Source organism: Paraburkholderia sp. MM5477-R1, from assembly GCF_050436385.1.
Lineage (GTDB): Bacteria > Pseudomonadota > Gammaproteobacteria > Burkholderiales > Burkholderiaceae > Paraburkholderia > Paraburkholderia tuberum.
In genome coordinates this window covers 55,994-112,084 of the sequence record NZ_JBNDMC010000003.1, presented here as the reverse complement: position 1 = coordinate 112,084, position 56,091 = coordinate 55,994, and the positions used below count along the sequence as shown (strand labels likewise).

56 protein-coding genes (2 of these 56 only partly in view) are annotated in these 56,091 nt (G+C 65.5%); 27 read left to right on the top strand and 29 right to left on the bottom strand.

Annotated elements, in window-relative coordinates; all coding sequences use genetic code 11:
• Window positions 1-64: the 3' end of a lipid A export permease/ATP-binding protein MsbA gene (msbA, locus tag OKW35_RS03830; RefSeq protein WP_090803670.1), read on the top strand. It extends 1,730 nt beyond the left edge of the window; 64 of the gene's 1,794 nt are visible here — the last part of the coding sequence; the start codon falls outside the window, past its left edge; the stop codon is at window positions 62-64.
• Window positions 65-188: 124 nt separating this feature from the next.
• Window positions 189-1,241: a glycosyltransferase family 2 protein gene (locus OKW35_RS03825; protein WP_429551273.1), complete on the top strand. Its 1,053-nt coding sequence runs from the start codon at window positions 189-191 to the stop codon at window positions 1,239-1,241.
• Window positions 1,242-1,284: 43 nt separating this feature from the next.
• Here the strand turns inward: OKW35_RS03825 and OKW35_RS03820 are convergent, their stop codons facing one another.
• A complete protein-coding gene (locus tag OKW35_RS03820) occupies window positions 1,285-2,301 on the bottom strand; it encodes a glycosyltransferase family 2 protein (protein ID WP_429551272.1) in 1,017 nt (338 codons plus the stop codon).
• 181 nt (window positions 2,302-2,482) lie between these two features.
• Between OKW35_RS03820 and OKW35_RS03815 the strand changes: the two genes are divergently transcribed.
• Window positions 2,483-3,589, top strand: coding sequence for a glycosyltransferase family 4 protein (locus OKW35_RS03815; RefSeq protein WP_184059412.1), 1,107 nt, complete (start codon window positions 2,483-2,485; stop codon window positions 3,587-3,589).
• A gap of 45 nt (window positions 3,590-3,634) precedes the next feature.
• Here the strand turns inward: OKW35_RS03815 and OKW35_RS03810 are convergent, their stop codons facing one another.
• The gene (locus tag OKW35_RS03810) at window positions 3,635-4,939 is read right to left on the bottom strand and encodes an O-antigen ligase family protein (RefSeq protein WP_429551271.1); all 1,305 of its coding nucleotides are present in this window, start codon (window positions 4,937-4,939) and stop codon (window positions 3,635-3,637) included.
• 284 nt (window positions 4,940-5,223) lie between these two features.
• Between OKW35_RS03810 and OKW35_RS03805 the strand changes: the two genes are divergently transcribed.
• Complete coding sequence (locus OKW35_RS03805; protein ID WP_429551270.1) at window positions 5,224-6,069, top strand: glycosyltransferase family 2 protein; 846 nt, start codon at window positions 5,224-5,226, stop codon at window positions 6,067-6,069.
• A gap of 42 nt (window positions 6,070-6,111) precedes the next feature.
• Here OKW35_RS03805 and OKW35_RS03800 read toward each other — a convergent pair whose 3' ends face one another.
• Window positions 6,112-6,438 (bottom strand): hypothetical protein, encoded by a 327-nt coding sequence (locus OKW35_RS03800; protein ID WP_429356853.1) that lies wholly within the window; start codon window positions 6,436-6,438, stop codon window positions 6,112-6,114.
• Window positions 6,439-6,733: 295 nt separating this feature from the next.
• Between OKW35_RS03800 and OKW35_RS03795 the strand changes: the two genes are divergently transcribed.
• Entirely contained in the window at window positions 6,734-7,666 is a 933-nt protein-coding gene (locus OKW35_RS03795; protein WP_090803682.1) for a recombination-associated protein RdgC, read from the top strand.
• Between the two features lie 3 nt (window positions 7,667-7,669).
• Here OKW35_RS03795 and OKW35_RS03790 read toward each other — a convergent pair whose 3' ends face one another.
• The 5 genes from OKW35_RS03790 to OKW35_RS03770 all read right to left on the bottom strand — a co-directional run bounded on the left by OKW35_RS03790 (window position 7,670) and on the right by OKW35_RS03770 (window position 13,130).
• Window positions 7,670-8,485 (bottom strand): FecR family protein, encoded by an 816-nt coding sequence (locus tag OKW35_RS03790; RefSeq protein ID WP_429551269.1) that lies wholly within the window; start codon window positions 8,483-8,485, stop codon window positions 7,670-7,672.
• Between the two features lie 607 nt (window positions 8,486-9,092).
• Window positions 9,093-10,313 (bottom strand): MFS transporter, encoded by a 1,221-nt coding sequence (locus tag OKW35_RS03785; protein ID WP_429551268.1) that lies wholly within the window; start codon window positions 10,311-10,313, stop codon window positions 9,093-9,095.
• Between the two features lie 84 nt (window positions 10,314-10,397).
• Window positions 10,398-10,874, bottom strand: a complete 477-nt coding sequence (locus OKW35_RS03780; RefSeq protein WP_184059400.1) for a VOC family protein — start codon at window positions 10,872-10,874, stop codon at window positions 10,398-10,400.
• A gap of 67 nt (window positions 10,875-10,941) precedes the next feature.
• Window positions 10,942-11,427 carry a VOC family protein gene (locus OKW35_RS03775; protein ID WP_429294861.1) on the bottom strand — a complete coding sequence of 162 codons (486 nt, stop codon included), beginning with the start codon at window positions 11,425-11,427 and terminating at the stop codon, window positions 10,942-10,944.
• A 143-nt stretch (window positions 11,428-11,570) separates the two neighbouring features.
• Window positions 11,571-13,130, bottom strand: coding sequence for an SH3 domain-containing protein (locus OKW35_RS03770; RefSeq protein ID WP_429551267.1), 1,560 nt, complete (start codon window positions 13,128-13,130; stop codon window positions 11,571-11,573).
• A 158-nt stretch (window positions 13,131-13,288) separates the two neighbouring features.
• Here OKW35_RS03770 and OKW35_RS03765 point away from each other — a divergent pair, with 158 nt between their 5' ends.
• Window positions 13,289-13,714: a TOBE domain-containing protein gene (locus OKW35_RS03765; protein ID WP_184045857.1), complete on the top strand. Its 426-nt coding sequence runs from the start codon at window positions 13,289-13,291 to the stop codon at window positions 13,712-13,714.
• A gap of 37 nt (window positions 13,715-13,751) precedes the next feature.
• Here the strand turns inward: OKW35_RS03765 and OKW35_RS03760 are convergent, their stop codons facing one another.
• Entirely contained in the window at window positions 13,752-14,192 is a 441-nt protein-coding gene (locus OKW35_RS03760) for a hypothetical protein (protein ID WP_429551266.1), read from the bottom strand.
• Window positions 14,193-14,650: 458 nt separating this feature from the next.
• Between OKW35_RS03760 and OKW35_RS03755 the strand changes: the two genes are divergently transcribed.
• From OKW35_RS03755 to OKW35_RS03740, 4 genes are all read left to right on the top strand, one after another.
• Window positions 14,651-15,151, top strand: a complete 501-nt coding sequence (locus OKW35_RS03755; RefSeq protein WP_184059394.1) for a GAF domain-containing protein — start codon at window positions 14,651-14,653, stop codon at window positions 15,149-15,151.
• Window positions 15,152-15,632: 481 nt separating this feature from the next.
• The gene (locus tag OKW35_RS03750; protein WP_429551265.1) at window positions 15,633-16,670 is read left to right on the top strand and encodes a hypothetical protein; all 1,038 of its coding nucleotides are present in this window, start codon (window positions 15,633-15,635) and stop codon (window positions 16,668-16,670) included.
• A 56-nt stretch (window positions 16,671-16,726) separates the two neighbouring features.
• The gene (locus OKW35_RS03745; protein WP_184059778.1) at window positions 16,727-17,122 is read left to right on the top strand and encodes a hypothetical protein; all 396 of its coding nucleotides are present in this window, start codon (window positions 16,727-16,729) and stop codon (window positions 17,120-17,122) included.
• A 134-nt stretch (window positions 17,123-17,256) separates the two neighbouring features.
• The gene (locus tag OKW35_RS03740; RefSeq protein WP_187610994.1) at window positions 17,257-17,514 is read left to right on the top strand and encodes a hypothetical protein; all 258 of its coding nucleotides are present in this window, start codon (window positions 17,257-17,259) and stop codon (window positions 17,512-17,514) included.
• 559 nt (window positions 17,515-18,073) lie between these two features.
• Here the strand turns inward: OKW35_RS03740 and rng are convergent.
• The 9 genes from rng to upp all read right to left on the bottom strand — a co-directional run bounded on the left by rng (window position 18,074) and on the right by upp (window position 26,743).
• On the bottom strand, window positions 18,074-19,543 hold the full coding sequence (gene rng / locus OKW35_RS03735; protein WP_429551264.1) for a ribonuclease G: 1,470 nt from the start codon (window positions 19,541-19,543) through the stop codon (window positions 18,074-18,076).
• 9 nt (window positions 19,544-19,552) lie between these two features.
• Window positions 19,553-20,182 (bottom strand): Maf family protein, encoded by a 630-nt coding sequence (locus OKW35_RS03730; RefSeq protein ID WP_429406853.1) that lies wholly within the window; start codon window positions 20,180-20,182, stop codon window positions 19,553-19,555.
• 255 nt (window positions 20,183-20,437) lie between these two features.
• Window positions 20,438-20,908 carry a 23S rRNA (pseudouridine(1915)-N(3))-methyltransferase RlmH gene (gene rlmH / locus OKW35_RS03725; protein ID WP_008919684.1) on the bottom strand — a complete coding sequence of 157 codons (471 nt, stop codon included), beginning with the start codon at window positions 20,906-20,908 and terminating at the stop codon, window positions 20,438-20,440.
• Window positions 20,909-20,944: 36 nt separating this feature from the next.
• On the bottom strand, window positions 20,945-21,394 hold the full coding sequence (gene rsfS / locus OKW35_RS03720; RefSeq protein WP_429406851.1) for a ribosome silencing factor: 450 nt from the start codon (window positions 21,392-21,394) through the stop codon (window positions 20,945-20,947).
• 4 nt (window positions 21,395-21,398) lie between these two features.
• Entirely contained in the window at window positions 21,399-22,121 is a 723-nt protein-coding gene (locus OKW35_RS03715; RefSeq protein ID WP_221307877.1) for a nicotinate-nucleotide adenylyltransferase, read from the bottom strand.
• 43 nt (window positions 22,122-22,164) lie between these two features.
• The gene (gene hemF, locus OKW35_RS03710) at window positions 22,165-23,088 is read right to left on the bottom strand and encodes an oxygen-dependent coproporphyrinogen oxidase (protein WP_184059379.1); all 924 of its coding nucleotides are present in this window, start codon (window positions 23,086-23,088) and stop codon (window positions 22,165-22,167) included.
• Between the two features lie 292 nt (window positions 23,089-23,380).
• The gene (gene purD, locus OKW35_RS03705; RefSeq protein WP_184059377.1) at window positions 23,381-24,664 is read right to left on the bottom strand and encodes a phosphoribosylamine--glycine ligase; all 1,284 of its coding nucleotides are present in this window, start codon (window positions 24,662-24,664) and stop codon (window positions 23,381-23,383) included.
• A gap of 104 nt (window positions 24,665-24,768) precedes the next feature.
• Window positions 24,769-25,497: a YebC/PmpR family DNA-binding transcriptional regulator gene (locus OKW35_RS03700; RefSeq protein WP_018419973.1), complete on the bottom strand. Its 729-nt coding sequence runs from the start codon at window positions 25,495-25,497 to the stop codon at window positions 24,769-24,771.
• 595 nt (window positions 25,498-26,092) lie between these two features.
• The gene (gene upp / locus OKW35_RS03695) at window positions 26,093-26,743 is read right to left on the bottom strand and encodes a uracil phosphoribosyltransferase (protein ID WP_026225693.1); all 651 of its coding nucleotides are present in this window, start codon (window positions 26,741-26,743) and stop codon (window positions 26,093-26,095) included.
• A 216-nt stretch (window positions 26,744-26,959) separates the two neighbouring features.
• Here upp and OKW35_RS03690 point away from each other — a divergent pair, with 216 nt between their 5' ends.
• The 15 genes from OKW35_RS03690 to OKW35_RS03620 all read left to right on the top strand — a co-directional run bounded on the left by OKW35_RS03690 (window position 26,960) and on the right by OKW35_RS03620 (window position 42,926).
• A complete protein-coding gene (locus tag OKW35_RS03690) occupies window positions 26,960-27,739 on the top strand; it encodes an SDR family oxidoreductase (RefSeq protein ID WP_090803723.1) in 780 nt (259 codons plus the stop codon).
• An 86-nt stretch (window positions 27,740-27,825) separates the two neighbouring features.
• Window positions 27,826-28,215 carry a methylglyoxal synthase gene (locus tag OKW35_RS03685; protein ID WP_013088898.1) on the top strand — a complete coding sequence of 130 codons (390 nt, stop codon included), beginning with the start codon at window positions 27,826-27,828 and terminating at the stop codon, window positions 28,213-28,215.
• Between the two features lie 46 nt (window positions 28,216-28,261).
• Window positions 28,262-29,236, top strand: a complete 975-nt coding sequence (locus OKW35_RS03680; protein ID WP_429551263.1) for a quinone oxidoreductase family protein — start codon at window positions 28,262-28,264, stop codon at window positions 29,234-29,236.
• A 180-nt stretch (window positions 29,237-29,416) separates the two neighbouring features.
• Complete coding sequence (locus tag OKW35_RS03675; RefSeq protein WP_018419977.1) at window positions 29,417-29,527, top strand: hypothetical protein; 111 nt, start codon at window positions 29,417-29,419, stop codon at window positions 29,525-29,527.
• Window positions 29,527-29,619 carry a K(+)-transporting ATPase subunit F gene (kdpF, locus tag OKW35_RS03670; protein WP_013088901.1) on the top strand — a complete coding sequence of 31 codons (93 nt, stop codon included), beginning with the start codon at window positions 29,527-29,529 and terminating at the stop codon, window positions 29,617-29,619. Before OKW35_RS03675 ends, kdpF begins: the two co-directional genes overlap by 1 nt.
• Window positions 29,616-31,421, top strand: a complete 1,806-nt coding sequence (gene kdpA / locus OKW35_RS03665; protein WP_184059372.1) for a potassium-transporting ATPase subunit KdpA — start codon at window positions 29,616-29,618, stop codon at window positions 31,419-31,421. Before kdpF ends, kdpA begins: the two co-directional genes overlap by 4 nt.
• Before the next feature lie 92 nt (window positions 31,422-31,513).
• Window positions 31,514-33,625 carry a potassium-transporting ATPase subunit KdpB gene (gene kdpB, locus OKW35_RS03660; RefSeq protein WP_429551262.1) on the top strand — a complete coding sequence of 704 codons (2,112 nt, stop codon included), beginning with the start codon at window positions 31,514-31,516 and terminating at the stop codon, window positions 33,623-33,625.
• A 39-nt stretch (window positions 33,626-33,664) separates the two neighbouring features.
• Complete coding sequence (gene kdpC, locus OKW35_RS03655) at window positions 33,665-34,243, top strand: potassium-transporting ATPase subunit KdpC (RefSeq protein WP_429551261.1); 579 nt, start codon at window positions 33,665-33,667, stop codon at window positions 34,241-34,243.
• Window positions 34,244-34,395: 152 nt separating this feature from the next.
• The gene (locus OKW35_RS03650; RefSeq protein WP_429551260.1) at window positions 34,396-37,290 is read left to right on the top strand and encodes a DUF4118 domain-containing protein; all 2,895 of its coding nucleotides are present in this window, start codon (window positions 34,396-34,398) and stop codon (window positions 37,288-37,290) included.
• Window positions 37,283-37,981, top strand: coding sequence for a two-component system response regulator KdpE (gene kdpE / locus OKW35_RS03645; RefSeq protein WP_176109149.1), 699 nt, complete (start codon window positions 37,283-37,285; stop codon window positions 37,979-37,981). Before OKW35_RS03650 ends, kdpE begins: the two co-directional genes overlap by 8 nt.
• A 102-nt stretch (window positions 37,982-38,083) precedes the next feature.
• Window positions 38,084-38,404: a quaternary ammonium compound efflux SMR transporter SugE gene (sugE, locus tag OKW35_RS03640; protein ID WP_187610984.1), complete on the top strand. Its 321-nt coding sequence runs from the start codon at window positions 38,084-38,086 to the stop codon at window positions 38,402-38,404.
• Between the two features lie 231 nt (window positions 38,405-38,635).
• On the top strand, window positions 38,636-39,247 hold the full coding sequence (locus tag OKW35_RS03635) for a DUF4126 domain-containing protein (protein ID WP_184059364.1): 612 nt from the start codon (window positions 38,636-38,638) through the stop codon (window positions 39,245-39,247).
• Window positions 39,248-39,348: 101 nt separating this feature from the next.
• Window positions 39,349-41,838 (top strand): ABC transporter permease, encoded by a 2,490-nt coding sequence (locus tag OKW35_RS03630; RefSeq protein WP_429551820.1) that lies wholly within the window; start codon window positions 39,349-39,351, stop codon window positions 41,836-41,838.
• A 37-nt stretch (window positions 41,839-41,875) separates the two neighbouring features.
• On the top strand, window positions 41,876-42,289 hold the full coding sequence (locus tag OKW35_RS03625) for a group II truncated hemoglobin (RefSeq protein WP_184021737.1): 414 nt from the start codon (window positions 41,876-41,878) through the stop codon (window positions 42,287-42,289).
• Window positions 42,282-42,926, top strand: a complete 645-nt coding sequence (locus OKW35_RS03620) for a DUF924 family protein (RefSeq protein ID WP_429551259.1) — start codon at window positions 42,282-42,284, stop codon at window positions 42,924-42,926. The genes OKW35_RS03625 and OKW35_RS03620 overlap by 8 nt, the downstream gene beginning before the upstream one ends.
• A gap of 54 nt (window positions 42,927-42,980) precedes the next feature.
• Here OKW35_RS03620 and OKW35_RS03615 read toward each other — a convergent pair whose 3' ends face one another.
• The 11 genes from OKW35_RS03615 to OKW35_RS03565 all read right to left on the bottom strand — a co-directional run bounded on the left by OKW35_RS03615 (window position 42,981) and on the right by OKW35_RS03565 (window position 53,571).
• Window positions 42,981-45,032 (bottom strand): ArnT family glycosyltransferase, encoded by a 2,052-nt coding sequence (locus OKW35_RS03615; RefSeq protein WP_429551258.1) that lies wholly within the window; start codon window positions 45,030-45,032, stop codon window positions 42,981-42,983.
• Between the two features lie 282 nt (window positions 45,033-45,314).
• Complete coding sequence (locus OKW35_RS03610; protein WP_429356874.1) at window positions 45,315-46,061, bottom strand: SDR family oxidoreductase; 747 nt, start codon at window positions 46,059-46,061, stop codon at window positions 45,315-45,317.
• 65 nt (window positions 46,062-46,126) lie between these two features.
• Complete coding sequence (locus OKW35_RS03605) at window positions 46,127-46,714, bottom strand: TIGR00730 family Rossman fold protein (RefSeq protein WP_026225698.1); 588 nt, start codon at window positions 46,712-46,714, stop codon at window positions 46,127-46,129.
• A 2-nt stretch (window positions 46,715-46,716) separates the two neighbouring features.
• Window positions 46,717-47,442: a TetR/AcrR family transcriptional regulator gene (locus OKW35_RS03600; protein WP_090803741.1), complete on the bottom strand. Its 726-nt coding sequence runs from the start codon at window positions 47,440-47,442 to the stop codon at window positions 46,717-46,719.
• Window positions 47,443-47,722: 280 nt separating this feature from the next.
• A complete protein-coding gene (locus tag OKW35_RS03595) occupies window positions 47,723-48,406 on the bottom strand; it encodes a diacylglycerol kinase (RefSeq protein ID WP_184059352.1) in 684 nt (227 codons plus the stop codon).
• A 21-nt stretch (window positions 48,407-48,427) separates the two neighbouring features.
• A complete protein-coding gene (locus OKW35_RS03590) occupies window positions 48,428-49,459 on the bottom strand; it encodes a glycosyltransferase family 4 protein (RefSeq protein ID WP_184059774.1) in 1,032 nt (343 codons plus the stop codon).
• Window positions 49,460-49,507: 48 nt separating this feature from the next.
• On the bottom strand, window positions 49,508-50,449 hold the full coding sequence (locus OKW35_RS03585) for a UDP-2,3-diacylglucosamine diphosphatase (RefSeq protein WP_090803742.1): 942 nt from the start codon (window positions 50,447-50,449) through the stop codon (window positions 49,508-49,510).
• Between the two features lie 800 nt (window positions 50,450-51,249).
• The gene (locus OKW35_RS03580) at window positions 51,250-51,774 is read right to left on the bottom strand and encodes an RDD family protein (protein WP_184059350.1); all 525 of its coding nucleotides are present in this window, start codon (window positions 51,772-51,774) and stop codon (window positions 51,250-51,252) included.
• A gap of 21 nt (window positions 51,775-51,795) precedes the next feature.
• Window positions 51,796-52,563 carry a DUF3106 domain-containing protein gene (locus OKW35_RS03575; protein WP_429491480.1) on the bottom strand — a complete coding sequence of 256 codons (768 nt, stop codon included), beginning with the start codon at window positions 52,561-52,563 and terminating at the stop codon, window positions 51,796-51,798.
• Between the two features lie 16 nt (window positions 52,564-52,579).
• A complete protein-coding gene (locus OKW35_RS03570) occupies window positions 52,580-53,011 on the bottom strand; it encodes a DUF3619 family protein (RefSeq protein ID WP_429551257.1) in 432 nt (143 codons plus the stop codon).
• Window positions 53,008-53,571 carry an RNA polymerase sigma factor gene (locus OKW35_RS03565; protein WP_429551256.1) on the bottom strand — a complete coding sequence of 188 codons (564 nt, stop codon included), beginning with the start codon at window positions 53,569-53,571 and terminating at the stop codon, window positions 53,008-53,010. The genes OKW35_RS03570 and OKW35_RS03565 overlap by 4 nt, the downstream gene beginning before the upstream one ends.
• Before the next feature lie 356 nt (window positions 53,572-53,927).
• Between OKW35_RS03565 and OKW35_RS03560 the strand changes: the two genes are divergently transcribed.
• Window positions 53,928-55,691 (top strand): acetolactate synthase 3 catalytic subunit, encoded by a 1,764-nt coding sequence (locus tag OKW35_RS03560; RefSeq protein ID WP_184028488.1) that lies wholly within the window; start codon window positions 53,928-53,930, stop codon window positions 55,689-55,691.
• A 124-nt stretch (window positions 55,692-55,815) separates the two neighbouring features.
• Window positions 55,816-56,091 carry the 5' portion of an acetolactate synthase small subunit gene (ilvN, locus tag OKW35_RS03555; RefSeq protein WP_018420000.1) on the top strand. The gene runs 216 nt beyond the window's last position, so 276 of the gene's 492 nt are visible here — the first part of the coding sequence; its start codon is at window positions 55,816-55,818; its stop codon lies off the right edge, out of view.

The window sequence follows — 56,091 nt, the reverse complement described above, 5'->3', positions numbered from 1 at the left end:
GCTCGAGCACGACGGCTTGTACGCCCATCTGCATCGCATCCAGTTCCAGCAAAGCCCGGTTTGATCCGGCACATTGCGAACGGCGGGCGCGGGCCAGTGTTGTGTTTAAGTCTCAATTTATTGCGCTTTTTCGGCGCTAATCGCATGCTGGCGGGCAATCACGGTCCGCCTCGCGGAAATCGACTGCCATGTCTCACGACGATCCGAGCAAGCCGCTCGTCTCCATCGCGCTCGCGACGTACAACGGCCGCACTTATCTGCCCGAGCTGCTGGCTTCGCTCGAAGGGCAGAGCTGGCCCCATCTCGAAGTCGTGGTATCCGACGACGCCTCCTGCGACGGCACCCGCGAACTGCTCGCGTCCCATACGGGACGCGTGCCGGTGCGGCTCGTCGGCGATGGCACGCGGGCCGGCATCGTCGGCAATTTCGAGCGCGCGCTCGCCGGCTGCCGCGGCGACTACATCGCGCTCGCCGACCAGGACGACGTCTGGGCGCCCGAGAAGGTCACCGATCTGATGCGCGAGCTGCGGCGCGTGGAAAGCGCGGGCGACGCCGCCGCGACGCCGGCGCTCGCGTTCTGCGACATCGAGCTCGTCGACTCGACGCTGTGCTGTATGTCACGCTCGCTGTTCGATATCACCGCGAAGTCGGGCTGCGCGACGCGACTGCGCGATTTTCTGCTGAGCAACCATGTGCCCGGCTGCGCGATGCTCGTCAATCGCGCGACGCTCGAACGCGCGCTGCCGTTCCCGCCCGGCATCGTGATGCACGACTGGTGGCTCGCGATGGTGGTCGCGTCGTTCGGCGAGATTCGCCACGTCGCGGCGCCGCATCTGAAGTATCGGCAGCATGACGGCAATGCGGTCGGCGCGAGCGCGACCAACGAGCGCGGCGCGGCGCGCGACGAATGCGGCGCCGAGGCGGCACGACGGCGCGGCGCGAGCCGGCAGCGGCAGATCGAAGCCATCGCGGATCAGGTGCGGGTGTTCGCGCGACGCTTCGGCGCCAAGCTGCCCGTCGATGCGCGTCACGACATGTATGCGTTTTCGCGCGGTGTCGCGAGCTGGCGTGGCGCATTCGAGTTCGTGATGATCAGCCACACCGGCGAGACCTTCGTGCGCTCGGTGAAGATCCTGCGGCGCTTGCGCGCGAGCGTGCTGAGCTTCGGCGTCGAGGTGCGAAGGCCGAGTCTCGCGCGACGCTTGCGGCAGCGGCGGGGCGCGTCGCGCGGACTTTCGTGACCGATGTGGCGTCGCCAGGCACCGCGAGATCCTATCGTCGTCTTCAGGCCTTTCTGCCCCGCACGACCCGCTTGATCCAGATGCCCGGCGCGTAGACCATCGGGCAACTCGCATACAGGAACATCCGAATCCGCAGCCCGAGCTTCACGCCGGTGCTGCGCGTCACCAGCCCGAGGCGTTCGCCGAGGCTGCCCGCTTCGAACATCGCATGGATGAACTGCTCGCGCGCGAGCTTCGGCGCCATCGCCGCGCGCATGCGTTCGCCCACACCGGCGATCTGAGCGTCGCGCTGCAGTTGCGCGAGCTCCGCGAGTCCGTAGCGATTGCTTTGCCGCATCCGCGCGATCAGCTCGTCGACCGACCGGTAGCGACGCTTGCGCGAAAGTCCGCCGCGCCGATAGCGCACCAGCGGCTCGCGCAGACTGATCGCGCCGCCCGACAGGATCGCGCGCAGCACCATGATCTGATCCTCGGCCGCGGCGCCCGGCAGCATCGGCCCGAAGCGCTCGATCAGGCGTCGCGACCACGTATGTGCCGCGCCGATCAGCCATGGACGCTCGACGAGCCAGTCGTCGAAGCTGCGATAGCGATCGAGCTCGGTCGGGCTCACGCGCTCGTGCACGTGACCCGCTTCGTCCATGTCGGCGAGATCGGTGGCGATCAGGTCGGGGCGGCGCCCATGCGCGAGCCAGCAGTCGACGACGCGCTCGCAGCGCTCGGGCGTCGACATGTCGTCGCCGGCGGCGACGAACAGCAGTTCGCCGTGCGCGAGCTGCGCGAGTTGCGACAGGTGCGCGCTGATGCCCTGGTTCACGGTATTGCGCCGTGCGATCACGCGATGCGGGCCCGCGTAGCCGGCGAGCGCCGCTTCGATCGCGGCGTAGGTGGCGTCGCTGGACGCGTCGTCGGAGACGATGATTTCGAGCGGCTCGTAGGTTTGCGCGAGCGCGCTGCGCACGGCGTCGCCGATCTGCTCTGCCTGGTTGTAGGCGATCAGCAGCATCGAGACGAGCGGGCGGGTGGTGTCGGCGGTTGCGGCGGACGGCGGACTGTCGGTCATGGAGTCGGGACGAAGGCGATTGGCCTAGATTCTAGCCGCTGACGGCCGCGCCGCGCGACGCACGCGGCAAACCCGGGCACCCCGAGCTGAGCCCGGCGAAACCCATCCTTTACAATTGCCGCTGCCCCGAAACTGCGCACCCACGGCCTCGCCCGCGCGTGCGCCTCACCGAGAACGATCCTTGTCAGAGCCAACCCGCGACGCAGCCCTCGACCCGAACCGCCGCCCCCTCACCGACATCGCGCTGACCGCCCAGGCGCTGAAGAACAGCGGCGGCGCCGAGCGTTACACGCGCGACGTGATCGCCGGCCTGCATCGGATGGGTTTGCGCCCGACGCTGTTCGCGCGCGAGATCGACCGCGCGCTGCCCGAGGCCGCGTGGATCGATGCGCAGCCGCTCGACGTACGCTGGGCGCCGCGCAAGCTGCGCAACCTCGCGTTCGACTGGCGTCTGAAGCAGCGGTTGAAGCGGCATCGTCCGGCGTGCGTGTTCTCGATCAATCACTCGACGCATGCCGACGTCGCGTTGTGCGGCGGCACGCATCCGGGTTCGCTCGAAGCTGCGGGCCGCGCGCCGCGCCGCAGCGACGAATGGCAGATCGAGCTCGAGCGGCGCGTCTACACGCGGGCGCGCTCGATCGTCGCGCATTCGCAATTGATGAGCCGCGAGTTGCAGCGTTTTTATGACGTGCCGGCCGCGCGGATCGACGTGCTCTATCCGCCCGTCGATACCGCACGCTTCAGGCCGCTCGACGCCGCCGCGCGCGCGGCCGTGCGCCGCCAGCTCGGCGTGCCCGACGATCGCGTGATGTTCGTGTTCTCGTCGACGAGTCACGAGCGCAAGGGCTATCCGCTGCTCGAAGCGTTTTTCTCGCGCACGACGCTGCCGGTCTGCCTCGTCGTCGCGGGACGCCCGGTGCCGAAAACCGGCGACACAATTCGTTACGCGGGTTACAGCAAGGAGATCGAGAAATTGTTCGCGGCCGCCGATTTCACGGTCGTCGCGTCGGCGTACGAGCCGTTCGGGCTCGTCGGCGTGGAGTCGGTGATGTGCGGCACGCCGCTCGTGATCGCCGACAACGTCGGCTCGGCGGAGACGGTGACCGGTGCCGTGAAGATCGAGTTCTCACGGCAGACCGCGGGTAGTTTCGAGCGCGCGATCGAGCAGGCGGTCGAGCGCGTGAAGAGCGGCGCCGCGCGCATCGCGACGCCGCGCGACAGCCTCGTGTACGACCCGAGCGTCGACGCGCACGTCGCGGCGCTTTACGAGGTGTTCACGCGGGGATGAGGGCGGCGCTCCGCGCTCGGGTTGCCGCTTCTCGTCAAATCAAAATCAATCGCGCGGCTGCGTCTCGCGCACGACCGCGGCTGGCGCCGCCGGCGTGGTCCGCGCTTCGCTTCGCAACTCGCGCTTGCGTGCATCGATCACCGCCAGCAGCGTCGCCACCAGCGAGGCGAGCAGCACCGCCACCATCATCGGCACCAGCACGTCGATAGTGAGCCCGAAGATCACCGTGCTCGCCGCGACCGCGAGACCCGCGTACGACGCGGCGCGAATCGCCGGATCGGTCGCATGCCGGTGTCGCCAGAAATACACCGTGATCCCGTAGTAGAACAGCAACAGGCAGATCACGCCGACCGCGCCCATCTCGGCGAGCGTCGAGAAAAAGTCGCTATGCGCGCGCTCGTTGACGATCTCGGCCTTCACTTCGCCGCGCTTCGCCATCACGCCGAGCTCGTCGACCAGATGGCCTTTGCCGACGCCCCACACCGGATGCCGCTCGAACATCATCCGCGACGCGTTCCACAGTTGCAGGCGCAGGCCGGTGGCCGTGTCGTCCTCGCCCTTGCGCATCATCGACACGTCGTTCGGCACCTCGGCAAAGCGTTTCTGAACCCGTTCGGTCGACAACAGACCGCCCGCCCCGATCACGATGACGAGCGTCGCGATCAGCAGGCGCTTCTTGTGCGTGAACCAGTGGTACTGCATGCCGAGCAGCACGACGAACACCGGCACGGCAACCCAGCCGCCGCGCGAGCCCGACAGAAACGATGCATAGCCGCCCGACACCAGCGCGAGCACGCGCGGCACCAGCACGCGCCAGTCGCGCGGGTTGTCCCAGCCAAGCGTGAACACCGACAGGAACCCGAGCAGCAGCGCGGTATCGCCGAACGGAATCGCGTTCGTGTACGAGTTGTTCAGGCGGTTCGCGTCGGTCCAGCCGCCGGGCGGCTGATCGATGAACGCCCATGCGCCGACCGCGAGCGCGCCGGCCGCGCAGCCCCAGCCGATCAAGCGCAGATTGCGCGACGGCAATTGCCGCAGCAGCAGGAACACCAGAAGCGCGAGCACGAAACGCGACGCATTGTCGAATTCGCGTGGCAGCCAGTAGCCGAGCACCAACTGCTGCGCGCCGATCCCGACGACGAACGCGAGCATGCCGGTCGTGAACCAGCGGTAGGTCCGCAACGCGGAGAAATAGCCCGGCATGCGCCGGTTGACGATGGCCGCGCCGAGCGCGAGCGCGACGAGCGCGAAAAAGCAGTAGCCGGTGCCGCCGCGCCACATCAGATTGACGGCGGGCGCGAGAAACAGCAGAGCCGACGTGAGCCAGACCAGACTGGAAGCAAAAATCATAGGTCTACGTTATCGATGAAAACACTACCGTTCCGGTGGTGAAATTGCAGGGGGTGCCGGACCATTTGAGTTTCTCAAGACGGTAGAGCGATCCGGATTATAACCATGCGCTTCCTTGCGAAATGCTTGCTGCCGCACGCGGGAAGGTTCCGCTGGTCCGCGGCATGCGGGTGGGGCGGGCGGCGTCTGTCGTGCGAGCAGGCGGGGGCGGTACAATCGCGCGACATTCATGGCCGGGGCGCGGCGCATGCCGCGCCCCGCGCCCAGCTCAACGGACCGACTCGATGTTCTCAATCATCATCCCGACCTGGAACAACCTGCCTTATCTGCGCCTCGTGATCAAAAGCCTGCGCCGTCATTCGACGCATCCGCACCAGCTCATCGTGCACGTGAACGACGGTTCGGACGGCACGCTCGCGTGGGTGCGCGACGAGGGCATCGAGCACACGGCGTCGCCCGGCAATATCGGCATCTGCCACGCGGTCAATATCGCGGCGGCGCGCGCGACGCAGGACTACATCGTCTACATGAACGACGACATGTACTGCTGCCCCGGCTGGGACGACGCGCTCGTCAAGCGTCTCGCGCAGATGCCGGCCGACAACCTGTTCATGTTGTCGGGCACGATGATCGAGCCGGTCGATTCGGGCAATCCATGCGTGGTCGTGCGCGACTTCGGCCGCGACGCGCAGGCGTTTCGCGCCGACGAACTGGTCGCCGCCGCGGCCGGTCTCGTGCGCGCCGACTGGCGCGGCGCGACGTGGCCGCCGACGCTCGTGCATCGGGACTGGTGGTTCAAGGTGGGCGGCTACAGCAGCGAACTGAGCCCCGGCATGAGCAGCGACAACGATTTCTCGATGAAGCTGTGGGACGCGGGCTGCCGCGTGTTCGTCGGCGTCGGCGACAGTCTCGTCTATCACTTCCAGCAGAAGAGCACCGGCAAGATCGTGAAGAACGACGGGCGTCGCCAGTTCCTCAACAAGTGGGGGATGACGCAGGCGACCTTCGACCGCTATTACCTGCGCCGCGGCACCGCCATCGACGGCACGCTCGCGGTCAGCGAGCCCGAGCGCACCGGCCGGCTGCGCCGTGCACTGCTGAAGTCGCGCATCAAGCGCGCGTTGGGCTGACGGGCGGCGAGCCGAAAACGGCTGATTGACGCGCTGCGTGTGTCAAACGCCGCGCGTTACGAGCGGCAGCACCGTCAGATCCGGATGCGTGCCGTCGACGATGCTGCGTCCCACGTGCACCGCTTCGGAGAGCGCGTCGGCCAGGCTCGCGAAGCTCTCCTCGCCGTCCGCGTGAAACGGAACCGCATGGCCGGGAAGCTGGGGGTTGGCGCCCGGATGGCAGACGTAGCCTAGATACGTGTAGCGGCTGTTTTTCGCGGCCGCATCGGCGGCATGCGCCGCGTCGGGCGGATCCTTCGCGACAGGTGACACGTGTATCTCGAAGCCTTCGTATTGCACCGTCTGCCAGCTTGCGGTTTGGTCGGCCATGACCGCCTCCGTCTGGGCCTGTCCTATCCAAAAGTCTAGGTGATTTGCCGCCAAAACGCGCGGGCGGCCGGCTACCGTCAAACCATGACGGCTTCGACTATGGAGGCGCTCCTGGGAAGTGGGTTGATGAAGCGCATTCTGCTGAGATCGGCGACGTTTTGATAATTGGGCCGCAGTTGGAGAGATTTTCGTTTAATTTTGAAATTAGGCGGTCTGCAGGATCGCGTCCGCCAGAACGCCCCGGCTGGTTCTCCTCGGATAAAATGTTGCGCTTTGCCTAAATCCGACTTCGCTCATGTGGTTCAAAAACCTTCAGCTGCACCGTCTGCCCGCGCCGTGGTCCGTTAACCCTGAACAGATGCAGAAGTGGCTCGCGCCGTACGCGTTCGCGCCCGGCCAGAGCATCGAGATGCAGGCCCAAGGCTGGGCGCCCCCGCGCGACGGCGACTCGCTGGTCTACGCAATGAACGGTCAGATGCTGCTGACGTTCCGTGCCGAGAAGAAGCTGCTGCCCGCGTCGGTCGTCACCCAGGTCACGCGCGAGCGCGCGGCCGAGCTCGAGGAGCAGCAGGGCTTCAAGCCGGGCCGCAAGCAGATGCGCGACCTGAAGGAGCAGGTCACCGACGAACTGCGGCCGCGCGCGTTCAGCATCCGCCGCGATACGCGCGTGTGGATCGATTGCACGAATGGCTGGCTCGTGATCGACGCGGCGTCGCAGGCGGTCGCCGACGATGTGCGCGGTCTGCTCGTCAAGTCGATCGACCAATTGCCGCTGATGACGGTGCGCGTCGCGCAGTCGCCGGTCGCGGCGATGACCGGCTGGCTGCTCGACGGCGACGCGCCGGCGGGTTTCACGCTCGATCAGGACACCGAGCTGCGTTCGCCCGCCGAGGGCAACGCGACGGTGCGCTATGTCGGGCATGCGCTGGACGCCGAAGACATGCGCCGCCATATCGAGGCGGGCAAGCAATGCATGCGGCTTGCGATGACGTGGAACGATCGCGTGTCGTTCGTGCTGACGCCGTCGCTGACGATCAAGCGCGTCGCGCCGCTCGACGTGCTCAAGGAAGCGAGCGACCCGACCGCGCAGAACGACGACGAGCGCTTCGATTCCGACGTCGCGCTGATGACGGCCGAGCTCGACCGCATGCTGCGCGATCTGCTCGATGCGCTGGGCGGCGAGCAGGGCGAGCAAGGGTTCGCGTTGCCGCAGGCCGTCGCGGCCTGAGCGTCAGATTCTCGCGCTGTCGAGCGCTTCGACGAGGGTCCAGTAAGGCGTGATCGAGCGCAAGCGGATCGGGTAGGTCCGCTGCAGCAGCGCGAGCGTCGCGTCGGTATCGGTGAGCTGATAGATGCCCGACACGCGCAGATCGGCGACGTCGTCGGCATAGCGCAATACGCCGGCGTGATAGCGCGCGAGTTCGTCGACGAGATCCGCGATACGCATGTTGTTCGCGTAGAGCAGGCCACGCGTCCACATCGCCTCGCGCGGGTCGAGCGCTTGCGGCGCCGCGACGCCGAAGCGTGTCAGCGTGCACCGTTGGCCTTGTGTCAGCACCAGCGCCGCGCCCGATGCCGGCCTCACCAGCGCGTCGCCGCGAAACGCGGCCACGCGTGTGAAACTATCCCCTTGCCTCACGCTGAACTGCGCGCCGCGCGCTTCGACGACGCCTTCGGCCGTCTGCACGAGCAAAGGCGCATGAGTCGTTCGGGCGCCCGGTGCGCCGCCAACATCGATCACGGGCCGCACCATGATTTCCCCTCCGAGCAGATCGACGCGCCGAACCTTCGCCTCGAACGCGGCGTTGATCGCGCTCGCGCTGCCCAGCGTGATCTGAGTGCCGTCCGCCAGCAGCACGTTGTCCAGTTCGCCAGTCGCGGTGCGGAATTCGGCGGTCCACATCTGCCACGGCAAGCGGCTCGCGAGCCAGCCCGCGGGCGCGGCGATCGCAAGCCCCGAGAGCGTTTTCAGCGCGCGCCGCCGTCCCTGCGATACGCCGGCAGCATCCGCGTCTTCGCGTAGCCCGGGGCCGACGTCCGCGGGCACGGCGCCGGTTTCGCGCCGTAATTGCTGCGCTCGCCGAAGCATTTGGCTAAAGATGCGGTACTCCGGACGCATTTGACAAATGTGATTTAAATTGAATTTAGCAGATCGGGATTTAAAGATTTATATCTGTTAATAATGATTTGCGGCGGATACTCGGATCGAGTTCACAGCGAATTGACTCAATACCTTATCCTAAGCGGAAGCGTGGGCCCCGATTGCGTCAGGGCATGCAGACCCATTGTCATCGATACAAAAAATTTAGGCTATGTGTGGATCGTTAATTTTCGTGAATTCTTAAGCAGAAATGCGGCTAATTGCGCTGCAATAGAACGTGGCATTTTTGTCACGAATTACAGCGTGCCGGGTTTAGCTGACGAGCGTGTAAATCTGATGAAACTCTTCGCATGCGCACGGCGCTGACGACGGTCTGCGCACAGCCGGCCACTCATGAACCCCGGTAAAACTCCGTGCGCTGCCGCACCTTCGATGCAGACGAAAAAACGACAGGCGTATCAAAGGCTTGCGGATTTTTCCGGGAAGTTATGCACAGATTTGCCAACAAAAACTGTGGGTAACTTCGAGCGTGTCGTCGCGCGTCGAAGCGCCGTTAGTCTTCGAGCGCCCACGCGCGCCTGCGGCGCAGCAGCGCCGAGCCGATCGATACCGCCGCGCCGATGCCGCCCATCGTCAGCGACAGCGCGACGATCAGTGGGCCGGTTTGGGTGCTTGCCGAGAACACGCCGACGAGCAGGCCGGCGAGCGGCTGCGTCAGGTTGTTCAGCAGAATCGCGACGCCGATGGTCTTGCCGTAGTCCTCGGGCGGGATGATCTGCAAACGCGCGCTGCGGATGTAGACGTTGAACATCTTGTCGAAGCCGACGATCAGCAGGAAGCCGAGTGCATAGCCCCACGGCGACGCGCTCGCGCCTGCGATCACGCCGCCCGCGCAGATCGTCACGAATGCGACGACACCGAGCACGCGCGCCGGCCATCCGGCGCGCGCAACCGTCAGCAGCACCAGCACCGTGGCGAGCGCGCCGGCCGTTTGCAGACCGGCGTAGTAGCGGCTCGATTGCGCATGCAAACCCGTCACCATCGCCGCCGACGTCGCAAGCGTGACACCGATGACGAGGTTCTCCGCGGCCGCGAGCATGATGACCTTCTTCAGGCCCGGCAGCGTCCACACGTGATCGAGCGCGATGCGCAGCGGCGTGGTCCAGCGGGCGGCGGGCGTGAGCGATCGAGCGGACACAGGCGAAGGCGCGCGAAAGCCGCTCAGTCGCTGCCAGACGAACAGTGCGGCGTCGGCGCACAGAAACAGCACACCGGTCGCGGCGACCACCCATTCCCAATGCCACACACCGAGCAGCAACGCGGCGAGCATCGGCCCAAGCACGAAGCCGAGCTGATCGGCCAGTTGCGAATACGCGAGTACCTTCTGGATCTGCTGTGTGCTGAAGATCTGCGGCAGCATCACCTCGCGCGCGACGAGCCCTTGGCTCGTCAGCACGCCGCACGCGGCCGACAGCGCGATCAGCCAGCCGATGCCGCCGAACAGCGCATACGCGGCGATACCGCCGAAGCATGCGAGCGCACGTACCGCCTGGCTCAGCCGCATCAGGCGCAGCGGTGCAAAGCGGTCGCAGAGCGCGCCGAAGAACGGGAACACGAGGTAGCGCGGCAGCGTTTCGATGAAAAACGCGAGCCCCGACCACGAGACCTGGCGCGTCGTTTGAAACACCACGAGCGGCACCAGGAAGAGCAGGATCTGATCGGCGAGACGCGCGATGAATAGCGAGCAGAAGAAGGCCTGATGGTTGACGCGCACCGTGGTTGTCTCGCCGTGTTGGGGTCGAGACCGATCCTATCAAAAGATCGCGCGGGCGAGGCGGGGCGCCCGCTGGCCGCCGTCCTATTCGCCGCGATACGCCTGTTCGAGCGGCGCGATATCGAGCTTGACCATCTTCATCATCTGCGCCATCACGCGGCTTGCCTTTGCGCGATCCGGGTCGCGCAGCATCTGCAGCAGCACGTTGGGCGCGATCTGCCACGACACGCCGAAGCGGTCCCGCAGCCAGCCGCAGGCCCACGGCTCGCCGCCGCCGTCGAGCAGCTTCGACCAGTAGCGATCGATTTCCTCCTGCGAGTCGCAGTGCACGAACAGCGAGATGGCCGGCGTGAATTTGTATTGCGGGCCACCGTTCAGCGCCATGAACTCCTGGCCTTCGATTTCGAAGGTGACGGCGACGACCTTGCCCGCCGGTCCTGGGCCGGCGTCCGTGGCGTGCAGCGTGGTGGCGATGCGCGACGCCGAAAACACCGACGTGTAGAACTCCGCGGCTTCTTCCGCATTGCCGTCGAACCACAGGCACGGCGCGATTTTCTGCATGACGTTGCTCCTTCGGGACTGGTGTCGGTGGGCGTGGGCGTGCGATTGCCCGACGCCCATCGGCCGCTCACTTCTTCTCTTGGGACGAACACTCCATCGCGGCCATCGCCTGCTGGATTTCCTCGGCGCTCAGGTCGCGCTTGTGCGTCGCGAGCGACCAGTTGTGGCCGAACGGGTCCTTGACCTGGCCGTAGCGGTCGCCCCAGAACATGTCGGTGACGGGCATCGTGACGGTCGCGCCCGCGTCGACCGCCTGTTTGAAACTCGCGTCGACGTCCGGTACGTAGTGGTGAATCGTGACCGGCGTGCCCTTCAGCGTGTTCGGGCCGAAGGTCTGGTGCTCGGGCCATTCGTCGGTCAGCATCAGCATGGAGTCCCCGATTTTCAGGGTCGCGTGCATCACCTTGCCGTCGGGGCCCGGCAGACGGATCTGTTCGACGGCGTTGAAGGCTTTCGTGTAGAACGCGATCGCTTCGGCGGCGTTCTTGCAGATCAGGTACGGCGTGAGCGAGTGCATCCCGTCCGGGATCGGTTTGGCTGCGGCGCTGGACATGACGGTGACTCCTTGAAGTAACGGTTCCTCAGGGGAAAGACCGGCTGCATGAGCTGGGTCTTCAACGTTACGACGAGTTGGTCACCGTCGGGTCGACACTCCGAAAAAAATATTTTCAGGCGCGGGGGAGGGCGGCCCGCCATTTATCCCGCCGGATTGTCCTCGTCCGCCGGCGGCGCGGACGGCGCCGTGCTGCCCGCCGGCGCGCCGAGGATGCTGATCTGGAACGTGGGCGTCGCGGCGAGCGACTGCAGCGTCGCGTCCTCGGGGATGCGCTCGTCGAGCGGCAGGATCACCGAGCCGCCGATGACCGCGCGCCGGCTGTTGTCGGCCGGGCGCAGGCCCCACACGTCCTGATAGACGACGGGGACCGTGGCGCCGTTGCGCGTCGTGTTGCCGAGGTACAGCATCACGTGGCCGCCGATGTAGATCAGCGTGCGCAGCGGCACGCCATGCCGCGCCAGATAGTCGAGCCGTTCGGCGGGTGTCGACTCCGACAGATCGACCATGCGACCGGCGCTCATCTGCGTCGACGAATGGCGCGGCAGCCACACGCCGAACGCGGCGAAGATGCTTTGCAGTTCCGACGAACAGTCGTTGTAGAGCCCGCTATTGCCCCAGCCGTACGGCCGGCCGATCAGCGCCTTCAACAGCGTCGCGAGATGGCGCGGCGTCGCGGCGAGCGGCATCGGCGTGATCTGCGTGGCGTCGAGCGACGCGGTGCGGATCAGCGCGCGGCCGTCGACGTCGCGTGCGGGAACGAGGAGCTGGAGTGTGCCTGCATTGGTGCTGGTCGCGGCTGGCGATGCCGAGGCACCCGCCACCAGCGGCAGCATCGTCCCGGCCGGGGCAGCGAAGCGGAACACGCCGTGGCTGTCGTTGACCGCCGCCGACGCGACGATCACCGCCCCTAGCGACTTCCCGGCCGCCGCGCGCCATTGATCGATGAAACCATCGTCGGCGAACGCGACGCCGTCGCTGCGCACCCAGCCCTGCACGTCGGGCGTCTGCACGTAATGCCACGCGCCGTCGACGCTGCTACCGAGCACATAGAGCGGCGTGCCGGGTCGCACCGCCGAGATCTGCAGGTTGTCGAACGGATAACCCTCGCCGGCCAGGCGATGGTCGTAGAACGACGGATCAGTGGTAGGCAACTCGCGCACCATCAGGTTGCCGGTCGCGATCGCGCGCCGCTCGGGCTGATAGACCGGCGTTTGCGTGAACTGCGCGACGTTGATGTTGCGCGCGATCGCGTCGATCCACGCCTTGTCGTGCGGCCGGAAGTTTTCGCCGTAACCGATGATGCTGCCACGCTTGCCGGTGTTGTCGAACCTGTCGATGCGGCGCTGTTGCAGTGCGGCAATGTCCTCGCCCTGCTCGCGAAACACGCGTGTCGTCACCCAGGCGGGATTCCACGGCGACGGCGCGTTCTCGCCCGTGCCGAAGTAGCGCGCGAACAGCGCGTCGAAATGTGCGCGCTGCTCGGCGGCGCTGAGAAACGGCCGATCGTAGTCGGGGCTGTTCGGATCGAGCCAGTGATCGACGTTCTGGTCGTAATGGGCGAGCGAAAACAGCGTGACGTTGTCGACGAACGCGTGCGTGCCGCGCGGCGGCGTTGGCGTGCTGCATGCGGCGAGCATCGTGACGGCGACGCACAGCACGACGGCGCGGCAGGCACGGCGGGAGAGAACGGCGACGGGCATAAAGATTCGGCGTATGAGGTGCACGGCCAAGATGATACGGTGTCGGCGATGCGCACGGCGCATCGGATGTTGGGCGGGGACGCGCGCGGCTTCGATTACACTCGCTTTATCCGCCCACCCGCGCGTCGCCACGCGCGACAATCGCCAGGGAGTCCGCCATGAAAACCAGCGCACGCAATCAGTTCAGCGGCGAAGTCACCGACGTCAAGCACGGTGCCGTCAACGACGAAGTCACGCTGCGCACGCCGGACGGTCTCGAGGTCGTCGCGATCATCACGCACGGCAGCGCGAAGTCGCTCGGGCTGGCGACCGGCAAGCAGGCGTTTGCGCTCGTGAAGGCATCGTCGGTGATCGTAATGGTCGATGTCGCGAGGCAGCAGGTGTCGGCGCGCAACTGCATCGAAGGGACCGTCGCGGCGGTGACGACGGGCGCCGTCAATTCGGAAGTGACGATCAGTGCTGGCAGCGCGCAGATCGCGGCGATCATCACGAACGACAGCGTCGAGCGCCTCGGCCTCGCGAGCGGCAAGGCGGCGACGGCGGTTTTCAAGGCGTCGAGCGTGATCATTGGGGTCGATCAGTAAAAGGCCCGGGCCTCTGGGACGGGTACTCAACGAGCTCTCACTGATCGCGGATGGCGCGAACGATGATCCCGTCCCATCCAAAAACAATCCTGTGAGCGTCCATCCGGAAGATCGCAAAACAATTGTCGCTATCTACGACAACGGTTGTAGCGGGCAACCCGGTTTCATTCACGCGAAGGTCGAACTGTTTCTTCAACGCCGAAAGCGTGTCAATTCGTTTGACGCTAAAACCTGTGTTGGGCTTGCAGGTTTCACTGTCGAAGCTCATGGATTGCGGCGTAATTGTCATCGTCATGCCGAGAATCCGTTTTGCTTCGGGGATGCCACCAGAAATATCGGCATAGTCAACTACATCGGTCACGACCCAATTGCCGATGAAATCATTAATCGTAGCGTGTGGTGGTGTTTGTGCCGCGCACACGCTTGCCGAGGCGGTCAGCGTGAGAGCCACATACGAAAAAAGCTTGTGGCCTGTCATTGTGCTGACTGCCGGAAGGGCGCGGATTCTCGTTGACGGCGGCTCGTTAGTCCCCGGCTTATCTTCGCGGGACCTATCTTTCGGCCATTGCGATCACGCGGGGTAATCATCACATTAAGCATCATTTTTTCTGCTACCGCTAGCATGTCTCCGGTATTTGCGGGACCTAACGCGTCGCGTGTGTTCTGACGTGACGAGTTATAAGCAAAAGACACGGTCGGTAATATAGCAAAAATAGAGTCGACAAAAACCCGTTCGATTTGAACTAATGCGAAATGAATATTGATGTTATCAAGATAGAAACTATTAATAAGAAGGGATAGTCGAGAACCGACGGGGACGGCGAGCGTAGACGCGCGGCGCGTGTCACAGCGTTCGACACCCGCGCGCGGGGATTGCGCTTGCTTTACACTTCACCCCTTACCGCTTGCCATCCCGCTCTGATCACGGACGCCGTCATGTTCGAAGTTTCCCCCACCTCGCATCTGCCCAAAGCCGCGCAATATGAAGAACTGGTCGCGCAGGCGCGCGCGCTGCTAGCCGGCGAAACGGACTGGATCGCCAACGCCGCGAATTTCTCGTCGTTCGTCTTTCATTCGTTGAGCGATCTGAACTGGGCCGGCTTTTACTTTCACGACGGCCGCGAACTGGTGGTCGGCCCGTTCCAGGGCAAGCCCGCGTGCGTGCGCATTGCGCTCGGCAAGGGCGTCTGCGGTACGGCCGCGCAAACCCGTCAGACCCAGGTTGTGCGCGACGTGCACGAGTTTCCCGGCCATATCGCATGCGATTCGGCGTCGCAATCGGAAATCGTCGTGCCGCTCGTCGCGCCCGACGGCACGCTGATCGGCGTGTGGGATGTCGATAGCCCGGTCGTCGCGCGCTTCGACGAGGAGGACGCGAAGGGCATGGAAGCGTTGTGCGCGGTGTTCATCGAGGCAGCGCTGCCGCGCGGCGTGTAGCGTCGCCGGTCCGCTCCGCTTCGGCGAGCAAGTCGCGTACCGCGAGGTGTAACGGAGGGGCAGGAACGCATCACGCGTCGGCGCGATGTTCGCGAAGGCGCACGCGCGCACGTATGCGGACCCGACCCTCGCGCCGATGTTGTGGCCGCGTTGGGCACGTGGGCCAGGTCGCCGGATGCGTCGTTGGCCGGCCGCAATCTGCACCAGAGGGCGCCGGCTGTGTTGGAGCAGACGGGGTGTGACGTGGCGGCTTAGAGGTTAGGGCTTGAGGTATGACAGACGCAGTAATCATGATTTCCCACTCGCGACCACGTGAAATAACCTCATGAGGTTATTTCGTCAACCCCCCACCGGTTAACGCGTGCCGACTGAGATACACGGCTCGTTAGGCCCCACCCCAAGACCTGGAGGCCATATCCCAAAAACCTGACGCGGCAATCATCTGCTAGGTTTACGCCGTCACACGGATAGAGACCATCGTATGCCCTGGAACTCCCTAGAAATTCCGCTGGAGTGCAGCTGGCAGTGCACGCTGCATGCCGCCAGCCAGTATCACAGCATGGAGCGAGAACGGCGCAGCAGCCTGTTTTGGGATCGAGATAGCAGCCGCTCGCGAGGCTGGTCGTCGTTCATGAGGGACGACAGGCGGGACGAAGAAGACGCGCGCAGACAGCTTGAACAGGACCGGCGGGATTTCGACAGGTATTTCCGGCCACGCCTGGACCTGCGGACGATCACGGGCGGTCAGGCTCTACGCGAAATCCAGATCTATGTCAGGGATGCGCTGGGTCTCGCGCACTGGAACCTACCGACCGACAACGCGAGTATCGAGCGCGTTCTCAGGCAGGCGGTGAATGATGGGCGGCTCGTCCCGGTGATCCACCGTGACCGGCGTTCCGCGCTGGGGCGTGTGTACAGCCCCACCCCTGCACCGCTGCGCTGGCCGTCATCAGGGGGTGGAGGTGGAACCTACTGGAGCCGCTCACCGAATCTGTTTCCGCCCGGCATCACCTCATTCAACGGCGAGCCGGTCCTGTCAGGCCCGTACGATCCGGCCACGTGGGAATCGCGACTGGTCGCCGCGCGCGCTGCGATGGGCGGCAGTAGCAGCGGCGGCGCCCTGCTTGGGGTAGTCGAGGCCGTGGCCGGTGCACTTGTCGGCGGCAACGCGGACATGGGCGAAGGTGACGGTGTGGCCGAGGGGTTCGCTGAATCGGCCGAGGGTACATCGACGCCGTTCAGCGGTGCGCATCCGTTCGAGTACGGCGACGACGCTGTGTCCGGTGATTCCTTCGATCTTGCGGGCAACCTGACGCCTAACAAGGGCGCGGCCGGCAGCTGGTACACGAACCCCGGCAGTGGCCAAATGCGGATGTACGGGCAAGACGGTTTTCCAGTCGTTGATTTTGATTTCGACCACGACCACGGGCAAGGCATCCCGCATGCCCACAACTGGGAGGACGCGGGCGGCCCCTTTCCCATTCGTGGGCCCGGTGTGCGGTTTTCGCCGCTACCGTGAACGCCGGTAGCCGACCATCCTGCAAGCAATCACACCCTTTCCTACCTTTGCCACTCATGAAAACCAGACATAGCTATCACGACGCCGAGCTGGTCGGCTGCGCATATTCGCGCACGGATTCCACCCTGCTGCTCAGCTTCGAATGCGCGGACGGCGCTGTGCCGAAACTGTTGTTCTCCGGAGTCTCGGCCGTACGCATCAACGATTTCTGCCAGCAGAACGTGGTGTCGCGCCTGCTCATTTCGACGTCGCATGCGTTCGCGTCCGACGAGATTCGCACCTATGTAAATTGGGCAAACAGCCAGCACGACTATCGCGCAGCGATGACGGACGAGAAAGCGCAGACAATCGATGCAGCCATTGCTGCAAAAAAGTCCATCCTGTTCGTACTGGAACCGTCCGTCGGTGCGGAAGTCGTCGCGGTGTGCCACGGGGTTCAGGAGATTGATTGACCTCCCTCGCGTCGCGAGAGGGAGGCGCTGCTTCGAACCGGGGAAATCCCGCTTCTAAAGATCAAGCGCGCCGCCGGCCGGGTCCAAAACCGCTTCGATGCCATCACACATCGACCGATACGAAGGAGTAACCGATGTCTCTGCTGAAAAGCCGCATTACCGCGACCGACAGGAAGCTCGACGAACTGAAGCAGACCCGCAAGGTCGCTGACAAAGCGCGCCGCCAGGCGCACAAGCAGACGAAGGCGGACCGCGAGCGCAAGGTGCAGCTCGTCGGCGAAGCGGTTCTACGGCGCGTGGATCGCGGCGAGTGGGCTGAGGCTGAATTCAGGCAGATGATGGACGATGCGCTATCCCGGCCCGCTGACCGGGCGCTGTTCGATCTGGATTGAACGAGACACGGCGAGGCATGGCGGCAGCGTGTCGCTGTGCGCCCTATGATGTAAGCGACACCGTTACGTCAGAGGCAAACCGTCATGAATCGGGATAGGCTAGCGACGGCTCGGCGCGAGGCCGTAAGACGCATCGCGTATAGCCTTGCCGACAGCGGCAACTATGCAGACTGTCAGGCGGTTGAAAAAGCGCTTCGCGCCCGTTATGGCGTGCTTAATTCCCGCCAGCTGCTTGCCAATCCGATCGTGCGCGCCACAATTGATCAACGCTGCGACGCCGCGCGGCCGAAACATCACGCAGCATGACGAGCAACGAATGCAGACCTAACCGGCAGCCCATGGCCGCATGGAGCGCCTATGTCCTTGCCGCGACCCTTTTATCGTTGATCGCTATTGGCGCGATTCTGCTCGATGGGTGGACATCACTGGGCGAATGTCGATAGAGCGTCATCAGTACAGGAAGGGCTCGCCGGAGCGATCCGTGCGGGCCTTTCTTTTCTGAGTTCGAATTCTGACGGTCACGGGAACGGCCCGTTGATCCTCGTTCAGCATTTGGCGATTACATCAACACAATGTCGTACTGCTCCTGACTCAAATTCGACTCCACCTGCAACGACACCGGCTTGCCGATGAAATCGATCAGCATCGCCAGATGCTGCGACTCTTCCTCGAGAAACAGATCGATCACCTGCTGCGAAGCGACCACGCGAAACTCGCGCGGATTGAACTGCCGCGACTCGCGCAAAATCTCCCGCAACACGTCATAGCACACCGTGCGCGCAGTCTTCACTTGCCCCTTGCCCTGGCAAATCGGGCAAGGCTCGCACAGCACATGCGCGAGCGACTCACGCGTACGCTTGCGCGTCATCTCGACGAGCCCGAGTTGCGAGAAACCATTGACGGTCACCCGCGTGCGATCGCGCGACAACGCCTTCTTCAATTCGCCTAGCACCTGGTCGCGATGCTCGACGTTTTCCATATCGATGAAATCGATGATGATCACGCCGCCAAGATTCCTTAGCCGCAGTTGCCGCGCGATGGTATGCGCGGCTTCGAGGTTGGTCTTGAAGATCGTGTCGTCGAAGTTGCGCGCGCCGACGTAGCCGCCGGTGTTCACATCGATCGTCGTCATCGCCTCGGTCTGGTCGATCACGAGGTAGCCGCCCGACTTCAAATCCACGCGACGCGATAGCGCGCGCTGAATCTCGGCCTCGATGTTGTACAGATCGAACAGCGGCCGCTCGCCGGTGTAGTGGTGCAGCTTCGACGATACCGCCGGTGTGAACTCGGCCGCGAAATCGGCGAGCATCTGATGCGTCTCGCGCGAATCGACCTGGATGCGCGATGTGTCATCGTTGACGAAATCACGCAGCACGCGCTGCGCGAGATTCAGATCCTGGTAGAGCAGGCTGGTGGGCGGCATGCGCTGCCCCTGCGACAGAATCGTCGCCCATGTCTTGCGCAGATACGCGACGTCGGCTGCGAGCTCTTCGCTCGTCGCATCCTCGGCGATCGTGCGCACGATGTAGCCGCCTTTCTCGTCGGCGGGCAGCACGGCGGTCAGACGCGCACGCACGGCCTCGCGCTCGGCTTCGCTTTCGATTTTCTGCGAGATGCCGATGTGCGGCTCCTGCGGCAGATACACGAGCGTGCGCCCGGCGATGCTCACTTGCGTGGACAGCCGCGCGCCCTTGGTGCCGATCGGGTCCTTGACGACCTGCACCATCAGCGTCTGACCTTCGAAGACGATCTTTTCGATCGGCTGATGCGGTGTTTGATGTTGCGCTTCGCCGGAGATGCGCGGATGCCAGATGTCGGCGACATGAAGAAACGCGGCGCGTTCGAGGCCGATGTCGATGAACGCCGATTGCATGCCGGGCAGCACGCGCACGACCTTGCCGAGATAGACATTGCCGACGCGGCCGCGCGACAGCGTTCGTTCGACATGAAGTTCCTGGACGGCGCCCTGTTGAACGAGCGCGACGCGCGTTTCCTGCGGCGTGACATTGATCAGGATTTCTTCATTCATGGTGTTGTTCTAGAAGTCGATGCGCGCTGCACGCAGGAGGGCAGCGGTTTCAAAAAGCGGCAAACCCATAATACCCGAATAGGACCCGTCTATATGCTCGATAAACTCCGCCGCGCGTCCCTGCACGCCATACGCCCCCGCCTTGCCGAGCGGCTCACCGCTCGTCGCGTAGCGACGCAACGCGTCTGCGTGCACTGCAGCAAAACGCACCTTCGAGACCGACAACGCCGCGGGCAGCAGCGCGCCGTTGGCATCGATCACGGCGAGCGCGGTCAGCACTTCGTGCGTGCGGCCCGCGAGACGTGTGAGCATGGCGACCGCATCGCCGGCATCGATGGGCTTGCCGAGAATCGCGTCGTCGATCGTGACGGTGGTGTCGGCGACGAGTATCGGCCGCACCTCGTGACCGCCGTCGAGGAGCCGCGCGCGGGCCGCCTGCGCCTTCGCGATGCACACGCGCTGCACGTAGTCGCGCGCGTGTTCGCCGGGCCGTTCGGCTTCGAGCGCTTCGGCGTCTTCATCGGGGCGCGGCAGCAGCAATTCGAAACGCACGCCGAGCTGTTGCAGCAGCTCCTGGCGGCGCGGACTTTGCGAGGCGAGGTAGACGAACGGATGCAGCGAAGCGGAGGGCGTTGGCATGAACGGGTCTCGATGGAGCGGGAAACGGATGGCGCGGGGTGGTGAGCGCGGGTGGGCGTGGAAGAATGAGCGGGGCGAGGTTGACCCGGTGATCCGATCGATGCGCTGCATCCACTAGCGGCATCGATGCACGGCGCGTCGGGCGCATCATCGCATGAAGCAGCCGCAATACGCTCAAGCGTATGGAGCTGAGCGCCCGCGACGCGTCAGCAGCAACGAATCGTTGCCAGGCGTCGCCGCGCAAGGCTCCAGCGCCTACGCGCGATGATACGGATGATTTTGCGTGATGGTCCACGCCCGATAAAGCTGTTCGGCCAGCAGCACGCGCACCATCGCGTGCGGCAGCGTGAGGCTCGACACGCGCAGCATCATATCGGCGCGTGCCTTCAGCTCGGGATCGAGCCCGTCCGCGCCGCCGATCAGAAAGGCCACGTCGCGGCCGTCTTGCTGCCAGCCCGGCAACGCGCCCGCGAGCTGCATCGTGGTCCAGTCCTTGCCGCGTTCGTCGAGCGCGACGATGCGTGCGTTCTTCGGCAACGCGGCTTCGATCTTCTGCCGTTCGGCGGCCATCACGCTTTCGGCCGAACGGCCCGACGAGCGCTGCTCCGGTTTGATCTCGCGCAGTTCGATGCGCAACTCGGGCGGCATGCGTTTCGCGTATTCGTCGAAGCCGGTCGCGATCCAGTCCGGCATCTTGTGGCCGACGGCGAGGATATGCAGTTTCATCGCGAGGACAGTAGCGCTGTGCCCGACACGGCCCGCTTACTTGCGGCGCGCCGTGGTCTTGCGCGCGGGCTTCGCGGCGGGCACTTCCTCGTCTTCCTCGTCGTCGGGCTCGCTTGCGCGCGCGCCGCCGAACGGATTCGGCGTCGACAGCTTGATGCGCACCGGCTTGTCGCCCCAGATTTCCTCGAGGTTGTAGTACTGGCGCAGCGCCGGCTGCAGGATGTGCACGATCGCGTCGCCGCAATCGACCAGCACCCATTCGCCGATATCCTCGCCCTCGGTGCTGATGATCTCGCCGCCGGCTTCCTTCACGCCTTCGCGCACGCTCGACGCGAGCGCCTTGGTTTGCCGGTTCGACGTGCCGCTCGCGACGATCACGCGATCGAACAGCGAGGTCAGGTGGCTGGTGTTGAACACTTTGATGTCTTGCGCCTTGACGTCTTCGAGAGAGTCGACGATTACGCGTTGCAGTTTGCGAATATCCATGGAGTTACCGGTGGTACAGATGATGTTGAAGAATATAGTCCCACACCGCGGCGGGGACGTGACTCGCGGCCCGATCCTGGCTTGTGCCGCCCGCACCCGCGTGGGCGAGCCGCTGGTTGACCTGCTCGCGCAGATGCGCGCGAATGTCGGTGGCCGATACGTTGAACGCGAGCGTCGTGTCGATCAGCAGATGGCCGCAGGGTGTGGCCTGCAGCACGTCGGCGCGCGCACGGCGCGCGGCGATTTCCTTGGCGACCGCGGGGGCGACCGACGCGAGGTCGAAGCCGGGCCGCGTGGCCGCGCCGATATGCGCGAGCTCGAACAGGCGCCGCCAGTCGCGCCATGTGTCGAGATGCACCAGTTGATCCGCGCCGATCAGCAGCGTGATCGATGCGTCGTCGCCTTCGCGCTCGCGCCAGCATTGCAGCGTCTCGACCGTGTAGGTCGCGCCATCGTGCTCGATTTCGTCGGTCGCGACGCGTACCGTCACGCCGGGGATCGCGAGCGACGCGGCCGCCGCGCGCGTCATCGCGAGCCGATGTTCGGCGGGCGACACGTCGGCTTTCTGCCACGGCTGGCCGGCCGGCAGCAGCACCAGTTCGGTCAGCCGCAGCACGTCGGCGAACCGCCGCGCAAGCGCGAGGTGGCCGTCGTGGATCGGATCGAATGTGCCGCCCAGCAGACCGATCCGGCGAGGCAGGGCGACAGGGTGAGCGTTCGGCTTCAGGTGAGGGTCCTTTGTCGTGACCGTAAGCGAGACAGGTGGCGCGTCATACCCACTCGCGCGGCACGAGGAAATCGCTGTACAAACGCGCTTCCGGCGTGCCCGGCTCGGGGTGCCAGTCGTAGCGCCAGTTCGCCACGGGCGGCATCGACATCAGGATCGATTCGGTGCGTCCGCCGCTCTGCAGCCCAAACAGTGTGCCACGGTCGAAGACCAGATTGAACTCGACGTAGCGGCCGCGCCGGTAAGCCTGGAACGCGCGCTCGGCTTCGCCGTACGGCGTGTCGCGGCGCCGCTCGATGATCGGCAGGTACGCCTTGAGAAAGCCTTCGCCGACGCTTTTGAGCATCGCGAACGATTGCTCGAAGCCCGGCACCGAGAAATCGTCGAAGAAAATCCCGCCGATGCCGCGCGGCTCGTTGCGGTGCTTCAGGAAGAAGTACTCGTCGCACCAGCGCTTGAAGCGCGGGTACAGATCCGCGCCATACGGCGCGAGCGCGTCGCGGCAGACCTGATGGAACTGCCGGGCGTCCTCTTCGTAGCCGTAGTAGGGCGTCAGGTCCATGCCGCCGCCGAACCAGAACACCGGTTCTTCGCCTTCCCTCGTCGCGACGAGCAGGCGCACGTTCATGTGCACGGTCGGGCAGTGCGGATTGTGCGGATGCAGCACGAGCGACACGCCCATCGCCTCGAAGCCGCGCCCGGCCAGTTGCGGCCGCGCGGCGCTTGCCGAGCCCGGCAGCGCGTCGCCCGCGACGTCCGAGAAGCCGATGCCCGCGCGCTCGAAGAACTGGCCGCCTTCGAGAATCCGCGTGACGCCGCCGCCGCGCAGCTTCTCGCCGGGCGCGCGCTGCCACGCGTCGGTAGCGAACGCGGAGCCGTCGAAGGCGCCGAGCGTGTCCGCGATATGCGATTGCAGGCCTTGCAGCCAGCTGCGCACGGCTTGTGCGTCGTAGCTCGAATTGCTCATGAATGCAGGTGCTGGGGCGGCACGCTCGTCGTGCCGCGGGTTCTTCGAAAGAAAGCGATGGCCGCGTTCGCGCCGGGTCTCTGCGAACCTGGACCGCTGGTTCGGATTGCCTGGTTGCCGGAGGCGAACATCAGAGGCGGCTTGCCGCTTCAGTCGATTCGCGGGCTCCGGGCCCGTCTGCCGCGACGAGCGGGACAGATTCAGTGTAGCGCGCGTCGTGTAACGTGCCCGCACGGCGGCGCCTGTGGCACCGGCAGTGCGCCGCCCGCACGGCGTCCAGCGCTAGCGAAGCTTACTTGCCGTCGTGCTTGCGGTTGAGCGCGCGATAGCCGATGTCGCGGCGGTACTGCATGCCGTCGAACGCGATCTGGTTGATCGTGTGGTACGCGGCCGCCTGCGCGGTGCGCACCGAATCCGCGAGACCGACGACGCACAGCACGCGCCCGCCCGAGGTGGTCAGCTTGCCGTCCGTCAGCGTGGTGCCGGCGTGGAACGTGACTGAATCCGCGGTTTCGGCGGGAATGCCGTTGATGCGGTCGCCCTTCCTCGGCGTGTCCGGGTAGTTGTGCGCGGCGAGCACGACACCGAGCGCGGTGCGGCGGTCCCATTCGAGCTCGACGGTGTCGAGCGTGCCGGCGATCGCGTGTTCCACCACTTTCGAATAGTCGCCTTTCAGACGCGCCATGATCGGCTGCGTTTCGGGGTCGCCCATCCGGCAGTTGAATTCGAGCGTCTTCGGGTTGCCTTGCGCGTCGATCATCAGGCCCGCGTACAGGAAGCCGGTGTAGCGGATACCTTCCTTCTCCATGCCGCGCACGGTCGGCAGGATGATTTCGCGCATCACGCGCGCATGCAGCTGCGGCGTGACGATCGGCGCGGGCGAGTAGGCGCCCATGCCGCCCGTGTTCGGGCCCTGGTCGCCGTCGAGCAGACGCTTGTGATCCTGGCTCGACGCGAGCGCGAGCACGTGCTTGCCGTCCACCATCACGATGAAGCTCGCTTCCTCGCCGGCGAGGAACTCCTCGATTACGACGCGCGCGCCGGCGTCGCCGAGCTTGTTGTCCGACAGCATCATGTCGACCGCGGCGTGCGCTTCTTGCAGCGTTTGCGCGACCACCACGCCTTTGCCGGCGGCGAGGCCGTCGGCCTTGATCACGATCGGCGCGCCCTTGGCGTCCAGATACGCGTGCGCGGCGGCGACGTCGGCGAAGGTTTCGTACTCGGCCGTCGGGATGCCGTGGCGCTTCATGAACGCTTTGGCGAAATCTTTCGAGCTTTCGAGCTGGGCGGCCTCTTTGGTCGGCCCGAAGATCTTCAGACCGCGCGAGCGGAACAGGTTGACGATGCCTGCCGCGAGCGGCGCTTCCGGCCCGACCAGCGTGAACGCGATCTGTTCTTTTTCGACGAAATCAGCGAGCGCGGCCGGCTCGGTGATGTCGAGGTTGAGCAGACGCTCATCCTGAGCGGTGCCGCCGTTGCCCGGCGCGACGTAGACGAGCTGGACCCGCGGCGATTGCGCGAGCTTCCATGCCAGCGCATGTTCGCGACCGCCGGAACCGACGACGAGTAACTTCATGTGAATCCCCGAGACTTGAAAACCATAAACGGCCGAGCGGTGTGCTCAGCCGTGCAATAAACCATCAACAGCAAGGGCAAACGATGCCAGAGCCCGGCGCGCCATCACTCGCCGGCGATCGACGCGTTTGTATAGACTTCCTGCACGTCGTCCAGATTTTCCAGCGCGTCGAGCAGCTTCTGCATTTTCACGGCATCGTCGCCGGTGAATTCGACTTCGGTCTGCGGCTTCATCGTGACTTCGGCCAGTTCGGCCTTGAAGCCCGCCGTTTCGAGTGCAGCCTTTACTTTCGAAAAATCGTTCGGCGGGCACAGCACCTCGATACTGCCGTCCTCGTTCGTCACGACGTCGTCGGCACCCGCTTCGAGCGCGGCTTCCATCAGCGCGTCTTCGGCGGTGCCGGGAGCGAACAGGAACTGGCCGACGTGATCGAACATGAACGACACCGAGCCGTCGGTGCCCATGTTGCCGCCGTTCTTCGAGAACGCGTGACGCACTTCCGCGACCGTGCGGGTGCGGTTGTCGGTCATGGTGTCGACGATCACCGCCGCGCCGCCGATGCCATAGCCTTCGTAGCGGATTTCCTCGTAGTTCGCGCCGTCCGCGCCGCCGACACCGCGCTGGATCGCGCGGTTGATGTTGTCTTTCGGCATGTTGGCGTCGTACGCCTTGTCGACCGCGAGCCGCAGACGCGGGTTCGAGTCGATTTCGCCGCCGCCCAGACGGGCCGCAACCTGGATTTCCTTGATGAGCCGCGTCCACACCTTGCCGCGCTTGGCATCGGCCGCTGCTTTCTTATGCTTGATGTTGGCCCATTTCGAATGACCCGCCATACTTTTCTCCGTCGCGCGCGCCAGCGGGGCGCACGCATAGTGCAATTGTCGTTGCGATGTCGGGCGCCTCGCGTGTTGCGCCTCGATGTCAATCCGTCAGGTGAAAGGCTGCCGGCCGCTCGTGCTTGTCGCTCGTGTTGGCCCGTCGAGGCGGCCACCTGTGCCGCCGATCTCAGCCTGGCCGTTCCCGCGCGTCGTTCCGCGCTTGCCCGCCGGTAGGTGTTCGTGCCGGTTCGTGCATGATCGGCCGGCCAGGCGGAGCCGCAGGGCGGCAACGCGGCGGAGCGGCGCAGCTTGCGCGGCCAGGCGCCGCATGACCTGATGCGAAAGCGCGGGGCGCCAGTCGAAATTGCAGGCGGTGGTGCGAGTGATCGTGCGGGTCGAGGCGCTCCGTCGAGCGGATTCGAATTTTATCATGCCGCGAGGGTGCGGCAGAGGGGGCCGCGCCGCGAAACCGGCCGCAAATGCCATGAAATCGACGCGAAAATGAATGGAGGCGGCGCGGATGTGTCGCCGGGAGGGCCGGATGCGGGCGAAAGCGGGGCCGGTTCCGGGGCGGCGGCATCGCCAGGCCACCCCGCTGGCCCCCGGCGCGTCAGTTCTTCGTACCGAACAACCGGTCGCCCGCGTCGCCCAGGCCCGGCACGATGTACGCATGCTCGTTCAGATGCGAATCGAGCGACGCGATGAACAGCTTGACGTCCGGGTGCGCGTCCTGGAACACCTGCACGCCCTCGGGCGCGGCGACGAGCGCGAGGAACATGATGTTCTCGGCCGCCACGTTGCGGCGCTTGAGCACATCGACCGCGTGCACGGCCGAGTAGCCGGTCGCGACCATCGGATCGCAGAGGATGAACACGCGGTCTTCGAGGTCCGGCAGCCGCACCAGGTATTCGACCGGCCGATGATCCTCCGCGCGATACACGCCGATATGGCCGACGCGCGCCGACGGCACCAGCTCGAGCAGGCCGTCCGACATGCCGACGCCCGCGCGCAGCACCGGCACGATCGCGAGCTTCTTGCCGGCGATCACCGGCGCGTCGATCTCGACGAGCGGCGTGGTGATGCGGCGCGTGGTCATTGGCAGGTTGCGGGTGATTTCGTAGCCCATCAGCAGCGTGATTTCGCGCAGCAGTTCGCGGAACGTGCGCGTCGACGTGTCCCGGTCGCGCATGTGCGACAGCTTGTGCTGGATCAGCGGGTGATCGAGGATGAAGAGATTGGGGAAACGGCTGTCCTGGGTCATGGCGGGCTCGCGCGCGGCGGCAAGGTGGATCGGTTCGGCGCGCTCATCCGTTGGCTCAGTCCGCGCTCGAAGGTCGGACGAACGGTGGAAAAGCGCGCCACCGCGCGAGTTTACCGAAAGAGTACCGCCCGGCGATACCTGAGATTGTAGCGACGCGGCACAGTCCGGCACCGATTCTTCTAGAATCTGGGGAAACTTCGCCACGAGGGCATACACATGGACATGGGAATCGCAGGACGCCGCGCGCTGGTTTGCGCGGCGAGCAAAGGTCTGGGACGCGGCTGCGCGGAAGCGCTCGCCGCCGAAGGCGTCGACCTGACGATCGTCGCGCGCACCGCCGAAACGCTCGAAGCGACCGCCGAGGCGATCCGCAAGCAGAGCGGCGTCGAGGTGAAGACCGTCGCATGCGACATCACCACGCCTGAAGGGCGCGCGGCCGCGCTCGCGGCCTGCCCGCAGCCGGACATTCTCGTCAACAACGCGGGCGGACCGCCGCCGGGCGATTTCCGCAACTTCACGCACGAGGACTGGATCCGCGCGCTCGAAGCCAACATGCTGACGCCGATAGAGCTGATCCGTCAGACCATCGACACGATGAGCGCGCGCGGCTTCGGGCGCATCGTCAACATCACGAGCTCGGCGGTGAAGGCGCCGATCGACGTGCTCGGCCTGTCGAACGGCGCGCGCTCCGGCCTGACCGGTTTCGTCGCGGGGCTCGCGCGCAAGGTCGCGCCGACCGGCGTGACGATCAACAACCTGCTGCCGGGCCTGTTCGATACCGACCGTATCGCGGTCACATTCGAGGCGCAGGCGAAGACGCACAACATTTCGATCGACGAAGCGCGCAAGCAGCGCATGAAGACGATCCCCGCCGGCCGCTTCGGTAATCGCGAAGAATTCGGCCGCGCCTGCGCGTTCCTGTGCAGCACGCACGCGGGTTACATCACCGGGCAGAACTGGTTGATCGACGGCGGCGCCTATCCCGGTACGTACTGAGCAGGCACGTACCGAGCCGCCGCGCGCGAACGACACCCGTCACATCACAACAACGATAGTCACAAGGGTTTGAGGAGTCTTACGTCATGAGCACCCGCATAGCGCTGATCGCGCACGATCACAAGAAGGACGACATCGTCAAACTGGCCGGCGAATACGTCGACACGCTCGCGCGCTGCGAGATCGTCGCAACTGGCACGACCGGCGGACGCATCAGCGACGCGCACGGCCTGACGGTCGAGCGCATGCTGTCGGGCCCGCACGGCGGCGACCTGCAGATCGGCGCGCAGCTCGCCGAAGGGCGCGTCGACATGGTGATTTTCCTGCGCGACCCGATGACGCCGCAGCCGCACGAGCCGGACATCAACGCGCTAGTGCGCGCGTGCGACGTGCACAACATTCCGTGCGCGACGAACATTTCGACCGCCCGCATGGTGCTCGACGTGCTGACGCTGCGCCTGTCCGGCGAGGCGTGAGCGCGCGCGTCGCCGCACCCACATCCATACAGATGAAGGAGACGTGATGGTCAAGGCAATCCGTTTCGACAAAACCGGCGGCCCCGAAGTCATGAAATGGGTCGACGTCGAGGTGGGCGAGCCCGGCGCGGGCGAGATCCGCATTCGCCAGACGGCGGTCGGCCTCAATTACATCGACGTGTATTTCCGCACCGGTCTGTATCCGCTGCCGCTGCCGGGAGGGCTCGGCATGGAAGCGGCCGGCGAGGTCAGCGCGGTGGGCTCGGGCGTGACCGGTCTGAAGGTCGGCGATCGCGTCGCGTACGTCGCGCGGCCGCCCGGCGCGTATGCGCAGGAGCGCGTGCTGCAGGCCGCGCTGGTCGTCAAGCTGCCCGATGCGATCAGCGACGAGCAGGCCGCGTCGGTGATGCTGCAAGGCTTGACTGCGCAATATCTGCTGCGCCGCACGTATCGCGTGAAGGCCGGTGACACGATCCTCATTCAGGCCGCAGCGGGCGGCGTCGGCCTGCTCGTGTGCCAGTGGGCGAAGGCGCTCGGCGCGACGGTGATCGGCACGGTCGGTTCCGACGAGAAAGCCGAGATCGCGAAAGCGCACGGCTGCGATCACGCGATCGTCTATACGCGCGAGAACTTCACGAAGCGCGTACGCGAGATCACCAACGGCGCGGGCGTGCCGGTCGTCTACGATTCGATCGGCAAGGACACCTTCGAAAAGTCGCTCGACTGTCTCGCGCCGCTCGGCCTGTTCGTGAGCTTCGGCAACGCGTCGGGTCCGCTGCCGCCGATCGATTCGTCGGAATTCGCGGGGCGCGGCTCGCTGTTCTTTACACGACCGACGCTCTTCACCTATATGGCGAAACGCAGCGACTACGAGGCGATGTCGGCCGAGCTGTTCGACGTGCTGAGCTCGGGCAAGGTCAAGACGAGCATCAATCAGCGCTATGCGCTGCCGGACGTCGGGCAGGCACATGCGGACCTCGAAGGGCGCCGCACGACGGGGTCGACGATCATGCTGCCATAAAAAGTGGCAGCATGGCCTCGGGCTGCGCTGCACGTCATCCATCAGGGCCGTTTCATCGCGAGATGAAACGGCCTTGTCCGTTTACGCGATTTTTACGCGCACCCCACGATCTTTGACCAGCCCTTTAGGCCGATCGGCATACCGTTCTATCCATCCAAAGTCCGTGAATGGAGAACGAGAATGGATGTGCTGTATGTCGGGGGCCTGGCGCTGTTTGCCTTGCTGACCTTTGGGCTGATTGGCGGCTGCGAGAAGCTGATGCAGTTGCGCCGCGGACAAGGAGCGCGCTGATGACCTGGATGCTGTGGCTGGCCGGCGCGTCCACCGCGCTGCTGTTCGTATATCTCGTGTATGCGCTGCTGCGCGCGGAGGACATTGAATGAACACGAACGATGTCCTGCAGGCGAGTCTTTTTATTGTCGTGCTACTGGCCGCCGCGGTGCCGATGGCGAGCTATCTCGGCGCCGTGATGGACGGCAGTTCGCGCGTGGTGCGCTTCGGCGCGCCGCTCGAACGGCTGCTTTACCGTATCGCGGGCGTCGATCCAGCGGCGGAAATGGGCTGGAGGCACTACGCGGTCGCCACGCTCGCGTTCAACGTGCTCGGCGCGGCGTTCCTGTACGTGCTGCTGCGCGTGCAAGGGTGGCTGCCCGGCAATCCGCAGCAGTTCGGCGCGATGTCGGTCGACAGCGCCTTCAACACCGCGGTCAGCTTCGTGACCAACACCAACTGGCAGGACTACACGCCCGAGCAGACCGTCGGCTATCTGACGCAGATGCTCGGCCTGACCGTGCAGAACTTCCTGTCGGCGGCGACCGGCATCGTCGTCGTGTTCGCGTTGATGCGCGGCTTCGCGCGTCATACGGCGAAGACGATCGGCAACTTCTGGGTCGACATCACGCGCGTGACGATGTACGTCCTGCTGCCGATGGCGGCGATCATCGCCGCACTGCTGATGAGTCAGGGCGTGATTCAGAACTTCAAGGCATATCAGGAGGTGCCGACGCTGCAGACCACCACCTACGCCGCGCCGAAGCTCGACGCGCAAGGCAATCCGGTGAAGGACGCGAAGGGCGATCCGGTGACGCTCGACACGCCCGTGAAGACGCAGACCATCGCGATGGGCCCGGTCGCGTCGCAGGAAGCGATCAAGATGCTCGGCACCAACGGCGGCGGCTTCTTCAACGGCAACTCCGCGCATCCGTACGAAAACCCGACGCCGTTCTCGAACTTCGTACAGATCATCTCGATCCTGATCATCCCGGCGGCGCTCGCGCTCGTGTTCGGCCGCGTGATCGGCGACCGGCGGCAGGGCGTCGCGGTGCTCGCGGCGATGACGATCGCGTTCGGCGTTTGCGTGTTCGGCGAGATCAGCGCCGAGCAGAGCGGCAATCCCGCGTTCACGGCGCTCAACATCGACCAGTCGGCGAACGCGCTGCAGGCGGGCGGCAATGCGGAGGGCAAGGAAACGCGCTTCGGCATCGCGCAGTCGGGCATCTTCACGGTCGCGACGACGGCGGCTTCGTGCGGCGCGGTCGACAACATGCACGATTCGTTGACGCCGCTCGGCGGCCTGTATCCGATGCTGCTGATCCAGCTCGGCGAAGTGATCTTCGGCGGTGTCGGTTCCGGCATGTACGGGATGCTCGTGTTCGCGCTGCTCGCGGTGTTCGTCGCGGGACTGATGATCGGGCGTACTCCTGAATATGTCGGCAAGAAGATCGAGGCCTACGAGATGAAGATGGTGTCGATCGTCGTGCTGCTCACGCCGCTGCTCGTGCTGGTGGGTACCTCGATCGCGGTGCTCAGCGAGGCGGGCAAGGCCGGCATCGCAAACCCTGGCGCACACGGCTTCTCCGAGATCCTCTATGCGTTCAGCTCGGCGGCGAACAACAACGGTAGCGCGTTCGCGGGTCTCACGGTGAATACGCCGTTCTACAACTGGCTCACCGCGATCGCGATGTGGTTCGGCCGCTTCGGCACGATCGTGCCGGTGCTCGCGATCGCCGGTTCGCTCGCCGCGAAGAAGCGCATCGCCGTCACCGGCGGCACGCTGCCGACGCACGGACCGCTGTTCGTCGTGCTGCTGCTCGGCACGGTGCTGCTGGTCGGCGCGCTGACCTATGTCCCGGCGCTCGCGCTCGGTCCCGGAGTCGAGCAACTGATGATGATCGGCGCGCACTGACCCACGGCAGTGACCCACGGCCGCGAGCCAACGACCGAACAGGCGCTTGCACGCCGCAAGCCTGCAAGCGCCCACGGACATTCGAGGATTCAATGACTGAACATAACGCTACCCGGTCCATGTTCGACCCGGCGCTGCTGCGCCCGGCGATCGTGGACTCCTTTAAAAAGCTCACGCCGCGCACGCAGTTTCGCAACCCGGTGATGTTCTGCGTGTACGTCGGCAGCATCCTGACGACCATTCTGTGGATCGCCGCGCTCGGCGGTCAGGCCGAGGCGCCCGCGGGCTTCATCCTCGCGGTCACGCTGTGGCTGTGGTTCACGGTGCTGTTCGCGAACTTCGCGGAGGCGCTCGCCGAAGGCCGCTCGAAAGCGCAGGCCGCGTCGCTGCGCAGCGCGAAGAAAGACGTGATGGCGAAGAAGCTCAACGAGCCGCATCCGAAGTCGCCGATCCGCATCACGACCGCGACCGATCTGCGCCGTGGCGACGTCGTGCTGGTCGAGACCGGCGACGTGATCCCGGCCGACGGCGAAGTGATCGAGGGCGTCGCTTCGGTCGACGAATCGGCGATCACCGGTGAATCGGCGCCGGTGATCCGCGAGTCGGGCGGCGACTTTTCGTCGGTGACGGGCGGCACGCGGGTGCTGTCGGACTGGATCGTCGTGCGCGTCACGGCCAATCCGGGCGAGGCGTTCCTCGACCGCATGATCGCGATGGTCGAAGGCGCGAAGCGTCAGAAGACGCCGAACGAAATCGCGCTCACCATCCTGCTCGTCGCGCTGACCATCGTGATGCTGCTCGCCACCGCGACGCTGCTGCCGTTCTCGATGTTCTCCGTCGAAGCCGCGAAAGCGGGCCACGTGGTGACGATCACCGCGCTCGCCGCGCTGCTCGTGTGTCTGATCCCGACGACGATCGGCGGCCTGTTGTCGGCGATCGGCGTGGCCGGGATGAGCCGCATGATGCAGGCGAACGTGATCGCGACCTCGGGCCGTGCCGTCGAAGCGGCCGGCGACGTCGACGTGCTGCTGCTCGACAAGACCGGCACGATCACGCTCGGCAACCGCCAGGCGTCGCAGTTTCTGCCCGCGCCGGGTCTGACCGAAGAGGCGCTTGCCGATGCCGCGCAGCTGTCGTCGCTCGCCGACGAAACGCCGGAAGGCCGCAGCATCGTCGTGCTCGCGAAGCAGCGCTTCAATATCCGTCAGCGCGATATGGCCTCGCTGCATGCGGTGTTTCTCGCGTTCACCGCGCAGACCCGCATGAGCGGCGTCGATCTCTCCCCCCAGGGGACTTCCTCCGGGGCGCCGAACCGTGAAATCCGTAAGGGCGCGGCCGATGCGGTCAAGCACTATGTCGAAGCGAACGGCGGCCGTTTCCCGAATGAAGTCAGCAACGCGGTCGCCGATGTCGCGCGACGCGGCAGCACACCGCTGGTGGTCGCCGAGAAAGGCGAGCAGGGCGCGCGCGTGCTCGGCGTGATCGAGTTGAAGGACGTCGTGAAGGGCGGCATCAAGGAGCGCTTCGCCGAGCTGCGCAAGATGGGCATCAAGACCGTGATGGTGACGGGCGACAACCGCCTGACCGCCGCCGCGATTGCGGCCGAAGCGGGCGTCGACGACTTCCTTGCCGAGGCGACACCCGAAACGAAGCTCGCGACGATTCGCGCGCATCAGGCCGAAGGGCGTCTGGTCGCGATGACCGGCGACGGCACCAACGACGCGCCCGCGCTCGCGCAGGCCGACGTCGCGGTCGCGATGAACACCGGCACGCAGGCGGCAAAAGAGGCCGGCAATATGGTCGACCTCGATTCGAATCCGACCAAGCTGATCGAGATCGTCGAGATCGGCAAGCAGATGTTGATGACGCGCGGGTCGTTGACCACATTCTCGATCGCCAACGACCTCGCCAAGTACTTCGCGATCATCCCGGCCGCGTTCGCGTCGACGTATCCGGCGTTGAACGCGCTGAACGTGATGCATCTGGCGACGCCGACCTCGGCAATCATGTCGGCGGTGATCTTCAACGCGCTGATCATCGTGCTGCTGATTCCGCTGGCGCTGAAGGGCGTGCGCTATCGCGCTCTCGGTGCTGCGATCCTGCTGCGCCGCAATCTGCTGATCTATGGCCTTGGCGGGATCATCGTGCCGTTCATCGGCATCAAGCTGATCGATATGGTGCTCGCCGCGTTCGGCTGGGTTTGAGCGCAGTGACCATGTGATGAAAAGGGAAAGAGACCCATCATGAAGAATCTGTTCCGTCCGCTGATAGTGATCTTCGCGGTGCTGACCGCGATCACAGGACTCGCCTATCCCGCCGTGATGACCGCGTTCGGCCAGGCGGCGTTCCACCAACAGGCCAACGGCAGCCTCATCGAGCAGAACGGCAAGGTGGTCGGCTCACAGCTGATCGGCCAGCAGTTCGACGCGCCCCAGTACTTCTGGGGCCGGCTGTCGGCGACGAGCCCGATGCCGTACAACCCGCAGAGCTCGGGCGGCTCGAACCTCGGGCCGAACAACCCCGCGCTGCTCGACGAGATCAAGGGCCGTCTCGCGGCGCTGAAGGCGGCGGGCACCGACATGTCGAAGCCGGTGCCGGTCGATCTGGTCACATCGTCGGGCAGCGGGCTCGATCCGGAGATCAGTCCGGCCGCGGCCGCGTATCAGCTCGAGCGGGTCGCGCAGGCCCGTCACCTCGCGCCGAACGACGTGCAGGCGCTCGTCGAGCGCTACACGAAGGGGCGCCAGTTCGGCGTGCTCGGCGAGCCGCGCGTGAATGTGCTGAAGCTCAATCTCGCGCTCGATGAAATGAAGCGCGGCTGACACTGAACGCATCGACGACGCACCAGCCGCAATTGCGGTTCATCGATGAAACAGCGGCGTTTCGCGTGGCGCCGCGCCGCCATTTGCGGGCCGGCGCGGGCCGTGCCACCATGCAGACACCGCCGCTCGTACGACTATCAAAACCACTGCGCATGAACCGCCCCGATCCTGACCAACTGCTCGACAAGCTGCAGCGCGACGAAGAAAAACGCCAGCGCGGCCGGCTGAAGGTTTTCTTCGGCGCGTCGGCCGGCGTCGGCAAGACCTATGCGATGCTGCAGGCCGCGAGCCGCCGCCAGCAAGAAGGGGTCGACGTGCTGGTCGGCATCGCCGAAACGCATGGACGCAGCGATACCGCCGCGTTGCTCGCGGGGCTCGACGTGCTGCCGCTGGCGCAGATCGAGTATCGCGGCCGCAAGCTCGGCGAGTTCGATCTCGACGCCGCGCTCGCGCGCAAGCCGCAACTGATCCTCGTCGACGAACTCGCGCATTCGAACCTGCAGGGCGCGCGTCATCTGAAGCGCTGGCAGGACGTCTACGAACTGCTCGACGCGGGCATCGACGTTTATACGACCGTCAACGTGCAGCACCTGGAGAGCCTGAACGACGTGGTCGGCCAGATCACCGGCATCCGGGTGTGGGAGACCGTGCCCGATCGCGTGTTCGATCATGCCGACGAAGTCACGCTCGTCGATCTGCCGGCCGAGGAACTGCTCGACCGCATGCGCGACGGCAAGGTCTACATGGCGCAGCAGGCCGAGCGCGCGGTGCGCAACTTCTTTCGCAAGGGCAACCTGATCGCGCTGCGCGAACTCGCGCTGCGCCGCACCGCCGATCGGGTCGACGCGCAGATGCGCGAGTACCGCGCCGATCGGTCGATCCAGCGTATCTGGCAGGCGCGCGAGCGGCTGCTGGTGTGCGTCGGTCCTGGTCCCGAAGCGCCGGCGCTGGTGCGCTCGGCGGCGCGCCTCGCCGCGAGCCTGAGGGCCGACTGGCTCGCGGTCTATGTCGAAACGCCCGCGTTGCAGCGCCTACCCGACGCGCGCCGCGAACGCACGCTGAACGCGCTGAAGCTCGCCGCCGAACTCGGCGCCGAAACCGCGACGCTCGCCGCCACCGATGCCCTCGACGCGTTGATCGGTTACGCGCAGGCGCGCAACGTATCGAAGCTGGTGGCGGGCGCATCGTCGCGCACGGGCGCGAGCCGCTGGCTGCGCCGGCCGCTGGGCGAGCGCATCGCCGAGAAGAGCGGCGATCTCGATCTCACGCTGATTCGCGTATCGTCGGAGCGCGACGGCGGCGAGCAGCGGCGGCTGTTGAACACGACCGCGAACGCTTGGCGCGAGGCGTTGAGCGCGGCCCGCGAGCGTCGCTCGCCGCCGCGCGCGTACGCGTTCGCGCTCGCGATCGGCGCGGCGATCACGTTGCTGTCGAGCCAGTTGATCGACCGCATCGATCTGACCAACCTCGTGATGCTGTATTTGCTCGGCGTGATCTTCACCGCGGTGAAGCTCGGGCGCGGGCCGGGTGTCGTGCTGTCGTTCGCGAGCGTCGCCGCGTTCGATTTCTTCTTCGTGCCGCCGCGCATGTCGCTGTCGGTCTCCGACACGCAATACCTGCTGACGTTCTTCGGCATGCTGCTGACCTCGCTCGTGATCAGCCATCTGACTTCGAGCCTGCGCCACGAGGCGAGCGTCGCGCGACGCCGCGAGCAGCGCACCGGCGCGATGTATGAGATGGCGCGCGAGCTCGCCGCGGCGCTCGCGACCGAGCAGATCGTCGGCATCGGCACCCGGCACGTGAGCGAGGTGTTCGGCGCGCGTGTGGCGATCCTGCTGCCCGACAGCGCCGACCAGATCAAACAGAAGATCGAGGACCCCGACGCGGCGATCACGCTCGAAGGCGACGCGCTCGATCTCGATGTCGGCCAATGGGTCTACGATCAGCAGAAGCCGGCCGGCCACGGCACCGATACGCTGCCGGCCGCCGCGGCGCTGTATCTGCCGCTGAAGGCGCCGATGCGCACGCGCGGCGTGCTCGCGGTGGTCGTGCGTGACGAGCGCGAGCTGACCGTGCCCGAACAGCGCCGCATGCTCGATGCGTTCGCCGCGCAGATCGCGCTCGCGCTCGAACGGGTGCACTACGTCGATATCGCGCGCGATGCGCTCGTCAACATGGAGTCGGAGCGGCTGCGCAATTCGCTGCTGTCGGCGATTTCGCACGATCTGCGCACGCCGCTGACGACGATCGTCGGGTTTTCGTCGATGCTCGCGCAGGGGCGGCAGGCGGGACAGGGGCGGACAGCAGGCGAGGTGAATGCTTCTTTGCGGACCGACGCGCAATCCGCCGCGCGGCGTGACGACGAACTCGTCGACGCAATCCACGAAGAAGCGCTGCGCATGACCGGCATCGTCACGAATCTGCTCGACATGGCGCGCTTGCAGGCCGGCAGCCTGCAACTGAACCAGCAATGGACGCTGCTCGAGGAGACCGTCGGCGCCGCGCTGCGCGCGTGCAAGCGTGTGCTCGCGGATCATCCGGTGCGGGTTACGCTGCCCGCCGATCTGCCGCTGCTGCATCTCGACGCGGTGTTGATGGAGCGCCTGTTCTCGAACCTGTTCGAGAACGCGGCCAAATACACGGCGTCCGGCACGCCGCTCGCGATCGGCGCGCAGCAGATCGACGCGGACGGCACGCCGTTCGTGCGCATCACGATCGACGACAACGGCCCCGGCCTGCCCGCCGGCATGGAAGCGCGCGTGTTCGAGAAGTTCACGCGCGGCGAGAAGGAGTCGGCGAAACCAGGCATCGGCCTTGGGCTCGCGATCTGCCGCGCGATCGTCGAGGCACACGGCGGTACAATCGGCGCGCTCAACCGGCTGGCCGCGGATGGCCACGTCGAGGGCGCGCGCTTCTGGTTCACGCTGCCGGTCAAGACGCCGCCCGACGCACCCGAGACGTTTGATACGCTCGAAGACGAAGGCGCAGCCACCGACACCGACACCGCCGCCGACCTCAACCCGCTCACCCGCCCCGCCCATGAGTGACCTGAGCATCACCGTCGTTCTGATCGAAGACGAGAAGCAGATTCGCCGCTTCGTGCGCACGGCGCTCGAAGGCGAGGGCATCGCCGTGTACGACGCCGAGACCGGCAAGCAGGGGCTCGTCGAAGCGGCGACGCGCAAGCCCGATCTCGTGATCGTCGATCTGGGCCTGCCCGACACCGACGGCCTCGACGTGATCCGCGAGCTGCGCGGCTGGAGCGAGCTGCCGGTGATCGTGCTGTCGGCGCGTACCCAGGAAAGCGAAAAGGTCGCCGCGCTCGACGCCGGCGCCGACGATTACCTGACCAAGCCGTTCGGCGTGTCGGAGTTGCTTGCGCGGATCCGCGCGCATCTGCGGCGGCGCAATCACGGCGGCGCGAACGAATCGCCGCAGGTGCGCTTCGGTGCGGTCACCGTCGACCTCGCGCTGCGCCAGGTTACGCGCGACGGCGCCGCGGTCCATCTGACGCCGATCGAATACCGGCTGCTCGCGACGCTCGTGCGCCATGCGGGCCGCGTGCTCACGCACCGGCAGTTGCTGCGCGACGTGTGGGGGCCGTCGCACGTCGAGAGTCACCACTATCTGCGCATCTACATGGCGCATCTGCGCGGCAAGCTCGAGCGCGATCCGGCGCAGCCGGAGCATATCGTCACGGAGACGGGCGTCGGGTACCGGCTGGTGGGTGCGGTGTGAGTTCGTCCGCGATGCCGCTTCGTTATAATCTCCCGACGTAAGGACGACCTTGCGCCTGCATCAATCATCGGGGACGGCCCCATTTTTCATGGAGCTGTGTCGATGTCCTGGTTTCTTCTCCTGATTGCCGGTCTGCTCGAAGTCGCGTGGGCGGCCGGTCTCAAAACTTCCGAAGGTTTCACCCGCTTGTGGCCGTCCGTCTTCACGGTCGTGACCGCGCTCGGCAGCTTCGTGCTGCTCGCGCTCGCGATGCGCCAGTTGCCGCTCGGCACAGCCTATGCTGTCTGGACAGGGATCGGCGCGGTCGGCGCGTTCATCTTCGGCGTCGTGATGATGGGCGAGGCGTTGACGGTCGCGCGCGCCGCCAGTGCGTCGCTGATCGTGATCGGCCTCGTCGGCCTGAAGCTGTCGTCGGGGCACTGACCGGGCGGCCACCTGCGCTCGGGGCGCGGCCGCCATTGCCTGCAAGCCACAGCGAAGGCTTCGCCGCTCTGCGTTCTGCGAATTATCGTAGCTATAATGAGACAGAAACGACCTTGAAATTGCCCGCGGCCTGGCTGGCGCGGCCAGCTTGGCGAGCCTGATGGTTCGGCGCGGAACGCCCGCTCGTTCCCGCCGCGGCGCCTGGCACGCACTGAGCGCGTGGAGGCGGCCATGCTTGAATCACTTTCACTTGCAGCGGGCCTTTCATGGGGCAGCGGTCTGCGCCTCTATCTGACGGTCCTCCTGGCCGGCGTGTTCGAACGTCTTGGCCTGATTCACTTGCCGAACACATTGTCCGCGCTGTCATCGCCATGGGTGATCGGTGCGGCGGCCGTGCTGACGCTGGCCGAATTCTTCGCCGACAAGATCCCCGCGTTCGATTCGCTGTGGGATGCGATCCACACCTTCATCCGCATTCCGGCCGGCGCCGTGCTGGCCGCCGGCGCGCTCGGCCACGCCGATCCGACACTGCTGAGCGTTGCCGCGCTCGCGGGCGGCACGCTCGCCGGCACCGCGCATCTCGCGAAGGCGGGCACGCGCGCGCTGATCAACCTGTCGCCGGAGCCGGTGTCGAACCTCGTCACGTCGACCGCCGAGGACGGCCTCGTGGTCGGCGGCGTACTGCTTGCGCTGTTCGTGCCGCTCGTGTTTCTGGTCTTGATGGTAGGCTTCCTTCTGCTCGCGGCGTGGGCATTGCCGCGATTGTGGCGTGGCGTGCAGGGCGGTTTTCGCGGCATGGCCACGCACATGGTGTCGCGATTTGCGAGGAGCAGGCACGATTGAGCGAAGCACTACCAGGATCCAAGGCGGGTTCAAGAACGCGCGCCGACACGAGACCGGCGCGGCCGCTCGGCGGCATCGATCTGTTGCGCCAGGCCATGCGGATGACGGCGCGCGACTGGCGCGCGGGCGAACTGACGATGTTGCTGCTCGCGCTCGTGCTGGCGGTCGCGGCGTTGTCGAGCGTCGGGTTTCTGGGCGATCGGCTGCATCAGGGGCTCGAGCGCGATGCGCGGCGCATGATCGCCGCCGACTTCATCGTGCGCGCCGATCATCCGGTCGATCCGCAATTCGCCGCCGAGGCGCACGCCCTGGGCCTGCGCACCGCCACCACGGCGATCTTTCCCAGCATGATCAATTCGACCGGCGCGCAGCCGGCGTCGCGGCTCGCCGCCGTCAAGGCGGTGTCGCCCGGCTATCCGTTGCGCGGCGCGTTGCGCATCGCGGCGGCGCCCGGTGCGGCCGATCATCCGGCGACGTCCATTCCGGCGCCGGGCACCGTGTGGGTCGACCAGCAGTTGCTCGACGCGCTGAAGCTGAAGATCGGCGATGCGGTGAAGCTCGGCAATCGCAACTTCACGGTCGGCGCGCTGATCACGCGCGAGCTCGATCGCGGCTTTTCGTTCGTCAACTTTTCGCCGCGCCTGATGCTGAATGCCGCTGACGTACCGTCGACGGGCCTGATCACCTATGGCAGCCGCGTCACGTACCGGCTGCTGGTCGCCGGTTCAGACGACGCGGTCGCGCGCTTCGCGCAGTTTGCGCATGAGCACGTCGACGGCGGCAAGCTGCGCGGCGTCGCGCTCGAGTCGCTGCAGGACGGCCAGCCGCAGGTGCGTCAGACGCTCGATCGCGCGGGCCATTTCCTGACGCTCGTGTCGCTGTTGACCGCGCTGCTCGCGGCCGTCGCGATCGCGATGGCCGCGCACCGCTATATGCGCCGGCATCTCGACGGCTGCGCGGCGATGCGCTGTCTCGGCGTGAGCCAGGCCGCGCTGCGTGCGCTGTTCACGCTCGAATTCGTCGGGCTGGGCGTACTCGGCGGCGTGCTCGGCGTGGCGCTCGGTTATCTCGGGCATCTCGCGCTGCTGACGTGGCTCGGCGGCCTGATCGACGTGGTGCTGCCGCAGCCGACGCTGTGGCCCGCGCTCGAAGGCATCGCGGCCGGCCTCGTGCTGCTGCTCGGCTTCGCGCTGCCGCCGCTGTTGCCGCTCACGCGCGTGCCGCCGGTGCGCGTGCTGCGGCGTGAATGGGGCGAGGAGGGACGCACTGCGTGGGCCGCCTACGCGGTCGGCATCGTGCTGTTCGCGGGGCTGCTGATACTCGCCGCGGGGGAATTGAAGCTCGGGGGCATCGTCGCGGGTGGATTCGCGGGCGGGCTGCTGGTGTTCGCCGGCATCGCGCGGCTCGCGTTGTGGGGCGCGGCGCGCGTGGTGCGCAGCGAGCGCGTCAATGCGGGCATCGGCTGGCGCTATGCGCTGGCGTCGCTCGAGCGGCGCAGCAGTACCAGCACGCTGCAGATCACCGCGCTCGGCATCGGCCTGATGTGCCTGCTGCTGATCGCGATGACGCGCAACGACCTCGTGCAGGGCTGGCGCAAATCGACCCCGCCCGATGCGCCCAACGAGTTCATCATCGACATCCAGCCCGATCAGCGCGACGCGGTCACGCAGTATCTGAACGCGCACGGCATCGCCGGCGCGGCGCTGTCGCCAATGGTGCGCGGGCGGCTCGTCGCGATCAACGGTAAGGCGGTCAATCCGGATTCGTTCAAGGGCGAGGATGCGCGGCGACTGGTCGACCGCGAGTTCAACCTGTCCTACACGACGCAACTGCCCGACGACAACCGGATCGCCGCGGGAACCTGGTTCGGCGAGACGACGAAGCCGCAGATCTCGATCGAGCAGGGTCTCGCGAAGCTGATCAACGTGAAGCCCGGCGACGTGCTGCGCTTCGACGTGACGGGGCTGACTGTCGAGGCGCCGGTGACGAGCGTGCGCAAGCTCGACTGGGGTTCTTTCAAGGTCAACTTCTTCGTGCTGATGCCGCCGGTTTCGTTGCAGGATTTTCCGGCGACTTTCATCACGAGCTTCCATCTGCCGGTGGAGAAACAGTCGACGATCGATGGCCTGATCGCCGCGTATCCGAATCTGACCGCGATCGATACAGGCCCGATCCTCGCGCAGGTGCAGCGCGTGTTGCAGCAGGTGATCGGCGCGGTGCAATTCCTGTTTGCGTTCACGCTCGCGGCCGGCGTGCTGGTGCTGTACGCGGCGCTCGCCGGCACGCGCGACGAGCGTATGCGAGAATCCGCGCTGCTGCGTGCGCTGGGCGCATCGCATCGTCAGGTGCGGTCGGTGCAGGTGTCCGAATTCGTCGCGGTCGGCGCGCTTGCCGGCCTGATGGCGGCGCTCGGCGCGCAGATCGTCGGCTCGATGCTGGCCACGCACGTGTTCGAGTTTTATCTGGACTTCGATCCGTGGCTGCTGCCGGTGGGCGTTGCGGCCGGCATCGCGTGTGCCGGTGTCGGCGGGTGGCTGAGTTTGCGGCATGTGTTGGCGCGGCCGGCGCTGCAGTCGCTGCGCGACGCGTGAGTTTTCCTGGTGATGTCTTTTTGCTGTTGAGCAGGGTATGAGCGATTTGAACGACGAAGTGTCCTCGGACAAGCCGACGGCCTTCGAACTGGTGGGCGGCGAGACGCGCGTGCGCGACCTGGTCGACCGGTTTTACGACCTGATGGATCTCGAGGCGGATTTCGCCGGGATTCGCGCGCTGCATCCGGCGTCGCTCGAGGGTTCGCGCGACAAGCTATTCTGGTTTTTGTGCGGCTGGCTCGGCGGTCCCGATCATTACATCGGCCGCTTTGGCCATCCCCGTCTGCGCGCGCGGCATCTGCCGTTCGCGATCGCGTCGAGCGAGCGTGACCAGTGGTTGAGGTGCATGGCATGGGCGATGGAGGATGTCGGCTTGCCGGAACCGCTGCGCGAGCGCCTGCTCGGCTCGTTCTTCGAAACCGCCGACTGGATGCGCAACCGCAATGGCTGACACGCCGCCGCACGCCACCTCGGCACCGTACTCGGTCGAAGCCGACTATGCGGCGCTTGCGCCGCGGGCGCGCGAGGTTCTCGACTGCTGGTTCGGCGCGCCGGGCACGCCGGAGCGCGGCACGGAGCGCAAGTTCTGGTTCAAGCGCGATGACGCCGTCGATACGATGCTGCGCGAACGTTTCGGTAACCTGATCGATGCGGCGAACGCGGGTGAGCTCGACGCATGGCAGAGCACGCCGTTGGGTGCGTTGGCGCTCGTCATCGTGCTGGACCAGTTTTCCCGCAACTGCCATCGCAATACGCCGCGCGCCTTCGCGACCGACGGCAAGGCGCTGCAAACCGCGCAACGGATCATCGCGAGCGGCGCCGATCGGCTGTTGCCGGACGTGCAGCATCGCGCGTTCGCGTATCTGCCGTTCGAGCACGGTGAAACGCTCGCGAGCCAGCAGGAGTCGCTGCGATTGTTCAAACAGCTTGCGGCGGAGCCGGGCGGTGACGGCTACTATCAGTACGCGCTGCGCCACGCGAAAGTGATCGAACGATTTGGCCGCTTTCCACATCGCAACGGGTTGCTCGGACGTGAATCGAGCGACGAGGAGATCGCGTTCCTGCGCGAGCCCGGTTCGTCGTTCTGACTCGACGCGGACGCGCGCGCGAGGCACTCGGCCGGCGCGACGCGTTGCGCGGCTCTATTCGTCGCCGTGCAGCTTGCCCGCCATCGGCGTGCGCACGAAGACGCGCAACAGCTCATCCGAATCGCCCGGTCGCGCACCGGACCAGAACAGCCGCCATTCGCCGGCCGGCGGCCGCGCGTTGTCGCGGCGGCTTTCCTCGATCAGCCAGGTGCAGGCGGTCGTGCGCGGATCTTCGCTCGGCTGATGCACGATGCCCGTGTAGTAGAAGAGCATCGGCGCTTCGGATTCGCCGAGTCCGGAGCTTGCCATGCAGTCGCCGTCGTTCCATTCGATATCCATCTTCGCGCCGAGGTCCCGGAACACCGAGCGGTAGCTTTTCGCGTAGTCGAGCCACGGCAGCAACAGCGTGCTGACGAGCCCCCAGACGAGCATCGCGCCCGCGCACCAGCTAAGCGCGCCGCGCCATTTGCCCGCGTACTTGAACGACGGCAACAGCCACAGCCAGCCGATCGTCAGCAGCAGCGCGCCGACGATCAGCGCGGGCGAAATCGGCAGCACCCAGTCGAGCGGCAGCCAGCGGCCGAGCAGATGCAGCGACGCATGCGTGCTCGCGGGGGTCGTCATGATCGACCAGACGATCCACACGAGCGCGGCCGCGCTGCCGAACAGCACTCGGCTAGTCATATCCCAGCCGGTATGCAGGTGCGCCGGCAAACGTTCGACGCCCTGCATCGCGACCAGCGCGAGCGGCGCGATGAACGGCAGGATGTATAGCTCGCGAACCGTCGCCGAGCTTTGCAGCACCGCGAAACCGATACCCGCGAACAGCACTGGCAACGCGACGCGCGGATCGCGCCAGCGCCGCCATGCGCCACCGGCGAGCGCGGCCAGCGCGAGCGGTACGACCGGAAAGCCGACGCTCAGCACGGTGCGCAGTACGAACAGGTGGCTCTCGTTTTCGGAGCCGAGCTCGGCGACCGAAAAACCGAAGAAACGCCCGACGTTGTTATCCCACAACCACACCTTGAAGAGTGCCTCTGAGCGCAGGTAGAAGCAGATCGGCCAGATCAGCGCGAACGGCGCGCAGACGAGCGCGGCGAGGCCGAGCGCGCCGGCGAAGCCGCGGTTGCGGCATGCGGGATAGAGCAGCAGCGCCGCGCAGGTGGTGGCGCCGAACACGAGCGGTACGAACAGCCCCTTGGCGAGCAGCGACACGCCGACGCCCGCGCCGAACATCGTCGCGCCGCTGATGATCGCGTGACGCCGCTCGCGGGCATCGAGCGGTTTGGTGTGCCGGGCGGCTTGCGAGTGCATCGGTAAATACGACGCGGCGCGCGGGTCGTCACGCAGATGCACGAGTACGAGTTCGAACAGTCCGCAAAAGCCGAGCGCGGCGCCGGCCATCAGCGCGACGTCGGTCATCATGTCGTGCACGTGCTTGACGACGACGAGCGTGCCGCCGAACACCGCGAGCGTGCCGATCACGCGCAGGTCGAACCAGCTCGACGCAGCGACCGCGCGACGCGCGACGCGCGCGGTGTAATACACCGTCAGGCCCGCGAACAGCGCACTCGCGAGCCGTGCCGCATCGTGCAGCGGCAGATAGCGGCCGAACATCCACGCGAGGCCCGTGGCGACCCAATCGTAGATCGGCGGCTTTTCGACGAAGGGCTGGCCGGCATTGGTCGGCAGGACGAGGTCGCCGGTATCGAGCATGTGCTGGACGATGCCGAATGTGTAGGTTTCGTCCTGCTTCCACGGTTCGTGGCCGAGAATGCCGGGGGCGAGCCACGCGCACAGGATCGCCAGCGCGACCAGCCACAGCAGCGGGCGGATCGCCGCGAGCGCGCGCCAACGCTGCAGGCCGCGCGTTGCGCGGTCGGCAGAAACGGCGGAGCCCGATGGATGGGCGGTGTCGGCGCTGTATACCGCTGCGGCCGAAGCCGCGGGGTCCCCGGCCGCCGGCTGGGTCTGCGCGCCGGCAAACGGGTGCGCGGTGCTGGCGGAAAGCGCGGCCTCGTGCGAGCCACCTGCTGGAGCGGCCGAGGTCGGGGCCGTCGCGTTGGCACTGTGCGCGCGCCAGCGCGTGGACTGCTGGTCTTGCATGGAAGTCTCTGGTCAGCGTACGCGGCGGCGTTGGCCTCGTACTTATGCTTTGCTTACGTCGCCTGCGGATGCATACGATCTGGTCGATTGTAGCGCCGCATTATTACTGAAGATTACGCGCGAACGAACGCGCGCGCATTCGATGCGCGGCTGTGCCGGTTTCATGAGAAATCGACCAGGGTTCGTGGGGAAGGAGGAGAGGGGGAGCGGGCTGGAAAGGCGCGGCCGTAGTGGACCGCGCCAAGTGTTTAAGGCTTGCGCCGCGTTGCGTGCGGCGTTCGCTCAGCGGCCGCCGGCGACGTCGAACAGCGCGCCCGTCACGTACGACGACGCGTCGCTGAGCAGCCACACGATGGCCTCGGCGACTTCGTCGGCGCGGCCGGGGCGGCCGAGCGGCGTGGTCGCGCCCAGTTGCGCGGCGCGCTCGGGCTTGCCGCCGCTCGCATGGATCTCGGTGTCGATCAGGCCCGGACGCACCGCGTTCACGCGCACGCCCTGCGGGCCGAGTTCTTTCGCGAGGCCGAGCGTCATCGTGTCGATTGCGCCTTTCGACCCCGCATAGTCGACGTATTCGTTCGGCGAACCCAGCCGCGCCGCCGCCGACGAAACATTGACGATCGCGCCGCCCGCGCCGCCGCGCTGGGTCGACATGCGCCGTGCCGCTTCCCGTGCGCACAGATAGGCGCCGAGCACGTTGACGTCGAACATGCGTTTCAGACGCGCGAAGTCCATATCGGCGAGCTGGCTCGACGGCGCGACGATGCCCGCGTTGTTGACGAGCGCATCGATGCGGCCGAAGGATTGCTGCAGCGTATCGAACATGCCGGTCACGTCGGCTTCGTTCGCGACATCGCCCGCGATCGGCACCGCGCGGCCGCCCGCGTGTTCGACCTCTGCGACCGTCTGCTGCGCGGCGGCGAGGTCACGCACGTAGTTCACGCCGACGCACCAGCCGCGCGCGCCAAGCAGACGCGCGGTGGCACGGCCAATGCCGCGGCTGCCGCCGGTGATCAGAACAGCTTTCGTCATCGCAACCTCGTCGTTGGGGTGGTGCGTGCGCGGCGCGCTTCGCTCGGGTTCGGCGGACCCGGGATTCAGATCGCGTCGCTTTGGACCGCCGCCCATTTGTCGCGCGCGGGCGGCGCGTACCGTTGCAGCTTGCCGATCAACGCGAGCGGATCGGCGTCGATCTGCAGCATGTCGAGATAGGTCTTGCGCATGAAGCCTTCGTCGACCGTGTGCTGAAGCAGGTCGATCAGCGGCGCGTAGAAGCCGTCGGTGTTCAGGAGTGCAACCGGTTTGCCGTGGTAGCCGAGCTGCGCCCACGTGAAGACCTCGAACAGCTCCTCGAGCGTGCCCGCGCCGCCGGGCATCGCGACGAACGCATCGGACAGCTCGGCCATCATCTTCTTGCGATGATGCATGTCGGGCACCACGTGCAGTTCGGTCAGGCCGTTATGCCCCACTTCCTTGCTGACGAGCAGCTCGGGAATCACGCCGATCGCGCGGCCGCCTTCGGCCATCACGGTATCGGCGATCACGCCCATCAGCCCCACCTTGCCGCCGCCATAGACGAGCGCGAGATCGGCCTCGACCAGCGCACGGCCGAACGCGCGCGCCGCCTGCGCATACAACGGTTTGGCTCCCATCGAGGAGCCGCAATAGACACACACCGACTTCATGCTCAACTGTCCTTCGATTCGTTGCGAGGCGCGGCGCCTTCACGCGGCGGCAGGTAGTCGTAGAACTCGCGCTTGGGCAGCCTGCCCGATACGAGATCGTCGAACAGCTGCCGCGAACGGCCGCGCAGGTAGGGCGCCATCAGCGAGACGATCTGCACGCTGACCTGATGCAGCTCTTCGCGGATCGCTTCCTGCTCGTTGTATTTGCGCGGATTCATCACGAACTGATATGACAGCCAGTACGTGCCGATCACGCCGACGTTGGTCGCGATCACCTGCATTTCCTGCGGCGTCGCGACCATTTCGCCGTCGGCGACGAGCTGTTCGCAGAACTGGCTCGCGAAGCGCACCTTATGGCTGATGATCTGCTTGAAGTGCGTCTCGAGCGTGCGGTTGCGCGCGAGGAGGTCGTTCAGGTCGCGGTACAGGAAGCGGTAGCGCCACGTGAAATCGACCATGTACTGCAGATACGACCACATCTCGTCGATGGTCGCGCGATGGTCGTCGGGGAAACGCAGACGCTTCTCGATCTCCTGCTCGAACTGGCTGAAGATGCTGTTGATGATGTCGTCTTTGTTGCGGAAGTGGTAGTACAGGTTGCCTGGGCTGATTTCCATTTCCTCGGCGATCGTCGTCGTCGTGACGTTCGGCTCGCCGATTTCGTTGAACAGCTTCAACGACAGTTCGAGAATCCGTTCGCGCGTGCGGCGGGGAGGTTTGGCTTCCATGTCGTCCGGCCCTGGTTATGCCGGGCTGGGCGCGTGGCGGCGTGCCGCTGCTGCGTGTTCCACCCGGATGCGGTTGGTATATTGAGCTCTCCCGAACCCGCCGACACGCGGCGGGCCCCCCGAAAGGGCAGGATGAGGCGAGGCGCGGATCCGTTTGCGCGAGCGCTTTCCTGTGAGACCGTCAAACGATTATAAACCGAGCGTTCTAATACCCAACCGCCTGCGCGGATTTTCATCCTGTGGGGCGTGGCGAAGCGTGCGCTTCAACCCGCATCGAACCTCAAAGCCACGCGCGAACCCAGCCGACGACCAGCGGCCCGACGATGACTCCCCACGTCATCACACACATGCCGAGCGCGACCATCACGGCCGCACTGCCGAGATCCTTCGCGCGGCGCGACAACTCGTGACGTTCGAGCGAGATCCGGTCGATTGCCGCTTCGACGCTCGAATTGAGCAGCTCGACGATCAGCACGAGCAGCACCGAGCCGAGCAGCAACACGCGCGACACGGGATCGACGGGCACGACGAGGCCGCACGGAATCAGGATCGCGGCCAACGTGAGTTCCTGACGAAACGCGCTTTCCTCGCGAATCGCAACGCGAAAACCGGCCAGCGAGTTTTTCATCGCGTGCCATGCGCGCGTGAGGCCGCGGTTGCCTTTGTAGGGGTTGAAGGGCAGCGGGGCGAGCGGGTCGTCGGGGCTGAGCGGTTCGTTGGGGGCGTCGTGGCTTGAGTCGCGAGTCGTGTCCTGGGTGGCGTCAGGTTGCACGCCACCCGCGACGCTGGCGCCGCCGGTCGTGGTCCTCGCGCCGTTCACCCGATGCACGGTATCCGCATGCCCGGTCATACCCGGCTCGCGTACGTCGTCGAACGGTTCGATGCTGGTGGTGTCGCGGGTGGACTCGACGGCGCGCAGTGCGCCGTTCGACGCGCCTTCGGCGCTGGATCGACTGCTTCGCATGGATGGCTCCGGCGCGCCGCATCACGCAGCGGCGCTTTCCTCACGATACGCCGTATCGCGCAGCGGCTTCAGATGCGCGGCGAATTGTGCGGACGCCGCTGCCCACGAGAAGCGCTCGGCCCATGCGCGCGCATGCGACCGATCGATCTTCAGTGCCTCCAGACACGCTTCGCGCAGATCCTCGTGCATTGCACCGGCGCCGCCGTCGCCGAGCACGTCGATCGGGCCGGTGACCGGATAAGCGGCCACCGGCGTGCCGCATGCGAGCGCTTCGAGCAGCACGAGTCCGAACGTGTCGGTGCGGCTCGGAAACACGAAGACGTCGGCGGCCGCGTAGACCTTCGCGAGTTCGGCCTGCGACAGCACGCCCAGATAGTTGACCTGCGGATAGCGCGACTTCAGTTCGGCGAGCGCTGGACCTTCGCCCGCGACCCACTTCGAGCCGGGCAGGTCGAGCTGCAGGAATGCCTCGACGTTCTTCTCGACCGCCACGCGTCCCACGTACAGGAAGATCGGCCGCGCGGTGTTGAGCACCTTCGAGTCCATCGGGCGGAAGATTTCGAGATCGACGCCGCGCGTCCACAGCACGACGTTCGTGAAGCCGAACTTCTCGAGGTCCTGCTTGACGACGGGGGTCGGCGCCATTACCGCGAGCGACGGCTTGTGGAACCAGTGCAGAAACCTGTAAGTCGCCGCGAGCGGGATGCGAAAGCGCGCCTGCACGTACTCGGGAAAGCGCGTGTGATACGCGGTCGTGAACGGCAGCTTGTGTTCGAGCGCATACGCGCGCGCGGCCATGCCCAGCGGACCTTCGGTCGCGATGTGCAACGCGTCGGGCGCGAAACGGTCGATGCGCTCGCGCAGCCGGCGGCGCGGCAGCAACGACAGGCGTATCTCCGGGTAAGTCGGGCACGGGATGGTGCGGAATTCGAGCGGCGTCAGCAGATCGACCTGATGGCCGAGCGCGGTGAGTTCGCGCCGGGTGTTCTTCAGCGTGCGTACGACACCGTTGACCTGCGGCTCCCATGCGTCGGTGACGATCATGATCTTCATCGCGTTGTTCATCGCTGCGGGCCCTGTGGAAGTGGAGAGTGGAAGTGCTCAGGCAGTGGCGCGGGCTTTTTGCGTGCCCGCCTGGGGCGCGCGCAGCGCAGTCCAGAAGATCACCTTGAGCTCGCCTTCATAAGTCTCGACGAGCGCCGACAGACTCTCGACCCAATCGCCATCGTTGCAATAGAGCACGCCATCGATCTCGCGCATCTCGGCCTTGTGGATGTGGCCGCAGACGACGCCGTCGCAGCCGCGGCGACGCGCTTCGTCGGTCATTACGCGTTCGAACGACGAGATGAAGTTGACCGCGTTCTTGACCTGATGCTTCAGGTATTGCGACAGCGACCAGTACGGAAATCCGAGCTTGCTGCGAATGCGGTTGAACCAGCGGTTCAGCACGAGGATCATCGTGTACAGCGTGTCGCCGAGATAGGCGAGCCATTTCGCGTGCTGGATCACGCCGTCGAACAGATCGCCGTGCACGATCCACAGCCGCTTGCCGGCGAGCGTCGTGTGGAACGCTTCGCCGCGTACGTGGATGTCGCCGAACGCGAGGTCGCAGAACTGGCGCGCGGCTTCGTCGTGATTGCCGGGCACGTAGATGACCTGGGTGCCTTTGCGCGCTTTGCGCAGCACTTTCTGCACGACGTCGTTGTGCGCCTGCGGCCAGTACCAGCCTTTCTTCAACTGCCAGCCGTCGATGATGTCGCCGACGAGGTACAGGTACTCCGATTCGTTGTGGCGCAGGAAGTCGAGCAGATATCCCGCCTGGCAGCCGCTCGAGCCGAGATGGATATCCGAGAGCCAGATCGTGCGATAGCGATGCGGATCGTCGTGGCCGTCATCGGGATGATCGGCGCGGGCATCGAGTGATGGCGTCGCGGGCAGCGGCAGGCCGTGTTGAGTAGAACCCGGAGCGGGCCGGAACGCGACGGGGTCGACGCTCGGTCCGGTTTGACGAAACAGGGAAGTCGCGGACGTATTGGGGTCCATGGCTCACGCGTCGAGTGGCGGTGCCCGTATTGGGCCGGGTGCGCGTGACTGCGGCGTGACAGTCATGAGAAGTTCTTATTACGGAGGGGCCTTGGCGGGGCCTGTTTTTTCGTTGTTCTGGCTTTGTTGGCCTTTCCTTGTTGTCTTATCGGTCTATTAGCGTTGCCCCTGTGCGGGGCGGCACCTACTTTCTTTGCTGCTGCAAAGAAAGTAGGCAAAGAAGACAGCTAAAACCGCCAACTCTTAAGCGGGTCCCTCGGTCCGCGTGAGGTAGTGGTGCATCTGGAATCCGTGCTCCCGCACATTCCGCGCTAGTGACAAGGCAGTCATTCTTCCGGCGGCGCTACGCGCACCGAAACCCCGTTCAAAACCCACTGGTGGTTTCGGCGCATCGCCGAGGCGCAGCCGAGGGTCCCCGCTGCGCGGGCAAAGCCGTTGGTTTCCCAGGCAGACCCGTCCGCGACGCACGTAGTGCGGAGTGGGAAGGATGATGGCTTTGTCACGAACGGGGGAATGTGCGGGGGCCCGGATTCCAGATGCACCACTACCCCTTCCAAGCCAGGGGACCCGCTTAAAAGTTTGCGGTTTTAGCTGTCTTCTTTGCCTACTTTCTTTGCAGCAGCAAAGAAAGTAGGTGCCGCCCCGCACAGGGGCAACGCTAATAGACCGATAAGTCAGCAAGGAAAGGCCAACGAAGCCAGAACAACGAAAAAAGCCCCGCCCTGCAAGGGGCAACGCCAATACACCGATAACAAAGCAAGGAAAGGCCAACACCGCATTCGGCCCATCGCCCACGCGCGCTAGCGCCCAACCGCTACCACCCGCGTCCCCGCGAGCCGATCATGCAAAAACTGCCGCTGCGGATCAAAACGCCCACTCGCGGCCCACACCACGAACCAGACGCCCGCAATAACAAGCGTCTGCGGCACCCGCAACCCAAGAAGTGGATGCAACGCCAGCGGCGGCAAAAACCACAACCAGGCGAACACATACCGCGCAATCGCCCGCCCAACCGAAACCGGCGCGCCATCAGCGCCAACAACCCGTAATCGCCAGGTTTTCATCGGCAGCGTCTGGCCGCCGTGCGTCCAGAACCAGACGAAGTACACGCCAACCACGAGGCCGATCCAGCCGGCGAGCAGATTGTGATGCGCGAGCCCGTTACGCTGCTGCGTCAGCGTGCTGAACAGATAGCCGGCGACAAACACAACGCCGAACAGAATGACCGCTTCGTAGAGCAGTGCCGCGAGCCGTCGCCGGACGGTGGGCGCCGTGCCGCCGGGTGCGGCGGCAGGCAGGGTGGGGGTGGCGAGCGGCTGGGACACGTAATGGGTTCGGGGTCGGAATCAGGAGCCGTGAAAGATTGCCGGCGCTTCGGCAGGCGACACGGGCACCGGCGTCGCCGGTACGAAGCTGCCCGCCGCCGGAATCGCAGGCGTTGCCGGCAGCGAGGCCGCGGCCGGCGCGGAGGCAGCCGGCGCGGCGCTCGCCGCCGCGGCAGCACTGGCGCCGTGCTCGCGCGCATTCACGAACCGGTCGATGCCCTTGATCTCGTTGCGAGCCGATGGCGGCGCGCTGACGACGCTGGGGCGACGCTTGCGTTCGCTCGCGGCGAGCCGCTCCTTCGTTTCTTCGGGCAGTTGTTGGTACGCTTTCCACGCCTTCTGGCGCGCTTCGCGCGGCAACTCCTTCGAAACCTGGTAGTTTTCGCGCGCGACGCGGCGCTGATCGGGCGTCATGCGCACCCATTCACTCATGCGCTCATGCAGACGCTTTTGCGCATCCGGCGACATCTTTGCGTATCGCGACGCAATCTTGATCCACTTTCGCTTGCGTTCGTCGCTAAACGAATCCCATTGCGATGCGAATGGGGCCAGCGCGGCGTGGTCGGCGGCGCTCAGGCGTGACCACGCGAGGGGGCTATTGCTGCCCGGCAGGCCGGGCAATTCGACGGAAAGTGCGGGGGCGGGCGCGGGCGCGGCGACGTTGACGCCGGGCGACGGATTGCCCGCCGACGATGGGCTCGGGTGAAAGCGCGGATAGGTCGCGACAAACGACACCAGGGCCGCGATCGCGCATCCGAAAACAACGGCCAGGCCGCGCTTGTAACTCACCCGAGGAATCTCCCGCTCAGTGGGCGCGTGAAAGATACGCGTTGAAGCCGTGGTCGAGATAGGCATTGAGCGGCAGGTCGTCGCTTAGCATGGCGGCATCGATGTCGGCAAGTTCGGCGGTGCGCTGGTGATCTTCCCAGTACGCGATGCCGATCAGGCTCACGACCAGCGCGGCCAGCGGCCACGCGAGCGCGAAGCGCCGCAGCGGCCAGCGGCGGCGCGGCTCGAAGCCTCCCTGCGGTAGCCCCGCCATCCCGGCCGGCATGCCGGCGAACGCAGGCACGAACACCGGCTCGCTGACGGCTTCGGGCTTTTTGCGCGTCAACGCGGCACGACGCGCGGCAGCGAGCCGGTCGACGGTGGCGGGAGGGAGGCTGGCGGTGGTTTCGTCGAGCGCGCGGCGCAGTTGACGCGCAAACTCGAGTTCTGTGTTTTCAAGGGAGCTCATAGCGTGATTCCTTTCGCCTTGAGCGCTTGCGCCAGCGTGTGAGTGGCCCGGGAGCAGTGCGTTTTCACGCTGCCTTCGGAGCAGCCCATTGCGGCGGCAGTCTCGGCGACATCCATATCCTCCCAATAACGCATGAGAAACGCCTCCCGTTGACGTGCCGGTAATTTCTGGATCTCGTTGTCGATCGACTGCAGGACCTGCTCTCGTTCGAGCTTCTGTTCGTTGCTCTCGGCGCCAGCCGAACCCGCCTCGGCCTCGAGGGTTTCCAGCGGATCGAACTCGTCGTCGTCGGCATTGCTGAGCGACGAGAATAGACTAACCCAAGTGTTGCGTACTTTGGCACGGCGGAAATAGTCGTGCGTCGCATTCTGCAGAATACGCTGAAACAGCAGCGGTAGCTCGGCCGCCGGACGGTCGCCGTATTTCTCGGCGAGCTTGATCATCGCGTCTTGCACGATGTCGAGGGACGCGTCGTCGTCCCGCACGGCGTAGACCGTCTGCTTGAATGCGCGCCTTTCGACGCCCGCCAGAAAATCGGCGAGTTCCTTGTCTGATGCCATCCGGTTGGGGTCGGCGCAGCAAGCGTGCGCGTAATCGGTCGAAAAATGTCGTAAAACTCGCGGATGCTAACAAACTTTTGCTCCGATAGGGTGAAACCTGCTCAAGCTTGCATGTGCATGACGGTCGACATTCTGTCCGATCGCCGGCTCTTACGCGCGAGCCAAATGGCAATATTTTCTTGACCGCGAGCGCGTCAGAAGCTATCGTCGCTGGTTCGCAACATAAGTGAGTTGTCTCAATTGAGGTGTGGCCCAAGAAGCCCTCCTGTCAACTGGACGCGCCGCTTGAACCCGAGCCACAAGCCCGGCAGAGAGCACCCGATCAATTTTTTGCCGAAAATTCGAAAGGTGAATCAATGAATATGCCCAGCGCGGAATTCTCCACGTCGGATACGACCCCCCATCACGAAGCAGACTCTATCGGCGCCACCGTGCTCATGAAGGCACTGGCCGACGAAGACGTCGAGTTCATCTGGGGCTATCCCGGCGGCTCGGTACTCTACATTTACGACGAGCTGTACAAGCAGGACAAGTTCCAGCATGTGCTCGTGCGCCACGAGCAGGCCGCCGTGCATGCCGCGGACGCCTACGCGCGCTCCACCGGCAAGGTCGGCGTGTGTCTCGTGACCTCCGGTCCCGGCGTCACCAACGCGGTGACCGGCATCGCGACCGCCTATATGGATTCGATCCCGTTGGTCGTGATCAGCGGCCAGGTGCCGACTGCCGCGATCGGTCAGGATGCATTCCAGGAATGCGACACGGTCGGCATCACGCGTCCCTGCGTGAAGCACAACTTCCTCGTGAAGGACGTGCGCGATCTCGCCGCCACGGTCAAGAAAGCTTTCTACATCGCCCGTACCGGCCGTCCCGGCCCAGTGCTGATCGACATTCCGAAGGACGTGTCGAAGACGCCGTGCCAATACGAGCCGATCAAGAGCGTTTCGCTGCGCTCATACAACCCGGTCACGAAGGGCCACTCCGGTCAGATCCGCAAGGCGGTGTCGCTGCTGCTGTCGGCGAAGCGTCCGTATATCTACACCGGCGGCGGCATCGTGCTCGCGGATGCGTCGCGTGAATTGAACCAGTTCGCCGATCTGCTCGGCTATCCGGTCACCAATACGCTAATGGGTCTGGGCGGCTACCGCTCGAGCGACAAGAAATTCCTCGGCATGCTCGGCATGCACGGCACGTACGAAGCCAATATGGCGATGCAGCACTGCGACGTGCTGATCGCGATCGGCGCGCGCTTCGACGACCGCGTGATCGGCGATCCGAGCCACTTCGCGTCGCGGCCGCGCAAGATCATCCATATCGACATCGATCCCTCTTCCATTTCCAAGCGCGTCAAGGTCGACATTCCGATCGTCGGCGACGTGAAGGAAGTGCTGAAGGAGCTGATCGAGCAGTTGCAGACGGCCGAGCATGGCCCCGACGCCGCGGCGCTCGCCGACTGGTGGAAGGACATCGAAGGCTGGCGCGCGAAAGATTGCCTGAAGTTCGACCGCAAGAGCGACATCATCAAGCCGCAGTACGTGGTCGAAAAGGCGTGGGAGCTGACCGACGGCAACGCGTTCGTGTGCTCCGACGTGGGCCAGCACCAGATGTGGGCCGCGCAGTTCTACAAGTTCAACAAGCCGCGTCGCTGGATCAATTCCGGTGGCCTCGGCACGATGGGCTTCGGCTTACCGGCCGCGATGGGCGTGAAGATGGCCCATCCGGACGACGACGTGCTGTGCATCACGGGCGAAGGCTCGATCCAGATGTGCATCCAGGAGCTGTCGACCTGCAAGCAGTATGACCTGCCGATCAAGATTATTTCGCTGAATAACCGCTATCTGGGCATGGTGCGCCAGTGGCAGCAGATCGAATACAGCAAACGCTATTCGCATTCGTACATGGATGCGCTGCCGGACTTCGTGAAGCTCGCCGAAGCGTACGGACACGTGGGCATGCGCATCGAGCGCACGGCCGATGTGGAACCGGCGCTGAAGGAAGCGCTGCGCCTGAAGGATCGCACGGTGTTTCTCGACTTCCAGACCGATCCGACCGAAAACGTCTGGCCGATGGTTCAGGCCGGCAAGGGCATCACCGAGATGCTCATGGGTTCGGAAGATCTTTAACGACGGGGCGTCTGGATAAATCCAGCGCCGGCTTCGTGATGCGCGCCTTCAAAAAAGGCGAGGGCAGACGAAGCGGCGCCGCTCCGCTCGCAGACATCGACAAAACATCTGGAAGAAGCGAAACATGAGACACATCATTTCCGTCCTGCTGGAAAACGAACCAGGCGCGCTGTCGCGCGTGGTGGGTCTGTTCTCCGCACGCGGCTACAACATTGAAACCTTGACGGTGGCTCCGACCGAAGACCGTTCGCTGTCGCGCATGACCATCGTCTCCGTTGGCTCGGACGACGTGATCGAACAGATCACGAAGCATCTGAACCGCCTGATCGAGGTGGTGAAAGTGGTCGACCTTACCGAGGGCGCCCACATCGAACGCGAGCTGATGCTGATCAAGGTGAGG

Bases quoted from the DNA above. Each gene is read 5' to 3' on its own strand.
- kdpF (WP_013088901.1), top strand. From the start codon at position 29,527: ATGACCTGGATGCTGTGGCTGGCCGGCGCGTCCACCGCGCTGCTGTTC.
- kdpC (WP_429551261.1), top strand. From the start codon at position 33,665: ATGAAGAATCTGTTCCGTCCGCTGATAGTGATCTTCGCGGTGCTGACC.
- hemF (WP_184059379.1), bottom strand. From the start codon at position 23,088: ATGAGCAATTCGAGCTACGACGCACAAGCCGTGCGCAGCTGGCTGCAA.
- OKW35_RS03570 (WP_429551257.1), bottom strand. From the start codon at position 53,011: ATGAGCTCCCTTGAAAACACAGAACTCGAGTTTGCGCGTCAACTGCGC.
- OKW35_RS03825 (WP_429551273.1), top strand. From the start codon at position 189: ATGTCTCACGACGATCCGAGCAAGCCGCTCGTCTCCATCGCGCTCGCG.
- OKW35_RS03565 (WP_429551256.1), bottom strand. From the start codon at position 53,571: ATGGCATCAGACAAGGAACTCGCCGATTTTCTGGCGGGCGTCGAAAGG.
- OKW35_RS03680 (WP_429551263.1), top strand. From the start codon at position 28,262: ATGGTCAAGGCAATCCGTTTCGACAAAACCGGCGGCCCCGAAGTCATG.
- OKW35_RS03755 (WP_184059394.1), top strand. From the start codon at position 14,651: ATGTTCGAAGTTTCCCCCACCTCGCATCTGCCCAAAGCCGCGCAATAT.
- OKW35_RS03760 (WP_429551266.1), bottom strand. From the start codon at position 14,192: ATGACAGGCCACAAGCTTTTTTCGTATGTGGCTCTCACGCTGACCGCC.
- OKW35_RS03730 (WP_429406853.1), bottom strand. From the start codon at position 20,182: ATGCCAACGCCCTCCGCTTCGCTGCATCCGTTCGTCTACCTCGCCTCG.
- OKW35_RS03600 (WP_090803741.1), bottom strand. From the start codon at position 47,442: ATGGAAGCCAAACCTCCCCGCCGCACGCGCGAACGGATTCTCGAACTG.
- OKW35_RS03615 (WP_429551258.1), bottom strand. From the start codon at position 45,032: ATGCAAGACCAGCAGTCCACGCGCTGGCGCGCGCACAGTGCCAACGCG.
- OKW35_RS03775 (WP_429294861.1), bottom strand. From the start codon at position 11,427: ATGTCCAGCGCCGCAGCCAAACCGATCCCGGACGGGATGCACTCGCTC.
- OKW35_RS03560 (WP_184028488.1), top strand. From the start codon at position 53,928: ATGAATATGCCCAGCGCGGAATTCTCCACGTCGGATACGACCCCCCAT.
- OKW35_RS03800 (WP_429356853.1), bottom strand. From the start codon at position 6,438: ATGGCCGACCAAACCGCAAGCTGGCAGACGGTGCAATACGAAGGCTTC.
- OKW35_RS03750 (WP_429551265.1), top strand. From the start codon at position 15,633: ATGCCCTGGAACTCCCTAGAAATTCCGCTGGAGTGCAGCTGGCAGTGC.
- kdpB (WP_429551262.1), top strand. From the start codon at position 31,514: ATGACTGAACATAACGCTACCCGGTCCATGTTCGACCCGGCGCTGCTG.
- OKW35_RS03740 (WP_187610994.1), top strand. From the start codon at position 17,257: ATGTCTCTGCTGAAAAGCCGCATTACCGCGACCGACAGGAAGCTCGAC.
- OKW35_RS03675 (WP_018419977.1), top strand. From the start codon at position 29,417: ATGGATGTGCTGTATGTCGGGGGCCTGGCGCTGTTTGCCTTGCTGACC.
- rsfS (WP_429406851.1), bottom strand. From the start codon at position 21,394: ATGGATATTCGCAAACTGCAACGCGTAATCGTCGACTCTCTCGAAGAC.
- OKW35_RS03610 (WP_429356874.1), bottom strand. From the start codon at position 46,061: ATGACGAAAGCTGTTCTGATCACCGGCGGCAGCCGCGGCATTGGCCGT.
- OKW35_RS03795 (WP_090803682.1), top strand. From the start codon at position 6,734: ATGTGGTTCAAAAACCTTCAGCTGCACCGTCTGCCCGCGCCGTGGTCC.
- purD (WP_184059377.1), bottom strand. From the start codon at position 24,664: ATGAAGTTACTCGTCGTCGGTTCCGGCGGTCGCGAACATGCGCTGGCA.
- OKW35_RS03810 (WP_429551271.1), bottom strand. From the start codon at position 4,939: ATGATTTTTGCTTCCAGTCTGGTCTGGCTCACGTCGGCTCTGCTGTTT.
- rng (WP_429551264.1), bottom strand. From the start codon at position 19,543: ATGAATGAAGAAATCCTGATCAATGTCACGCCGCAGGAAACGCGCGTC.
- OKW35_RS03630 (WP_429551820.1), top strand. From the start codon at position 39,349: ATGACGGCGCGCGACTGGCGCGCGGGCGAACTGACGATGTTGCTGCTC.
- upp (WP_026225693.1), bottom strand. From the start codon at position 26,743: ATGACCCAGGACAGCCGTTTCCCCAATCTCTTCATCCTCGATCACCCG.
- OKW35_RS03690 (WP_090803723.1), top strand. From the start codon at position 26,960: ATGGACATGGGAATCGCAGGACGCCGCGCGCTGGTTTGCGCGGCGAGC.
- rlmH (WP_008919684.1), bottom strand. From the start codon at position 20,908: ATGAAACTGCATATCCTCGCCGTCGGCCACAAGATGCCGGACTGGATC.
- OKW35_RS03770 (WP_429551267.1), bottom strand. From the start codon at position 13,130: ATGCCCGTCGCCGTTCTCTCCCGCCGTGCCTGCCGCGCCGTCGTGCTG.
- OKW35_RS03745 (WP_184059778.1), top strand. From the start codon at position 16,727: ATGAAAACCAGACATAGCTATCACGACGCCGAGCTGGTCGGCTGCGCA.
- kdpE (WP_176109149.1), top strand. From the start codon at position 37,283: ATGAGTGACCTGAGCATCACCGTCGTTCTGATCGAAGACGAGAAGCAG.
- OKW35_RS03605 (WP_026225698.1), bottom strand. From the start codon at position 46,714: ATGAAGTCGGTGTGTGTCTATTGCGGCTCCTCGATGGGAGCCAAACCG.
- kdpA (WP_184059372.1), top strand. From the start codon at position 29,616: ATGAACACGAACGATGTCCTGCAGGCGAGTCTTTTTATTGTCGTGCTA.
- OKW35_RS03625 (WP_184021737.1), top strand. From the start codon at position 41,876: ATGAGCGATTTGAACGACGAAGTGTCCTCGGACAAGCCGACGGCCTTC.
- OKW35_RS03765 (WP_184045857.1), top strand. From the start codon at position 13,289: ATGAAAACCAGCGCACGCAATCAGTTCAGCGGCGAAGTCACCGACGTC.
- OKW35_RS03820 (WP_429551272.1), bottom strand. From the start codon at position 2,301: ATGACCGACAGTCCGCCGTCCGCCGCAACCGCCGACACCACCCGCCCG.
- OKW35_RS03620 (WP_429551259.1), top strand. From the start codon at position 42,282: ATGGCTGACACGCCGCCGCACGCCACCTCGGCACCGTACTCGGTCGAA.
- OKW35_RS03635 (WP_184059364.1), top strand. From the start codon at position 38,636: ATGCTTGAATCACTTTCACTTGCAGCGGGCCTTTCATGGGGCAGCGGT.
- OKW35_RS03780 (WP_184059400.1), bottom strand. From the start codon at position 10,874: ATGCAGAAAATCGCGCCGTGCCTGTGGTTCGACGGCAATGCGGAAGAA.
- sugE (WP_187610984.1), top strand. From the start codon at position 38,084: ATGTCCTGGTTTCTTCTCCTGATTGCCGGTCTGCTCGAAGTCGCGTGG.
- OKW35_RS03595 (WP_184059352.1), bottom strand. From the start codon at position 48,406: ATGCGAAGCAGTCGATCCAGCGCCGAAGGCGCGTCGAACGGCGCACTG.
- OKW35_RS03585 (WP_090803742.1), bottom strand. From the start codon at position 50,449: ATGGACCCCAATACGTCCGCGACTTCCCTGTTTCGTCAAACCGGACCG.
- OKW35_RS03700 (WP_018419973.1), bottom strand. From the start codon at position 25,497: ATGGCGGGTCATTCGAAATGGGCCAACATCAAGCATAAGAAAGCAGCG.
- OKW35_RS03685 (WP_013088898.1), top strand. From the start codon at position 27,826: ATGAGCACCCGCATAGCGCTGATCGCGCACGATCACAAGAAGGACGAC.
- OKW35_RS03650 (WP_429551260.1), top strand. From the start codon at position 34,396: ATGAACCGCCCCGATCCTGACCAACTGCTCGACAAGCTGCAGCGCGAC.
- OKW35_RS03590 (WP_184059774.1), bottom strand. From the start codon at position 49,459: ATGAAGATCATGATCGTCACCGACGCATGGGAGCCGCAGGTCAACGGT.
- OKW35_RS03805 (WP_429551270.1), top strand. From the start codon at position 5,224: ATGTTCTCAATCATCATCCCGACCTGGAACAACCTGCCTTATCTGCGC.